Here is a 57,671-nt window from a genome sequence, read left to right as displayed (position 1 = left end):
TACGGATATCTCCTTTGTCGTAACGCAAAAGTGCTAACAAGCAATTGATTGCCGTTGTTTTTCCAGAGCCATTTGGACCAAGCAGTCCAAAAATCTCACCTTCTTCAATATTTAAGTTTAAATGGTCCAGGGCAACTAAGCTGCCATATCTTTTTACTAGATTTTCTATTTGAATCATTTGTCTTACCCCTTTCTTTTCTTACTTGTAGTATAGAATCTGTGCGTATATAATAGAAGTGTCACATGTCAGTAAGGCATGTGACAAATGTCATTAAATTAAGGAAGTGAATATGAAATCGGTCATTGATCAAGTTATTTTGTTATTATATTGCATCACAAGTGCTTTTATTATTGGGTTAGAGGATGGATTTATCATTGCTTTTCTGCTGGTGGTTTTATATGGAGCTATCGACTTTTGCGTAAACTATAAAACAGGCAATTTAGTTGTGGTGCTGGTATATCTTGTTTCCGGACTTATAAACCCCATTGCTTTGCTTTTTATTCCGGTGATTTTTTATGGAGCACTTAGGCGAAAAAACACCTGGGTGATTCTTCCATTAGCAGGCGTCTATATCTATCAATGGGGGACAGATAATATCCAATTAACTGTTTTTTTAGTACTTGGACTCACAATCTGTCTGCTCTTTCATCATCAAACGATGAGCTATGAAAAATTAAAAAATGAATATATTGAAACCAGAGATACAGGTGTAGAGAAAGAACTTCTTTTAAAGGAGAAAAACAGGGCGATTCTGTCCAATAAGGAGTATGAAATTCACAATGCTACGTTGAAGGAAAGAAATCGCATTGCAAGAGAAATTCATGATAACGTGGGGCATATGTTGTCACGGGCAATTTTAATTAATGGAGCAATTCTTTCCCGAGAGGAAGAAGGGGCTAAAAGGGAGGGGCTTGCCCAGCTGAAAGATACTTTGGATCAGGCAATGACCAGTATCCGTGAGAGTGTTCATGATTTACATGACGAATCCATCGATTTAAGAAGTATGTTTGAAAGGATTACAAGAGAATTTGATTTTTGTCCCGTTACTTTAAAATTTGAAATGGAGAAGGATGTAAAAAGAGAGCTGAAATATACCTTTCTATCTATTTTGAAAGAGGGATTGAGCAACGTTGCAAAGCATAGCGATGCAACAGAGGTAAAGGTATCTCTTATTGAGCATCCGTCTATGTATCAGTTTATTATTGAAGACAATGGTCAAAAGCCGGGGAATGAAGGAGAGGGAATCGGCTTAATGAATATGGAAGACCGGGTAGAGGGCTTTAAGGGAACTATGAGGATTCAAAAAGAGAAGGGGTTTCGTATTTTTATAACCATACCAATTCATACAGGGAGAGTATAAATGAAAATATTAATTGTAGATGATGATAAGCTGGTTTCTGTGTCATTAAAGATTATTTTAGAAGGAGATCCATCCATTGAGGTGGTTGGAATTGGACAGGATGGAAAGGATGCTATTCGTTTATTTAGAGAGTATACACCGGATGTACTTTTAATGGATATCCGCATGGAGGAGATGGATGGACTGAGTGCGTCTAAAGAAATATTAGAAACCAATAAAGATGCTAAAATTTTGCTTCTTACTACATTTTCCGATGATGAGTACATTATAAAAGCCTTGAAGTATGGAGTGAAGGGATACTTGATTAAACAGGACTATGAAAATATTATTCCTGCAGTCCATGCTGTGTATTCAGGACAGACTGTTTTCGGAAATGAAATTGTTTCAAAGATTCCAGGGCTTCTCCAAAGAGAACAGAAGTGTGATTTTACAGCCTATGAAATTGGAGCAAAGGAGATGGATATTATCCGTTTGGTTGCACAGGGATTGAGCAATAAGGAAATATCAAACACTTTATATTTGAGTGAGGGAACTGTACGTAATTATTTGAGTCAAATATTAGAGAAATTAAATTTGCGTGATCGAACACAGCTGGCAGTATTCTATCTGAATAATAAGTAAGGGGGAATCAAAAATGTCAATTGAGGGATTTGAGTTTGGGTATCACCTAGAACCAGTGGAAACGATTAATGGTTATGACGTCAGACCGGGATTTTATGAACATTTGGGAGCGATGGCCATTCCATCTGGTGGAGTCTGCTTTACAATTGCATCAAAAGGCGGAACCTCCTGTGAGCTTTTACTTTTTCACAAGGGAGAGAACAAACCCTTTGTCATTATACCAATTCCAAAAAGCTACCGTGTAGGAACGGTGTATTCAATTATTGTTTTTGGTATTAGTGTTAAAAACCTGGAATATGCCTATCGGTTTGATGGCCCATGGGAACCACAAAAAGGTCTTTTATTCAATAAGGATAATGTTCTTTTGGATCCCTATGCAAAAGCAGTGGCAGGTCAAAGAGAATGGGGAGTGCATCTCAATACAAAAGGGTATAAAGCAAGAGTGGTTAAAAATGATTTTGACTGGGGTCCCTGGCATGAACTAGACACACCGATAGAAGACTTGGTGATTTATGAGCTTCACGTACGTGGCTTTACGATTCAAGATGAAAGTGTAGAAGCAAAGGGAACCTTTGCAGGACTGAAGGAAAAAATTCCATACTTAAAAGAACTGGGAGTCAATGCAGTGGAGTTGATGCCTGTGTTTGAATTTGATGAATTAAGCGGGAGAAGATTTCACAATGGAAAAGAGCTTGTAAATTACTGGGGATACGGTTCCACTGCTTTTTTTGCACCCAATACAAGCTATGCCAATGCAATCGAGTATAATTTTGAAGGAAGAGAATTTAAGGAGCTGATTCGGGAGCTTCATAATCATGATATAGAAGTTATCTTAGACGTGGTATTTAATCATACGGCAGAAGGAAATGAAGAAGGACCCTTTATTTCTTTTAAGGGCTTGGATAACAACATATACTATATGCTGAATCCGGATGGCAACTATTATAATTTTAGCGGCACAGGAAATACCATGAACTGCAATCACCCAGTGGTGCGGAGAATGATCGTGGATTGCCTGCGCTATTGGGTAACAACTTATCGTATTGATGGGTTTCGCTTTGACCTTGCTTCCATTTTAGGAAGAGATGAATCGGGAGAGCCCTTGAAAAATCCACCTTTGATAGAGTCCTTGGCTTTTGATTCCATCTTGAGCAACACAAAGTTGATTGCGGAGGCATGGGATGCAGGTGGGCTTTATCAGGTGGGAAGCTTTCCTACATTTAATCGTTGGTCTGAATGGAATGGGCAGTACAGAGACACTCTTCGGGAGTATTTAAAGGGAGGGCTGGAAAGTGCAGCCCAGGCGGCAAAGAGAATTGCCGGGTCGGAAGATATTTATTTGACGGAAGAGAGGGGACTGAAAACCTCAATTAATTTTCTAACGTGTCACGATGGATTTACTCTTTATGATTTGTATTCCTATAATGAGAAACACAATGAAGCAAACGGATGGGATAACACAGATGGAGCAAATGATAACCGGAGCTGGAATTGTGGAGTGGAAGGGGAAACAACGAATGAAGAGGTACGTGCACTTCGAAAAAGAATGATTAAGAATGGGGCAGGTGTTCTTTTCTGCAGCAGAGGCACTCCTATGTTTTTGGCGGGAGATGAGTTTTGTAACACACAATATGGAAACAATAATCCTTACTGTCAGGATAATGAAATTTCATGGATTTCATGGAAGGATTTGGAAAAAAATAAGGATATTTTCCAGTATTTCCAATTTATGATTGCCTTTCGAAAAGAGCATCCAGTTCTCCGGGGAAGAACAAAAATGTCTTCACAGGGACTGCCAGAAATCAGCTTTCACAGTTTGCAACCCTATGTAAGGGATATGAACTTTTCCAATGGAGTAGTTGGTGTACAGTTTGCTGGATACGACGAAGACAAAGCAGAGGAGGACATTGTGTTGATTTATGTGAATCCCCATTGGGAAAGTCAAAATATTTCCCTTCCCTCCTTGCCGGCACAGAAAAGATATTATATAGTGGTTAATACAGGTCTGGAAGACAGTGTGTATCATGAACCAATAAGAATGGAGAGTGAGGAGTGTCTGATTGGAAGCAGATCGATTATCATATTTGTAGGAAAAAAAGAAGGAGGTAAAAACAATGGATAGTTTTCGATATTACAGCCCTACGGAAATTGTGTTTGGAAGACAGGCACAAGAGAAGACGGGTGAATTGATAAAAAAATACAATGGAAGTAAGGTTTTAATTGTCTACGGAAGTGGTTCGGTGGTAAGAAGCGGGCTTTTAGACGAGGTGAAGAAAATTCTGGAGAAAGATGGAATTTTGTACGTAGAGCATGGAGGAGCCAAACCAAATCCAAGGCTGGATTTTGCAAGAGAAGGTGTAAAGAAGGCCATTGAAGCAGGAGTAGACTTTGTCTTGGCAATTGGCGGTGGTAGTGCAATTGATACAGGTAAAGCAGTGGCAGTGGGTGCAGCGAATCCCAAAACCGATATTTGGAGTTTTTGGATGGATGAGGAGGTGCCAAAGAAGGCATTGCCAGTCGGTGTGATTTTAACCCTTGCGGCAGCAGGAAGTGAAAGCAGTCCATCAGCAGTTTTAACCAATACAGAAATAGACCGTAAGAAGGGGCTGACATCAGATTTAAATCGGCCACGGTTTGGAATTTTGAACCCGGAGCTTACATTTACCCTTCCGAAATATCCCTTGGCGTGTGGAATTACAGATATCTATATGCATACAATTGAGCGCTATTTCACGAAAGCCAGTGGAAATGAGATGACGGATGAGATTGCAGAAGGTCTTATGAGAAATGTCATAAGAAATGGAAAGAAGGCTTATCGTAATCCAAAGGATTATCAGTCCATGAGCGAGATTATGTGGAGCGGAAGTCTCTCTCATAATGATTTAACCGGATTGGGAAATGGAAAGGATTTTGCAGTCCATGGAATTGGCCATGTATTGAGTGCTTTGTATGATGAAGCCCATGGTGGGACACTGTCGGCTCTTTGGTCAAGCTGGGCGCGAGAAGTCTATCAGGAAGATATAGACAGATTTGTCCAGTATGGAAAGAGAGTATTCAATATTGAAAATGAGAATAAGGAGGAAGCAGCACTCGAAGCAATTGAAACAACGGAGCAGTTTTTCAAGTCTTTGGATATGCCCATTCGTTTAACACAATTATCCAAAGGGAAGTTGGAGGATGAGGAGTTACGGAAAATGGCAGATATATCCACATTTGGAGATACGAAAACCCTCGGTGTTTTTTGCAGGATAGATGCGCAAAAAGCATATGAAATATACAAAAGAGCAAACGAAGAGCCTGGGGTTTAATCCAAGGTCCTTTTACGGACAGGTATTTGCCTTGATTATCCCTATGACACTTCAAAATCTGATTAATGTAGGGATTACGGCAGCAGACGTAATCATGTTAGGGAAGGTAGGAGAGAAGGTATTATCCGGCGCTTCTTTAGCGAATCAAGTCCAGTTTATTATGACGCTGATTCTAATGGGGATCACTTCGGGAGCAACGGTATTGACTGCACAGTATTGGGGAAAAAAGGATGTTCAGACCATAGAAAAAATACTGGGAATGGCATTATTATTTGGGGTAGGCGCAGGAGTGCTTTTTGCAATTTTAGCATTATCCATACCCCAAGTATTGATGGGGATTTTCAGTAATGATCCTGAGGTGATAGCAGAGGGAGTGAAATACCTGCGCATCATAGGAATTTCTTACGTCCTAACCTCGATTACACAGGTCTACCTATATATTATGAGAAGCATTGAAAGGGTACTGATTGCTACCTTCGTTTACTTAGCTTCTTTGATTACCAATGTATGTATAAACTCTTTATTGATCTTTGGCCTTTGGGGATTCCCGAAGCTGGGCATACAAGGTGCAGCAATCGGAACACTGGCTGCGAAAATAGTGGAAATGACAATCGTTTTTTTCTACGCAAAGCTCAAAAACAAGGAAGTGAAAATTCGTTTCAGACACATGGTGAAGTTAGATGGCTGGTTGGTAAAGGATTTTATCATCTATGCTCTACCTGTGGTAATCAATGAATTGCTTTGGGGGATGGGGACATCTGCCAATGCGGCGATTATCGGGCATATGGGAAGTGCAGCTACGGCTGCGAACTCAGTGGCACAGGTGGCGCGACAGCTGGCGATGGTCGTGGTCTTTGGGGTGGCTAATGCAACAGCTATTTTGTTGGGAAAGACCATTGGAGAAAAGAAAATGGAGCTTGCCAAGGTTTACGCGAAGCACTTTGTTTGGATTAGTGTGATATTGGGAGTCTTTGGAGGTTTGCTTATTTTAGTGCTGGGTCCAGTTGCAACAGCGAACCTTGCATTAGGAGATTTGGCGAAGGAGTATGTGAAGGTAATGTTTATCGTCATGAGTTACTTTGCTTTTTGCCAGGCAATTAATTCGACCTTGGTAGTAGGAGTGTTTCGAGCCGGTGGAGATACGAAGATGGGGCTCATTTTAGATTTGGTGACAATGTGGGGATTTTCCATTATAGCAGGTGCCCTGGCGGCATTTGTGTTTAAGCTTAGCGTACCGGTGGTGTATGTGCTATTATTAAGTGATGAGGTATTGAAATTACCATTTACGCTGAAACGATATAAAAGCTATAAGTGGCTTAAGGATGTAACGAGAGAAGAAAGGAGTCAGCTATGATTGTATTGGGGAAAGAAGAGATCAAAAAGAGAATTAATTTAAATGAGATGATGGATGAGATTGAGCATGCATACACTGTTTTTGGAGAAGGAAATTATTTTATGCCTCCAAGACAAAGTGTAGAGGATAGCAATAAAACCATGATGTACATGCCTTGTTATACGAAGGAAGTGATTGGGACAAAGATATTATCCATTTTTCCGGAGAATGCAAAAATAAATCTTCCTCTCATTGATGGGGTTGTTCTGCTAAATGATGTAGAAACCGGACAGCCAATTGCAGTGTTAGATGGCCAGACCATAACCGCCTATCGGACAGGAGCAGTAGGAGGTGTTGGTATTCGCCATTTTGCGAAGAAAGATGCGAAATCAGTTGGAATTATCGGTGCAGGCACACAAGGCTATTATCAAGCACTCTTTGCCGCCTGTGCCAGAGAATTAGAAAGGGTGAATCTGTTTAACCGCCGGGGAAAGGATATGGAAGAATATAAGAAGAACTTGAAGGAAGAAATTCTGGAAAAGACAGGAAGAGAAGTTGAAATTTGTGAATACAAAGAGGTAGAAGAGCTGGTAAAAAAGAGTGATATCTTATGTACTACAACTACCGCGACTGCTCCAGTGCTTCCAAATGATGCAGAGCAGTTAAGAGGAAAATGTATCATTAGTATTGGTTCTTATACCCCAGAGATGCGGGAAATACCGGACGTGGTCTGCTCTTTGGTTGATAAGGTGTATATTGAGCTGCCCTATGCAATGGAGGAGACAGGAGATCTGGCCCAGCCTTTGGCTGAAGGAATCTTAAAGGAAGAAAATGTTGTTTTAATGAGCGACTATTTAAAAGGAGAAAGAAGGGCGATAGAGAAAGGGGAAACTACCTACTTTAAATCGGTAGGGATGGCTCTTTTCGATATCTGCGTCTCTCATAAAATATTAAATACAAAGGAGAATTAAAATTATGAAAGCAGTACAAACAGACAAAGCACCAAAAGCGTTAGGACCTTACTCACAAGGATACATCCACAACGGATTATTCTATAGTGCAGGACAGATACCAATTAATCCGGCTACCGATGCAATAGAAGCAGAAAGCATTTCAGAACAAACGGAACAAGTTTGCAAGAATCTTGCGGCGGTATTGGAAGCGGCTGGAACAGGCTTCGACAAGGTATTAAAAACGACTTGCTTTCTTTCAGATATGGGAGATTTCGCAGCGTTTAATGAAGTATATGGAAAGTATTTTACATCGAAACCGGCAAGAAGCTGTGTGGCTGTAAAAACCTTGCCAAAGAATGTACTGGTTGAAGTGGAAGTATTGGCAGTTGTAGAAGAATAAGTATGAATAGAGTGAAAATCCTGTTTCAAGCATTGTGAGTTTGCTTGGAACAGGATTTTTGCTTTATAAGTGCACGTCTGTGTTACAGGCATTATAAAGAAGCCGTCTGACTTCCATAATTTCATCGATTACAACATAATAGACAGTATAATTACGGACGTATATCCGATAATATAAAGAGTCACGTGCTTTAGAAGATACAAAAGGTTCAAAGGATAAAGGATTTACCAAACGACGAAGAATAGAACGCTCAACGTCATCTATTAAACGTTGAGCGGCATAGGGATTATTTAGTTCTTCAGAAATATAGAGTACTGCATTGAGTAAATCCTCTTCAAACAGAGAAAGATATTGCAGTTTATAATTCATCTAATTTCCTCCGAACTTTTTGGAAAATTTCGTTATGTCCCAGCCTTTGACTAGTGGATTCGGCTACCATATCAGCTTCATCCAATTGGGTTTCGACATATTCTGTGAGTTTTCCGTATTGCTCTATGCTTAATACAACCATGGAACCGTGTCCATTTTTCGTTAAATAAACTGGTCCCCCTTCTTTTACAAGATTTTCGATTTCAGGGAATTTATTTCTCAAGTCTGATACTGGTCGAATATGAATCATCATGTCACCTCCACATTTAATATCGTAATTTTATCATAATTTTATCATAAAAGCAAGAAAATCCTTTTCTTTACAAAAGAACAAATGTTCGATATAATAAAAGAAACAAATGTTGAGGGAGGGAATGAGTGTGAGAATCCAAGAAGAAAAATCCTTATATGATAAATTAAATATCCTGTCCGATGCAGCAAAATATGATGTTGCCTGTACCTCCAGTGGAGTAGACCGGAAAAATGATGGAACTGGAATCGGGAATTGCCAGGCGGCAGGGATTTGTCATTCTTTTTCCGCAGATGGCAGATGTATTTCCCTTTTGAAAATTCTTTTTACGAATGAATGTGTCTATGACTGCAAGTATTGTTACAACAGACGGAGTAATGATATAGAGCGTACAGCATTTACACCGGATGAGGTGTGTAGTTTGACGATGGAATTTTATCGGAGAAATTACATTGAGGGGCTTTTCCTAAGCTCAGGGGTGATGAGAAGTCCGGACTATACGATGGAATTAATTTATGCCACCCTGCATAAGTTACGAACGGTACATAACTTCCAAGGCTATATTCATGTAAAAGCAATCCCAGGGGCAAGCCAGGAGTGGGTAACGAAGCTGGGATTTTTAGCGGATCGTATGAGTGTAAACCTAGAACTGCCTACGGCAGAGGGGCTGCGAGCCCTTGCTCCCCATAAGAGCCGGGAAAGCATTTTAAAGCCAATGCGTTTGGTGCAAAACCAAAGGAGCCAGAATGGATATGAGTTGGTTACTTATAAAAATACCCCGAAATTCGTTCCGGCAGGGCAAAGCACTCAGATGATTATCGGTGCTACGCCAGAAAGTGATTACCAGATTGTAAAGGTTGCAGAGAGTTTGTACCAGAAGTTTGAATTGAAAAGAGTATTTTATTCTGCATTCATCCATGTAAATGAGGATAAAGCCTTACCGGCAAAAACAGGAGAAGGACCGCCTCTTTTAAGAGAACATAGACTTTATCAGGCAGATTGGCTTCTTCGCTATTACCGTTTTCGGGCAGATGAAATCTTAAATGAAAAAAGTCCAAACTTCAATGTCCTATTTGACCCGAAGTGTAATTGGGCACTAAAAAATCTGGAGTATTTCCCGGTAGAGATTAACGCAGCGAAATATGAGGTACTCCTTCGGGTTCCTGGAATCGGGTATACCAGCGCCACCAGAATTGTGAAAGCAAGAAGACTAGGAACCCTTGATTTTAATGACTTGAAAAAGATGGGCGTGGTTTTGAAACGGGCTTTGTACTTTATCACATGCAGTGGACGGATGATGTACAAGACAAAGCTGGAGGAAGACTATATTGCCAGAAATATGCTGGATCATAAGGAGCGTTTACCGGCAGGAGTAGATGGGATGACTTATCAGCAAATGTCCTTGTTTGATGATGTGAGATTTGGAGGTGGAAGTTTTGAAAACCGTATATCAATGCAGTAATACCGTAACGGGAATATTTTCTGCTATCTATGATGGATGGAAGGAAAGACGAGACGAAGAGTGGGGAATTAAAATCAAAGAAGACGGAGAGCTGGAACTTTTTTCTACTTATGTGGAGGTTGAGGAGAACAACCGAAAAGTGCTGGCAGTTGAATCGATGATTAAGAGACATTTAGGCTATGCTGCCTATTGGGATATTTATCATGCTGCTCTTTCTTTTGATTACAGTAAAGGCAATGCAATAGCAGAGACCATTTTAGAGGCCAGGAAATTAAAGGATAGTAAAAAGATTATGGAGCATTTGTCAAACCCAAGTGTATTAAAGGTATTTGCCCTCAGCCGGAATGTAGGAGGTGAAGCTCACAATCTTACTGGATTTGTAAGGTTTAAAGAGCTGCAGAGCCAGATTTTGTATGGAGAAATCACTCCTAAAAATCAGGTGCTTACTTGTCTTGCACCTCATTTTGCAGACCGATTGCCAGTGGAAAACTGGATGATTTATGACAAAAGCCATCATATGCTTGTGGTGCATGAGGCGAAGAAACAATGGGTTTTGGTTTCGGATGAAGAATTAAAGATTGAGAAAACCTTACAATTTTCAGAAAAGGAAGAAGAATTTTCTCGTATGTGGCAGGGCTTTTGTAAATCTATATCGATTGCTTCACGGGAAAACAGAAGATGCCAAATGAATCATTTGCCTCTCAGATATAGAGGAAATATGACGGAATTTGTGTTATCATAGAGAAATGGAAAAAAATCATGTAAGGATATCGGTAAGAAACTTTGTGGAATTCCTGTTGCAAGAAGGAGATATTGACAATCGCAGCGGTGGGATGGACTTAGATGCAATGCAGCAGGGAGCAAGACTTCATAGAAAAATTCAGCAAAGAATGGGAAGCAATTACACTTCAGAGGTATCCCTAAAGAAAACTTATGACTTAGAGGGTATTTTTCTTCAGCTAGAAGGAAGAGCCGATGGAATAATAAAAGACGAGGAGGGTGTCTGCATCGATGAAATTAAAGGGGTTTTAGCAGACATTCATCAAATGGAAAAGCCTGTGAAAGTTCATCTTGCACAGGCTATGTGCTATGCCTGTATTTATGCAGAAGATAACCAATTAAAAGAAATTGCTGTTCAGATGACTTATGCAAATCTGGAAACGGAAGAAGTGAAAAGATTTCGCGAGCTTTTTACTTCTGAATATCTAAGAGAATGGTTAGATGAGCTTTTGGCAGAATACCGGAAATGGGCGAGTTTTTCCATAGAATGGGGAAAGATACGTACCGATAGTATCAAGCAGGTGGAATTTCCCTATGAATACAGGGAAGGGCAAAAAGAGCTGGTGCTTTCAGTGTATCGCTCTATATTGCGGAAGAAGCAGCTCTTTATCCAAGCCCCTACAGGAGTAGGAAAAACCCTTGCAACTCTTTTTCCTTCTGTGAAGGCAGTAGGAGAAGGGCTGGGAGAAAAAATCTTTTATCTTACGGCGAAAACAATCACCAGAGTAGTTGCTCATCAAGGATATGAAAAGCTAAGGGAAAAGGGTCTCTTATTTAAAACCATTATTCTGACTGCAAAGGATAAGATTTGTTTTATGGATGAGACCAACTGTAATCCGGAATACTGTCCTTATGCAAAGGGGCATTATGATCGCATTAACGATGCAGTATTTGATGGGATTACCCAAAGGGACGTGTTTGACCGGGAAACCATAGAAGAGCATGCAAAGAAGTGGAGAGTGTGTCCTTTTGAGCTGGGGCTGGATATTTCTCTTTGGATGGATGGTATTATCTGTGATTATAATTACGCATTTGACCCGAATGCCCATTTAAAACGATTCTTTGCAGATAGTGTCAAGGGCGACTATCTTTTCCTCATTGATGAGGCTCACAACCTGGTGGAGCGGGGAAGGGATATGTACAGTGCCACGATTTACAAGCAGGACTTTTTACAGGCAAAGAAGGTTCTGGGAAATGAGAATGAAAGATTAAAAAAAGCATTAGCTGCTGTGAATAAAAAAATGCTGGAAATGAAAAAGGAATGTGATGACTTTAGGGTGCTGGAAAGTGTTCCAGATCTCTATTTTAGTTTGTCTAAACTTATGTTTGAGATGGAACGCTACTTTGATGAGAATAAAAGTAAAAAGGTAGAAGAGGATGTATTGGGGTTATTCTTTAAGGTAAGGAGTTTTTTATCTGTATATGAAAACTTAGATGAGAACTATCAAATCTATGAAGAAAATGGATCGTCGGGAGAATTCAAGGTATGTCTCTTTTGCGTAAATCCCGGTGCAAACCTAAGTAAATATCTGGATAAGGGAGTCTCTAGTATATTTTTTTCGGCCACCTTGTTACCGGTAAAATATTATAAGGGCCTCTTAAGCACAAGAGAGGACGATTATGCGGTGTATGCAAGCTCGCCTTTTCGAGGGGAAAACCGAAAGATTCTAATTGGTGGAGATGTGTCTACAAAATATACGATGCGGGGACCGGATACGTATAAAAAATATGCCCAATACATACTTGATACGGTACAAACCCAAAAGGGGAATTACTTAGTCTTTTTTCCTTCCTACCAGTTTTTAGAAGATGTTTATATGGAATTTTTGGAAGTGAGTAAGGGTGAAAAAATCGAATATGCTACCCAAGGTCCTTATATGTCGGAAGAAGCGAGAGAAATATTTCTGGAAAATTTTACAGAAGAGCGAGAGGAAAGCTTTGTGGGATTTACGGTGATGGGAGGAATTTTTTCAGAAGGCATTGACCTGACCAAGGATAAATTAATTGGCGCTATTATAATAGGAACAGGTCTTCCCCAAATCGGAAGAGAGCGGGAGCTGTTAAAGGAATATTTTGACAAAAAAGGAGAAAATGGTTTTAACTACGCTTATCTGTATCCTGGAATGAATAAGGTTTTGCAATCGGCAGGGCGCGTCATACGTACGGAAAAGGACAGGGGAATAATCTTACTTTTAGATGAACGCTTTAAACGAAATGAATACAGAGCAATCTTTCCAAGGGAATGGGAAAAGATAGAGCTGTGCACAATTTCAAACATTAAAAGAGAAATATGCGAATTTTGGTTTGAAATTGAAAATAATTACACTTTGTAGTATGATAGGCAGAGGATTTATTCTAACTGGAGAAAAGAAAATGCAAATATACGATCGAAATGGATATCAAATATATCGAATTAGTACAATTCGCTGCAAGTGTTATCTGATTTGTCATGAAGGTAAAAGTGTCCTGATTGATACAGCGACACCAATCGAACGAAGAAAAATCACGTCTGCAATAAAAACTTATGCCAAAGGCAGGCTGGATGGGATTTTTCTGACGCATAATCATGGAGACCATGCAGGGAATGCGCAAGCACTTTCAAAAAAGTACGGCTGCAGAGTCTATGTGTCTCATCTGGGAAGCCTGAATTTATTGATTGGAAGACCGGGAATTCCCAAGGGATTAAGTCCTACAGGAAGATTTTTTGAAAGAATGGCAACCTCTCTGTCAAAGATTTATGATGTTTCTTTGTATGAGCCTTGCCAAAATGTTCATATTATATCAGTGGATGTGGTGAAAGAAATCATTGGAGAAGAGGTTGTAGTAATCGATACTCCAGGGCATTCCCGAGACAGCTTAAGCTTTGTGGTTTGTGATGATGTGGCCTTGGTAGGAGATATTATGGGAAAGGGCATTGTTTCTATGTTTCCAATCTTTGGAGAAGATGAAGAAATTATTATTCGTTCATGGCTTCAGCTGTTAGATACCAAGTGCCAATACTTTGCACCATCACATACACGGATTATTACGAGAGAGATGCTGGAAAAGCAGCTGGAAAAAGAAAGATAAGGTCAGGTAACATATATGTATAAAAAAACGAAAAGTAAATGGCTGAAACATTTAGATTTTATGTTGATTGATCTCATTTGTTTACAGATATCTTTTGTCATATCCTATTTGTTTTACTTTGGCTGGTCCAATCCTTATTGGAATGAAATATATCAGGATTTTGCGGTTGGGGTTATGCTTACTTGTATAATCGTAACCTTTTTATTTGAGCCTCATAAGAACATATTAAAGCGCAGCGTATATACAGAAATCAGTGCCATTATCAAGCAGGTAATGCTGATGGTAATGCTTTTTACCTTGTATCTTTTCGTGCTAAAAAGAGGAATCTGGTACTCTCGTATTGTAGTATCCTTAACCTTTGTACTTTTTTCCATATCCATATTTATAGTACGTATGATTCGAAAGGTTTATCTGCTCAAACGAATTGCAAGGAAAGAAGGAAATAGCTTCCTTTTTATTGTTACTTCAACAGACCTGGCTACAGAGACGGTTTACAATGTACGGGACAACAATTATGGGAAATACCGGATAGACGGAGTTGCTATTATTGATGGCGATTATGTAGGCGGACACATTGACCACGTTCCGATTGTAGCAGATGGAAGCAATTTGTTGGATTATATTTTGTCCAGATCCATTGATGAAGTCCTGGTCTGCTTGCCGGATGAAATACTGTATCGTGGGCAGATGCAGGAAATTGTGAATCAAATTACAGAAATGGGTGTGATTGTCCACTTGAAGATAGCAGAGCTTCAAAATCTGATTGGAAAGAAGCAAAGCATTGGAAAAGTAGGGAATTATACCGTGCTGACAACAAGCGTTAATATCATTCGTACGCACCATTTGATTGCAAAGCGTGTAATTGATATAATAGGAGGGGTTGTGGGATGCCTTATCACAGGAATTTTATTTATATTTCTGGCACCTCTTATTTATCGAAAGTCACCGGGACCGATTTTCTTTTCCCAATTGAGAATAGGAAAAAATGGAAGAAAGTTCAAAATGTATAAGTTTCGCAGCATGTACTTAGATGCGGAGGAGCGAAAGAAAGAGCTCCTGAAAAGTAATAAGTACAAAAATGACTTGATGTTTAAAATGGACTACGATCCAAGGATTATAGACAGTGAGAAGGGCAAGGATAAGGGTCTTGGTTATTTTATCCGCAATCATTCATTAGATGAGTTTCCTCAGTTTTACAATGTATTAAAGGGAGACATGTCACTGGTGGGAACGAGACCGCCAACAGTGGATGAATGGGAGAAATACGAATACAGCCACAGAGGACGGCTTGCAATCAAGCCGGGAGTTACAGGACTTTGGCAGGCAACTTACCGGAATCAGGACATACAGGATTTCGACAAAGTCGTTGAATTAGATAAAAAATATATTAATGAGTGGTCCTTTGGTTTAGATGTAAAAATTTTACTGATGACAATAAAGGTGCTGTTTAAAAATGAAAGTTAAAACACCAAGATAGATTAGGAGGAGAATTGTGAGCGATTCAAGAAAGAACTACCATAGAGGAAGAAAAAAACAACAAGTAAAAGAAACAAGGAAATCAGAAAAGGGTGGAACCGGATTAAAAAGAGCTGGATTTATTATTGTTTTGATTCAGCTAATGGTATCGGTTCTCCTTGTTGCGACGATTGGAATGACTGGATTTGCACCGATGAAATATTTGGTCATTGTAGGTGGAGGACTGTTGTTCCTGTTCCTTATAACCTTTAGTCTCCAGTTTGGAAAGAAAAAGGCAAAAATAGTTGGAATCGTATTCAGTTTATTATTCAGTGTGATTGTTGGATATGGAATCTATTTTGTAATCTCTGCAAACAATCTGGCTGGCAAGGTAAGTGGTGGAAAATACAAAACCGACAATATGGTTGTAGTCGTTAAGGATTCAGATCCTGCAAAAACATTAAAGGATGCAAAAGATTATACCTTTGGTTATCAGATTGCAACAGACGCAAAGAATAACGGAACAATGATTTCTGCAATGGAAGAGGAATTGGAATCAACCATTGCAACGAGAGAATACAATTCCTTGAATGAGGTTGCGGAAGCGGTGCTATCAGGGGAAGTAAAAGCAGCTTTCTATAATGAAGGATATGGAAGTATGCTGGAAGATACTATTGAAGGCTATTCCGGGCAGGTGCGGGTAATATACCAGCATGGAATCCATACAGAGGTAAAAGAAGAGGAAGTGGAAAAGGACGTATCGAAAGCCTTTACGGTGTACATTAGTGGGATTGATGTAAGCGGACCAATTACTACGAATAGCCGAAGTGATGTGAATATCCTTATGACCATTAACCCGGATACAAAGAAGGTTCTCCTAACCACAACTCCAAGAGATTTTTACGTTACCATTCCAGAGGTGAGCGGTGATGCAAGAGATAAGCTGACCCATGCAGGTATTTATGGTGTGGATGCATCGATGCGTACCTTATCACAGCTTTACGATATCCCAATTCAGTATTATGCAAGGGTAAACTTTGATTCTCTGATTCAGATTGTAGATGCAGTAGGAGGCGTAGAGGTTTATTCAGAAGAAACCTTTGTAACAGAAATCGGCGGTTATCAGATTAATGAAGGAATGAATCAGCTGGATGGACAAAAGGCTCTTGGATACGTAAGAGAGCGTTATGCTCTTGCTGGAGGAGATGTACAGAGAGGAATTAACCAGCAAAAGGTAATTACAGCCATCTTTAAAAAGATGCTTTCACCTACCCTTTTGACAAATTTTGGTCAGATATTAGGCAGCGTTGAAGGAAGTGTACAGACAAACATGACGAAGGATGAGATGTCGAAGCTTGTAAATGATCAGCTTGCCACAGGCGGGGATTATGATATCCAATCGGCTTCTGCAATCGGAACGGGAGATGAACAGCCTTGCTTCTCGTCCGGAGCTCAGCCGCTTTACGTAATGTGGCCGGATGAAAATGTAATAAACGATATTAAAGCACATATGAAAGAAGTGATTGGAGAGTAATGGAACGATTATTAAGTAAAGTAAGAGGGATTGATTTATCGGTTTTATATAAATTCATATTGTTGGGATTTGATATTATTTTTATTAATTTCAGTTCTGCTCTGGGCCTCTTGCTGCGCTTCAATCTTCAGCTAAGCGAGATTCCAGAGGAATACTATATATCCGTCACGAGAATGGCAGGATTTAATACGGCGGGGACAATTTTAATCTTTGCCCTGTGCCGCCTCTATTCTTCATTATGGCGGTTTGCGGGAATGAAAGAATTTTTCTATGTCATAAAGGCCTGTGTTGCATCCGTGCTGCTCAATATTCTAATGTACTATTTAGGATATCAGCCTATTTATAGAAGCTACTTTATTCTCTATGGAACCTTTCTTTTTATTTTTACAATTGCAACACGTTTTGCTTACCGGGTTGCCCGGACGGTTTACCGGAAGAATCAACACGGCAGTCAAATGCGTAACACCATGATTATTGGTGCAGGAGAGGCGAGTAATGTCGTCATTAATGAGTTGGAGCAAAGCGGTGCTCTTGATGCGAAAATCTGTTGTATTATTGATGATAATCCGAAAAAGCAGGGGAATTATATTCGCGGCATCAAAGTAATTGGTGGACGAGATATGATTTTAGATGCTGCAAAAAAATACAATATAACAGAAATTGTAATAGCGATTCCCAGTGCGCAAAAGAAGGAAGTCTCTCAAATCATTGAGATTTGTCAGAAAACGGATTGCGAGTTGAAAATTTTACCGGGAGTTTACCAGTTGGTAAATGGAGAGGTTACCGTATCGAAAATCCGGAATGTGGAAATCGAAGACTTGCTGGGAAGGGATCCAATCCAGATTACTTCTGAGAAAATCGGACGGTACGTATCCGATAAGGTGGTGCTGATTACCGGTGGAGGTGGAAGTATCGGAAGTGAGCTGTGCAGACAGATTGCAGCCAATGGTCCCAGACAGCTAATTATCTTTGATGTCTATGAAAACAACGCTTATGATATTCAGCAGGAGCTGAAACAAAAGTATGAAAACCTTGATTTAGTGGTGCTGATTGGTTCCGTAAGAAACAGCAGAAAGCTGAACAAGGTGTTTGCTCAATACAGACCAGACATCGTGTACCATGCAGCGGCTCACAAGCATGTGCCTCTTATGGAGGACAGCCCAAACGAAGCGGTTAAAAACAATGTCTTTGGAACCTACAAGACTGCATTGGCGGCAGATCGGTACGGAGTGGAAAAATTTGTGCTTATTTCTACCGATAAGGCAGTGAACCCTACTAATATTATGGGTGCCACAAAGCGTATGTGTGAGATGATTATCCAGATATTTGGAAGGCGCTCTCAGACAGAATATGTGGCAGTACGGTTTGGAAACGTATTGGGAAGTAACGGAAGTGTGATTCCTCTTTTTAAGAAGCAGATTGAAGAAGGAGGGCCGGTTACCGTTACACATCCGGATATCATCCGTTATTTTATGACGATTCCAGAAGCAGTGTCTCTTGTTCTGGAGGCTGGAGCCAGTGCGAAGGGTGGAGAAATCTTTGTCCTGGACATGGGTAAGCCGGTGAAAATCGTAGACTTGGCAAGAAATCTTATTAGCTTATCTGGTTACACACCGGAGGTAGATATTGAGATTAAATATACGGGACTGCGTCCCGGAGAGAAGCTTTATGAAGAGATTTTAATGGATGAAGAGGGATTAGAGGAAACAGAAAATTCTCTGATTCATATTGGAAAACCTTTGGACTTTGACGAAGAAGAGTTTTTACGGGAACTGGAGAAGCTGTATGCTCTTACTTATGCAGAAAATCCGGGAATCAAACAGATTATTAGCCGATTGGTGCCCACCTATACAATAAAGGGTGCAGATATTGAAAGAGACAAGAAGATATCGGATAAGCTGAATCGGGAGTACAGTGATACGAACGAGAAGCTTCCCCAAGCCTTTTTAAATAATTCACATACTTTGGAGAATAACGATGTTGCAGAAAAACAAGAAGATTGATTACATCTATAGCGTAGAGTTGGCATTTAAAATTGCATTTTTGCTTCTTACTTTTGCCACCTTTAATACCTTTATTTATTTATCACCAGTTCAGCCAGTCCTGGTTAAGATTTGTCTGGGGCTGGGAGGGATTGCTCTGATTTTGCGGGCAATTCACTTTAAGGAATATATAAAAATGCCGTATTGGTTTGTGCTGGCAGGTTTTATTGGCAGCTTTTTACTGTCGATTTTTACGAACCGCCAATATGGTCGTATGACAGATGATTTAAAATGGGTGATCTGGACGGTATTTCTATTCTTTTTACTTTATACAGTTCGTCAAAAAACGAAAGAGGATAGTTATAAGAAAGAATTTACTTTGATTGCCCATGTATTTATTGGATGCAGTGTCATTGAAGCTATTTGGAGTTTGTATCTGATGTTCACCTATTACAGCAGCTTTCTGACATCCGAATCAGGAGAAATGCTGATCGCAGGTTTCAAATGGGGAAGGCTTTGGGGTGCCTATACAGATCCAAACTACGGAGCAGTCGTAAGTGTTGTGGCAATCTTTCTATGTATCTACTTTTTTATGCAGAGAAAGCTTCCAGGTAAACTTCTCTATGGAATAGCAATGCTATTGAATTATGTCTATATTGTTTTTTCGGATTCAAGGACGGCAGAGTTGACTATGATTGCCGGAATTCTAAGCTATATATTTGTATACCAGATGGTAAAAAGGAAGGGAGTGAAAAAGATTTTACTCTCTCTTTTGTGTGGAGTGCTATTGTCTGGTGTTTTTCTGGCTGGAACCACTTTGCTGAAATTAGAATATAACGTAAAGATTCAAAAGGAAGTTACACGGATTGAAAAAGAAAATGCCAAGAAAAATCAGAAGAACAAGACAAATGCAGAAAAGAAAAAAGAGCAAATGCTAGGCAGAAAGAAGGATATTGAAAACAATATCAGTAATGGAAGGCTGGATTTGTGGAAAAGTGGTCTTGAAGTATGGAAAACAAGTCCTGTTTTAGGAACAGGATACAATTCCTTTATACCTTATACGAAGGAAAACGTAGAAGACACCTATGTTGTGAATAATAATCAGGGAGAATACGTAAGTCTTCACAATGGTTATGTTAATATTTTAGTATATCAAGGGATTTTAGGATTCCTTTTAATGCTTGTATTTATCGGCTTGGCAATTCGATATTATGTGAAAGGGTTTGCCTCTATTCAAAAAGAGGATGGAGGTTATCTGGCTGTTTTAACTACAGGTGTTGTGATTGTGGCCTGCTCCATGATGTTTTTATTAGAAGGCGTTTATACGAATTCGCCAGGAGCCTTTATTCTTTGGAGCTTTCTCGGGTATTTAATGCATTACTTTTACAGTAAAAAAGAGGAGAAATAAGTTGAAGCGTATACTCGTTGGATTTATTATGGATGGCAGAAGTGGTGGGATTGATAATTATTTATTGAATCTTTTAGAGAATGTCTGGGAGCCGGAGCTGAGAATTGATTTTTTATCTGACCGCATAGACGAAGAGTTACAGGAACGTCTCAAACCATACAAAAGCAGAATATTTGCAATACCTTCATTAAGGCGGCCTTTTGCCCAATATCGCTTTGTGAAAAAGTTGATTCAAAAGGAAAATTATGACACCCTTTATTTTAACATTTCAACTGCCATTGATTTTATTAGCCCTATGGCTGGAAAAAGCGCCGGAGTAAAGAGGCGGCTGATTCATTCTCACTCCAGTGGGAATGACAGCGAGAGCAGTGTAAAGAGAAGAATTCTGGATGGAGTAAACTGGGTGTGTCGAAAGTTTCTTTACCGTTTTGGAACGGAGTTTTATGGTTGCTCAAAAAAGGCGGGATTATGGATATTTCCAGAGAAGGTTGTGGAGTCTCCGCAATATGAGACAATCTTAAATGCTGTGGATTTCAGCAAGTTTCATTATTCAGAGGAAGAGAGAAAAAGGCTTCGAGAGGAGTTGAATATAAAAGACTCTTTGGTTTTAGGAAATGTAGGGAATCTACGGTACCAAAAAAACCAGGAATTCTTGATTCGGGTAATGAAAGAAGTGGTGAAAACCAGAAGGGACGTGGTTCTTCTAATTGTGGGAGAAGGTCCAAGGAAAGAGTGGTTTGAAAGTCTGGTGAAGGAAGAAAATCTTACAGAGAATATTCGTTTTCTTGGTTTTCGTAAGGATGTAAATGCTTTGATGAATGGAATGGATGTCTTTCTTCTTCCCTCAAGGTTTGAAGGACTGCCTACAGTAGGTGTGGAAGCACAATGTGTGGGATTGCCATGTTTGATGAGTGATACCATCACCAGGGAAGTGAAGATTACAAAGGACTGTGAGTTTTTAACCATTCAGGATGAAAAGATTTGGGTGGATAAAATCTTGAGGATAAAAAGTAAAAATAGAGAAGAGATACAGTGGCTTTCGATAAAGGATCAGTACCGAATGGAAGCGCTAAAGGAAAAGCAGAGGAAATTGTTAAGATGAAGGCTTTAGTGAGTATTATTGTTCCGGTATACAATGTCCAGGCATATTTGGAGCGGTGTGTTATTAGCCTGGAAAATCAAACCTACAGAAACGTTGAGATTATTTTGGTGGATGATGGCTCCACAGATGGCAGTGGTGCCTTGTGTGACAGTCTAAAAGAGAGGGATTCTCGTATTCAGGTCATTCATAAAGAAAATGGTGGCTTAAGCGATGCAAGAAATACAGGCTTAAAAGCTGCCAATGGAGATTATGTCATCTACATCGATAGTGACGATTATGTGGGACTTAATATGGTTAAAGCTTGTTTAGAGAGAATTACTCAAGATGAGAGCGATTTATTGATATTTGATTTGATTCGTGTAGAAGATAATCAGGAATCGATTGATACCATCCATGAGCTAAAGAGTGGTTGTTATAGGTTGAAGGAGGAAAAGAAGATTCTTCTTAGTTCGCCGTCGGCGTGTAACAAGATGTTTCGAAGAGATTTTTTATTAAAAAGTGGCGTGACCTTTCCGGTGGGAAAACACTATGAGGACTTAGGGACGATACCAAAGCTTTTTCTCTTAGCAAATAAAATCAGCTATATAAAGAAGGCTTTTTATTACTATGTTCTTCGATCAGGCTCGATTATGACGGGGCAGGTACTGGAGAGAAATTATAGGGATCGAACGGAGATGATTGACAGAATCATAAAGTTTTATCAAGAGAAGGGAGAGTATCAAACTTTTTATAATGAGCTTTCCTGGATGACTTTCTTAAATGGGTATTTTCTTCCATCGAAAGAAACGATTTTGTCGGATTATCGAAATAAAGGAATTCGAAAATTCAAACAGTATATGTATAAGAGGTTTCCGGATTTCAAGAAAAACCCTTACAGGAAAAATCTGTCCAAAAAGGATGGTTTTCATCTTTGGACTATTGATTCGGAAAATTATTGGATTATGATTCTTTTTTCGAAGCTTCGGAAATTAAAAGAAACCATATTGGGTTGAAAGAAGAGGAAATGATTGGGATGGAGTATTTAGTGAGTATTATTGTTCCGGTTTATAATGTACAGGCCTATCTGGAACGCTGTGTAGTAAGTTTAAGAAATCAAACCTACGAGAATATGGAAATCATTTTAGTGAATGATGGATCCACAGATCAAAGCGGAGAGATGTGTGATTCTTATGGAAAAGTGGATTCCCGCATTCGCACCATTCATAAGGAAAATGGCGGCTTAAGTGATGCAAGAAATACAGGCTTAAAAGAGGCGGCAGGTGACTACGTAATTTTCATTGATAGTGATGATTATGTAGAGCCAGACATGGTAAAGGAGTGTCTGGAAAAAATCACACAGGACGAAAGTGAGATGCTGATTTTTGACTTTGTACGTGTGGAGGAGGGCCGAAAAGAAATCAATACCATTGATGGGTTAAAAAGTGGCTGCTATACATTGAAACAGGAAAAGAAACTTTTGTTAAGCTCTCCATCAGCATGGAATAAGATGTATCTTAGAGCGTTTCTTTTAAAAAGTGGTGTAACCTTTCCTCTCGGTAAGCATTATGAGGATTTGGGAACGACGCCTAAGCTTTTGCTTTTGGCAAATAGGATTACTTACTTTAAAAAAGCATTTTATAACTATATGATTCGTCCTGGTTCAATTATGACTGGACAAGTCTTAGAAAGAAACTTTCGGGACCGAACGGAAATGGTGGATGAAATCTTAAGGTTTTACAAGGAGAAGGGAGAATATCAGGAGTTTTATAATGAGCTTTCCTGGATGACTTTTTTTAATGGTTATTTTTTTCCTTCAAGAGAAATGATTTTATCGGATTATCGCAAGAAAGGAATTCGAAAATTCAAAGAGTATATGTACCAAAGATTTCCGGATTTTAAGAAGAACCCTTATACGGCCACCTTATCAAGAAAGGATCGTTTTCATTTATGGTCGATTGAGAGTGGAAATTATTGGGTTATGGTGCTGTTTTCGAAGCTTAGAAAATTAAAGGAGAGGATATAAGGATGCTGAATGAAGAGAAGGTTCTAACTGTTGCAATTCCGTCATATAACGTGGAAAGATTTTTAGAACAAACATTAGATTCTTTGGTGATAGCAGAGGATTTGATGAAAAAGTTGGAGGTTCTAATTGTAGATGATGGGTCAATGGATGGAACGAGGGAGATTGGTTTAACGTATGAGACGAAATATCCCGATACATTTCGGGTGATTTCCAAGGAAAACGGCGGACACGGCTCTGCTATTAACAGCGGAATCAAAGAAGGAAAAGGAAAGTATTTTAAAGTACTGGATGGAGATGACTGGGTTGACACAGAAGATTTTGCAAAGCTTATACCAGCACTTGAAGATGTGGACACAGACTTTGTTTTCACCAATTATTATGAGGTGGATGATCAGACGAAGGAGAAGAAACTGATTGACTACAAAGAATTTACTTCCGGCCAGCCGGTTCCGATTGAAGAGGTTCTTGATAAGATTCTGCTTCCCATGCATGCTCTTACTATTCGTTTGGAATTGCTCCAGAGAGAGAAAATTGTCATGGATGAGCATCGTTTTTATGTCGATGTTGAATACGTACTGTTCCCCATTCCTTATGCGAAGGACATTACTTATCTGGATTTGAATATCTATATGTACCGCCTTGCTCAAGTACATCAAAGTGTTAGTATGAGAGGCTACCAAAAGCATATACAAGATCATATTGATGTGGTTCTGCATTTGGCTGCTTTTGCCAGAGATTATAAAGAAGATAATCCCGTTAAGCAGGAGTGTATTAAAACGAGAATTGCACAAATGGCCAGAGATCAAGTTAATATTTTTATGAGCTATGATGCCAGCAATGAGGATATTCAAGACTTGTTTTATGTTTTTGACCAGGAATTGAAACAAACGAATTTTGAGATTTATAAGCGGACAGGAGAGTACAGTGGCATGCTTCGCCTGCTTCGCCGCTTAAGCTTTGCATTTTACCGACCGATTGTGTCCTATGCACAGAGAAGAAATCAACCAAAGGAAGAAGTAAATGAAGATACGCTCAGTTAAATTCAATTTTATCATGAACTTTATATTGACAGCATCTTCCATTATTTTCCCTCTTATTACGGCACCCTATATTTTTCGTGTGCTGCAGCCAGAGGCCAGTGGAAAAGTGGATTTTGTGGCATCTGTTATTACGTACTTTATGATGTTTGCTTCTCTCGGTATACCAACCTATGGGATACGAGCCTGTGCAAAGGTAAGGGATGACAGAGATAAGCTGTCGAAGACGGTACAGGAATTGATGATTATTAATACGGTTACCATGTGTATTACTTATGGAGTGTTTTTAATTCTGCTTCGCCTTGTTCCTCAATTTTATGCAGAGAAGGAACTGTTTCTGATCAATAGTATTAGTATGGTTTTAAATGTGATTGGGGTTGCTTGGTTTTACAATGCAATAGAGCAATATGCATATATTACGACGGTATCCATTATTTGCAAGGTGATTTCCATTATCTTTATGTTCTTGCTGGTGAAAAGCCCGGAGGATTATATTGTATATGGAGGAATTACAGTTTTTGCAGGAAGTGCCTCATACATTGTAAACTTCTTGAACTTAAGAAGGTATATATCCTTTCGGAAGAAGGGGGCTTATGAATTTCAAAGACATTTCAAGCCGATTTTAGTCTTTTTTGCTATGACGGCAGCAATTAGTGTTTATACCAATCTGGACATTGTTATGACCAGGTTTATCAGTGGGAATACGGAGGTTGGATATTACACGGCTGCAATTAAGGTGAAAACTCTGCTGGTGACCTTTATTACCTCTCTCGGTACGGTACTCCTTCCAAGGCTGACTTATTTGATGAAGGATGGAGAAAATAAAGCCTTTCAAAAGATTATTATAAAAGCCTTTAATTTTGTACTGATTATTGGTTTGTCGGTGACGGTTTACTTTACACTTTATGCAAAAGAGTCTATATTAATTTTAGCAGGTGTTCATTATGACAGATCTGTTCTGCCAATGCAGATTTTAATGCCAGCAGTATTGTTTATTGGATTATCAAATATTACTGGAATTCAAATACTGACGCCAAGAGGTGAGGAAAGAAAGGTTCTTTACTCTATTCTCTGGGGGGCGGGGATTAATTTTATATTAAACATGATATTAATACGTCTTTATGGCGCCGCCGGCGCCGCCCTTGCAACTTTAGTTGCAGAAGGTGTGGTATTGATGGTACAGGGAATTTATTTAAGAGAGACCTTAAAAGAAATTCTTCCAGAGATAAGTTTTTTACAAAACCTTTTGGCCAGTGCCCTTAGTATTGGATTGGTCTGGTTCTTCATGAGGTTTGTGGACTTGAATGCGTTCTTAACAATGGTGGTTTCCGCTTGCATCTTTTTTGGAACATACCTGATTGTTTTGGTTATCACAAAAGAAAAATTCACCATGGATATACTTCATGGTTTGTTGGAAAGAAGGAAAAGATAATGAAGATAGCGTTTTCACCCCCAGATATAACAGAAGAAGAGATTGAAGCAGTAGCAGAGGTTTTAAGAAGTGGTTGGATTACCACTGGTCCTAAGACAAAGAAATTTGAAGAAAAAATTGCAGAGATTTCAAATACGAGAAGAGGAGTTGCACTGAATTCTGCAACGGCTTGTATGGAAATGACTCTTCATTTGCTGGGGATTGGTCCGGGAGATGAAGTGATTACAACGGCTTATACGTATACTGCTACAGCAAGCTGTATATGCCATGTAGGAGCAAGGCCTGTAATCGTGGATACCATCAAGGGAGAGTATTGGATGGATCCGGAAAAGGTGGAGGCAGCAATTACAGAGAAAACAAAGGGGATTATTCCTGTGGATTTAGGTGGCATCATCTACCCCTATTATGATAAACTATATAAGGTTATCGAAAGTAAAAAAGAAATTTTTGTTCCAAAGTCTAAGTTTCAGGAGGGTATGGGGCGCATTGCAGTGATTGCAGACAGTGCTCATAGTGTTGGCGCGAAACGTCAGAATCGGTCAAACGGTACCTGGGCAGATTTTACTTGCTATTCTTTTCATGCGGTGAAAAATCTCACTACAGGAGAAGGCGGAGGTCTGACCTGGAATGTTTCAGAAGAATGGGATGAAGAAATCTATAAGGAATATATGCTTTTATCTTTGCACGGGCAGTCAAAGGATGCTTTGGCAAAGACACGGCTTGGTTCCTGGGAATATGATGTGGTTGCACCTTATTATAAATGCAATATGACGGATATTGCAGCAGGAATTGGTTTGGTGCAGTACCAGAGATATCCGGAGATTTTAAGAAGAAGAAAAGAGATTATTAACCAGTATAACGAAGGCCTTCAAGAGCTGGGGATTCACACCCTGCCTCACTATTGTGATGGGAATGAGTCGGCAGGACATTTGTATCTGACCAGAATTCCAGGATTTACCTTGGAGGAGAGAAATCGTTTTATTGAAGAAATGGCAGAGCGGGGAATTGCAACGAATGTTCACTATAAACCTCTTCCTCTTCTTACGGCATATAAAAACCAGGGATACCAGATAAAAGATTATCCAAATGCTTTCGAAATGTATCAGAATGAAGTTACACTTCCTCTGCATACAAAGCTTACCGATGAGGAAGTGAGCTATATTATAAAGAACTATAAAGAAGCATTAAGGAGTATACAAAAATGATCCGACCTTATGACCAGTTACCGGGGTTTATGCAGAAACCGGAAATTTTGTCCTACTATTTACAAATCAAGAAGAAAAGAATAAGCTTAATATTAAAACGTGCCTTTGATTTGATTGTGGGAAGCTTCCTGCTTATTCTATTAAGTCCGGTTATGTTGATTGTAGCAATCTTAATTAAGGTCGACAGTCCCGGACCGATATTTTACCGCCAGATACGTGTGACTCAATATGGGAAGCAATATCGAATTTTCAAATTTCGAACCATGGTAAACAGCAAAGGGAAGAACAAACAGCTGATTACCGGGAAAAATGACAACAGGATTACGAAGGTGGGAAGTAAGATACGGGACTTACGCATTGATGAGATTCCCCAGTTGTTGAATGTACTGACAGGAGATATGACCTTTGTGGGAACCCGACCGGAGGTTTTACAGTACGTTGAAAAGTATACGCCGGAAATGATGGCAACGCTTTTACTGCCAGCCGGAATCACCTCTCCAGCCAGCATTAAGTATAAGGATGAAACGGAAGTGATTCAGGAGTACGAAAAGCAGGGAATGGAAGTGGAGGATATTTATACAAACATTATATTGCCAGAGAAAATGGAGTATAATCTTACTTATTTGAAAAAGTTTAGCTTTTTAGGAGATCTTAAAGTTATGATAGATACTGTTGTGGCAGTGCTAAAAAGGAAGGAATAAACAGGATGAAGAAGCTTGGAATTATCACCATGGGTGTGAAATTAAATGGAGAAAAAGGATATACAAGATTTCGGTATCTTTCGGAATTTTTAGTGAAAAAAGGGTATCAGGTGGACTTGATTACCACAAGCTTTCAGCATTGGGAAAAGGCTCAAAGAGATATTGAGGACATTAAAAAGGACCGGTATCCTTTTGGGTTGAAATTCATATATGAACCAGGCTATAAGAAAAATGTTGACTTGAAAAGAATTTACAGTCATAAGGTGGCGGCAAAGAATTTGCGGGCTCTACTGGAGGCGGAAGGAGATTATGATCTCTTGTATGCAGAGATTCCACCGAATGATGTGGCTTTAGTGGCAGCAACCTATGCAAAAGAAAAGAATATCCCTTTTGTAGCAGATGTAAATGATTTGTGGCCGGAAGCCATGAAGATGGTTTTGGATATTCCTCTGCTGAGTGATTTGTTGTTTCACCCACTTCAAAGAGATGCTGAAAAAGTGTATTCCTTAGTGTCAGGTGTAATTGGAACCTCAGATGAATACAGAGACCGGCCTTTCGAAAACAATGACCGGAAAGGAAAGATTCCCAGTGAAACAGTTTATGTAGGAAATGAAATTGCGGAATTTGACTTAGGTGCAAAAAAGCATGAGGCTGAAGTGGAGAAGAAGGAAGAGGAGTTCTGGATTTCCTATGCCGGTACAATTGGCACCAGCTATGATATTAAAACTTTGGTTTTAGCCGGCGAAAAGCTTCTGATGGAGGGGCACGAAAACATAAAGGTTAAAATTATGGGTGGCGGTCCCACAAAGGAAGCGTTAGAAAAGCTGGTACAGGATCAGGATATTAAAAATGTTGAGTTCGTAGGGTATGTTTCCTACGAGATGATGGCAGCCTATTTGAAAAAATCAGATATCGTAATCAATTCATTTGTGAAGAAGGCGCCTCAAAGCATTGTCACTAAGATTGGTGATTATCTGGCCAGCGGAAAAGCAATGATTAATACCGGTATGAGTCCTGAATTCCGCGGGAAAGTCGAAAAGGATGGTTTTGGTGTTAATATTATGCCAGAGGACGTAAATGTTCTTGCGGAGGCCATTTTGAAGCTTCAGGCCGATGAGGCTGGACGTTTGGAAATGGGAAAAAGAGCAAGGCAGATTGCTGAGGAGCAGTTTGACCGGCCAAAGGCTTATGAAAAAATCGAAAGGTTAATCAGTGAATTATTATGAATAAACCCTTTGTCAGTATCATATTACCCACCTATGGAGTAGAAAAGTACATAGAGCAAAGCCTGCAAAGTCTTTTAAAGCAAAGCTTTCGGGATTTTGAAATTATAGTAGTAGATGATGCTTCTCCTGATAACAGTATTGAAATTGCAAAGAGATACCGGAAGATTGATGAGCGTATCAAAATCATATGCCACGAAAAAAACCAGGGTTTAAGTATGGCAAGAAACACAGGGATTGAAGTGGCAAGAGGAAAGTATCTTTGGTTTATGGATCCAGATGACATTGTTGACAAGGATTTGATTGAAAGAGTGTATCAGTCTACTCTTAAGAATGAAGCAGACTTGATTATTTTTGGACTTAAAGAGGAGTATTACGAAAAGGATACGTATCTTTACAGTAATACCCGGATGCCGAAAGAGCATTGCTTTCGAAACAAGGAAGAGCTGCGAAGATATATTATGGAGCTGGAGCAGGAAACACTTTTTGGATATGCGTGGAATAAATTTTACAAAAGAGACCATCTCTATAAAATAGATTTAAAGTATGAGAAGGTGACTTTGATTGAGGACATTGTTTTTAATATTGCTTTTGTAAAGGATATTCATTCCATGAATACCTTGGCCTTTGCACCGTATCACTACGGGAAGAGAGGTACAGGAAGTCTGACTAATAAGTTTGTCCCAGATTACTATAAGCTTCATGAAAGAAGGATTCGGGATTTTTATCGACTTCTCCGGTATTGGGGAGAGGACACTCCTAAAAATAAAGGGATTCTTGGAAGTCTTTATGGGAGATACGTACTGTCAGCAATACAGAGAAATTTTGATCCGAGAAGCGGGTTGAAAAGGAAAGACCGCAAAGGGTTTATATTGGACATCTTCAGAAATAAGTTGTATATAGATTTGGTACCCCATGCAAAGGCGAAGGAGAGTAAAGCCCTTCGTATCTGGCTTTTTATTTTTAAAAGAAAGAGAGCTGGACTTTGTTTGTTTATGGGAAGAGTGGTAGATATTATACGTAATCGAATTCCGGTTTTCTATAATAAGACGAAATCGGGGAGATAAAGAGGAGGTCAATGAATATGAAAAGAAGAGTATTACTGATTCTTATGGCTTTGGTGCTGGTCTTTGGCATAAGTGCATGTAAGAAGAAGGAAGAACCAAAGGAAGAAACCAAAAAAGAAACGAAAAAGGAAGTGGTTGAAGAACCGGAAGAGGAAGAAGTAGTGGAGCCAGATGCGGCGAATACCAATACTCTTACAGGACTTCCCACGCTTACAGATGGAGCAATTGGAAAGCGTCCTGTGGCAGTTATGATTAACAATGCCCAAGCGGCAATGCCTCAATACGGAATTTCTCAAGCAGATATTATCTTTGAGATTCCGGTGGAGGGAGATAATACAAGATTAATGGCTCTGTACGGAGATTATACACAGGTGCCAAAGATTTGTCCGGTAAGAAGCTTACGTGCTTATTTTGCATCCTATTCGGAAGGATTTGACGCCTTTATGATTCATTGGGGTATGGATGATACCATGCAGGAATACTTTGATGCTCTTGGAATTGAAAGATTTGATGGAATCAGTGGCGCAGGCGGTATGTTTGGAAGAGACGAGGCAAAACAAGCAGCAGGATACGCCTTGGAGCATACGGGGTACGTTGAAGGCAGCATGCTTCCTCAGGTGTTAACCAGCGCTGGAAGAAGACTGGACTTGGCAGAGGATAAAAAGGACAATGCATTTGTCTTTAATAAGTTGGATGAGTTGATCCCAGCAGATGGAAATAGCTGTAATAAGGCGAGCATTAATTTTGGAGCTCAGTCTGCTACCTTGAACTATGATGAAGCCAGCAAGACTTATAAGAAAGATATGAATGGTTCGCCTCAGATGGACAGTGTGACGAATGAGCAGTTGGCGTTTACCAATGTATTAATCCTAGAGACCCAGATATCTGTCCGGGATGAGGTTGGACACAAAGAGGTTGTCTGGGATGGCGGTGGAACAGGAAACGCTACGGGATATTATATCTCAGGAGGAAAGATTCAAAAAATCTTCTGGTCCAAGGATGCCAATAATGAGAAATCAAGAATTCATCTTTTTGATGAAAATCATAATACTTTGAAAATCAATCGAGGGAAGACTTATATTGCGGTGAATTATGCAAATAGGGGGACTTTTGAATAAAAATCAAGTGATTTATAATTTTTTTTTTGGTAAATGAATGGATTATGTGATATAATCCATTTTGGTGTGAAATATGATTGATAAATGAGGGATACTATGAAACATATGCTCAAACAAGTAGAGAGAGTGTACAATACAGACTTGGCAAGAAGTTTTTTCCTTAATATTTTTGTGTTTCTAATTGTTCTCTTTTTTTGCGCACCTAAATACGAAGTGTCTGACGATTTTATTATGGAAAATATTTTATCAGGTGCATTTGGTAATTCTCCCAATCCTCATATCTTATTTGTTAATATAATAGTTGGATATGGCTTATTACCTTTATACAAGTTATTTCCTGGATTTAGCTGGTATTTTTTGTTTTTACTTGTGGTTGGTCTAGTATCGCTAATAGCAATTACGTACGCTATAATTCAAAAGGTAGATAATAGAATGCGGTGGGTTTTAGTTACGCTGATAATCAGCTTTTTGATAGATGATGTATATATATTACCACAGTTTACAAAAACATCAATGGTTGCAATTATGTCAGGCTCTCTTTTGTTTATAGATGCTGTTTTTTCTATAGATAAAAAAAGAGGACAAGAAATTGTGGGAGCATTTTTATGTGTTATCGGAGGACTCATTAGATTTTCAAGCATTTATGTTGCAGGTGTTTTCGTATTGTTTTTAGTTTGCTATGAGTGTTTTTGTTTGAGCAGAGAAGATGACAGTGCGTTGAAAAAAGCAGTCTTTAAAAGAGCAATTTTTCATGGACTTATTCTGTGCGGTATTATTTTTTGTCTAGAATATTTGAATATTTATTGTTATCAGATAGATGAAGAATACAAGTATTACTATGAGTATAGCCAGGCAAGGAGCAGAGTTGTAGATTATGAAGATCTTGGATATGAAGAATATGAAGAAGAGCTAAAGGAATTGGGTATATCATATGATGACTATATGTGTATGAAAACATGGAATTTTGCTGATCCTACCTATTTTTCTTTGGAAAAAATGCAAAAAGTTGGTGATATTATAGTTAAACATCAAAAAAGCAAGACGTTGAGTTTGATGCAAATATATGAATTGATGCAAGAACGAAAAATAGCGGCATATCCACTTTTTTTGTCATGTATTGTGTTAGGAATTTTTATGATTATTTTTTGTACAAGACAGAGATGGATGTTATTTTGTGTTTACCTGATAGGCGGATTTCTTTATCTTTTACTGTATTGGAGAAATCGAGTGATATATCGTGTTGAATTCTGTATATTTGTAGGCATACTCCTAAGTTTGGTTTATATATTTAGAATAGAAGAGGATAAAAGTAAAATAAGTAAGAAAATAGTTTGGATATTCATTGGTGTTTTACTTTTTAGAAAGCTCCCTTTATTGATTCCTGACAACACCTATATAAATGTACCAAGTGAGGAAAGAAGGTATTTTGTAGAGCGAGTCTTTTTCAAATCGTGGGAGTATGATGGTAGAAAGTATAGAAGGGTGATAAACAAAAATATACCTGAGGATTCATTGTATAATGAAATGTTAGACAATAAAAATAATTTCTATTTTTTGGATTTTAGTACAACGATTCAAACTCTATATTATGACAATTCGCCATTCCACTCTTTACCAAAAGGGTATTATAAGAACTTTTCGTATTTTGCGGGGATTACTATCAATCATCCAGATGTAAATGATTTGTTGATAAGCAATGATATTTACAATCCGATGAAGAGTTTGATAGATGAGAATGTTTTTTTGGTTGATGAAAATGTTGAATTAAAAGTTGAATTTATTAAAGAACATTATAATATTGACGTTGAAGCAGAACTTGTAAAATATGTTGAGGGGTATCCCATATGGAAGTTAAAAGAAATATAATAAAGAAGGAAGAAAAAAAGATGATCAAATTTAATGTTCCACCATACTTGGGTTCTGAAATGGAGTATATACAAGAAGCAATTTTAAATCATAAAATAAGTGGAGATGGGTTATTTACACAAAAATGTTCAAGAAAACTGGAGCAGTTAACGAAATCAAAAAAAGTGTTATTGACAACATCCTGCACACATGCAATTGAAATGGCAGCTATATTAGCAGGAGTTGGAGTTGGAGATGAAGTGATTATGCCGTCGTATACTTTTGTTTCTACAGCAAATGCATTTGTTTTACGTGGTGCAAAAGTAAAGTTTGTTGACATTAGACCTGATACTATGAATATAGATGAAAATTTAATTGAAGCCGCAATCACAGAGCGTACAAAGGCCATTGTACCGGTTCATTATGCAGGTGTGGGTTGTGAGATGAGCACAATATGTGCGCTGGCAAAAGATAAAAATATACATGTTATTGAAGACGCTGCTCAAGGAGTGAAATCAACATACAAAGGAAAAAGTTTAGGAAGTATGGGAGCGTTTGGATGTTTTAGCTTTCATGAAACAAAGAATTATAGTATGGGTGAAGGTGGTGCCTTACTTATTAATGATTCGTCTTTTAGAGAAAAAGCAGAGATTATTCGAGAGAAAGGTACAGATCGAAGCAAGTTCTTTAGAGGTGAGGTAGATAAATACTCGTGGGTTGATGTGGGATCATCGTATTTACCAAGTGAGTTAAATGCAGCGTACTTGTTGACGCAATTGGAAAATGCAGATTTAATAAATAGTCAGCGAAAGCAACTGTGGGAAATATACTATAAAGAATTAAAAAATCTATCTGATAGAAACTATATTGAGTTACCATATATTCCAAAAGAGTGTGAACATAATGCACATATGTTTTACATAAAAGTGAAAGATTTAGAAACGAGATCAAAGTTGATTAAGCATCTAAAAGATCGAGGTGTAAACAGTGTGTTCCATTATGTTCCGTTACATTCATCAGATGCAGGGATGAAATATTGTGATTTTGTGGGAGAGGATAATTACACAACTTCAGAAAGCGAAAGATTGTTGCGATTGCCGTTGTATTATGGACTCGACAATGATTCGGTATACAAAGTAGTAGAAGAAATAGAAGCATTTTTTAAATGATGCGAATCTATAGAAAGTGGTGAAGAAATGTTGATATCGGTTATTATTCCTTGTTATAATTCGGAAAAAACAATTGCAGAAGTAGTTAGTTTAGTTATTGAAGAAATAGGAAAAATGAAAGGGTATGAATCGGAGATTATTTTAGTTAATGACTTCTCCAGTGATAATACCTTTGATGTGATAAGGGATTTGTGCGATAAATATTCTTCTGTAAAAGGAATTGATTTGACACGAAACTTTGGGCAACATAATGTGTTGATGACAGCACTTCATTATACAAAAGGAGATATTATTGTTGGTATGGATGACGATTTGCAGACACATCCATCACAGATACCAATCTTAGTTCGTAAGCTAAATGAGGGATATGACTTAGTTTACGGGAAATATCCGAAGAAGAAGCAAAGTTTTTTCAGGAATTTAGGGAGTAAGTTTAATGATTTTACTGTTCGGAAGTTATTGAAAAAACCGAAAGGATTGGTGGCAAGTAGTTTTTGGGCAGCTAGGAAATTAGTCAGAGATGAAGTGATAAAATGTAAGAATTACAATGTACATTTACAGGGGTTGTTTTTAAGAACTACGAAAAGAATCTGTAATGTGGATATTGAACACAGAGAAAGAAAAGTAGGAAAATCAGGATATACACTAAGGAAGTTACTTAGACTATGGGCGAGTTGTATTAATTTTTCCATAGTACCATTAAGATTGTCCATGCTAGTAGGATTTATTTTTGCAAGCTTAGGTATAATTAGTTCATTGATTATTGTAATTAGAAAACTTGTTTTTAATAATATTTATTTGGGTTGGTCATCGATAATGGCAGCTTTATTTCTATTTTTTGGAGTTGTTTTAATGGTTCTTGGCCTAATAGGTGAATATATAGGACGTATTTTTTTATGTATAAATAATCAACCTCAATTTGTAATACGAGAGATGATAAATGTTGAGGAGGAATAGGATTATGAAGAAGATAATGATATTAGGAGCTGGAATTTATCAAGTTCAACTTATAAAGAAAGTGAATGAGTTGGGAATGCAATCAATTGTATGCAGTATTCCGGGAAATTATCCGGGCTTCAAGGATGCACATAAAAGTTATTATGTTGACACAAGAGATTCAGATCAAATAATAGAAATTGCCTCTAAAGAAAAAATAGATGGTATTTGCACATCTGGAACAGATGTGGCAGTTAGCACAATAGGAAAAGTATGCGACGCTTTATCATTATGTGGTATTACATATAGGGCAGCACAAAAAGCTACCGATAAAAAAATGATGAAAAAAGCATTTTTAGAAAATGGAGTTGAAACAGCGGAATTTCGGGTTGTATCCTCGGCTGCTGAAGCAGAAGATGCGTTTTTTGCATTAAACTCTAATGTTATTATGAAGGTGACGGATAAATCTGGGAGTAGAGGAATTGTTCAGATAAAAGAATACGATAAGGTTAAAGAAACATATGAAAGGTTAATACAAGAAACAGAAAAAGATTATTTGGTTGTAGAAGAATTTATAAAAGGACATGAAATAGGCATTGATGCAATTGTGCAAAATAAAAAAGTTATTATGATGGCACCTCATGATAAAATCACATATAATTATATGGGTACAGGAATACCAATAGGTCATGTTTTCCCGTATTTAAGCAATGATGTTCTGAATAGTCAAATACATGAGCAGGTTAAAAAAGTAATTAGTGCGTTGGAGTTAGATAATTGTGCTGTGAATATGGATGTTTTTATTACTGATGATGGACAGATTAAAATTATTGAAGCGGGTGCACGTGCAGGAGCTACGGGAATTCCGGAATTACTTTCATTATTCTATGATATTGATTTTTATAAATGTATTATTCAGATTGCTTTGGGTGAGAAACTTGAGTTGGAAATGAAACCTAAAGGGTTTTGTGCATCTAGACTACTGTTTTCAGAGTTTGGTGGAGTACTTAATAATGTAGAAATAATGAAGGGAATGGACAAGATTAAAATAGATTTGGATATTTCTAAAGGTGATAGAGTAGAGGCGTTTTCCAATGGTACCTGTCGATTTGGTCAGGCTTTGATATGTGAAAGCAGTCAAGAGAATGTGAATGATTTTGTGGAAAATTTCAATCAATATATAAGATGCGATATAGGAGATGGGAATGGATAAGTACAAACTTTTAATGGGAGGAGATGCATTTTTTAACGAAGATGTAGATTTAAGTGCTTTCAAGGCAGATTATTTTATGTTCAATATGGAATTTGCATACTCTGATGAAAGTTGTGTATTGGGAAAAGTTCCTCTTGTGAGTCTATATGATTGGAAAAAACTCATACCTGCCCAAAAGATTATTGTTTCACTGGCAAATAATCATTTAATGGATGCAGGAGATGAGGGATTTAATAGTACAATAAAATATTTAACTGAAAACAATATAGCCTTTTTTGGAGCAGGTACAATTGAGAATAGCTTTAATAACCCTCATATTGAAATGATTGATGGTCAAAAATATGCTTTTCTTGGGTATTGTACATTAGGGAAATATCAAAGTGACATTAATAGTGTTTCTTTTTTTGAAAAAGAGAGGGTTTTAAGCGACTTGAAAAAATGTTCTCTGATAGCCGTTGACAAAATTATTGTTAATATGCATTGGGGAGTTGAAGAGTCGCCAAAAGAAACCCAAGAGCAGAGAAATATTGGAAGATGGTTGATAGATCATGGAGTGGATATAGTGATTGGGCATCATCCACATTGTACACAACCATATGAAATATATAAGAAACGGTATATATTTTATAGTTTGGGGAATTTATATTTTTCGGATTTCTCTGTAAGAGCATTTAGAAAAACACAGGATGATATTGGAATTGCATATAGAAAGAAGCAATTATCTTGGAATAAGAAATCAATTGTTGTTGGTATGAATAATCATAAATTATCTAATGTGGATGTATACAAATGTGATTATACAAAAAAGAAACTGAGAACCAAAAAGATAAAAAGAAATATTGAATCACATTATAGGATTTCTAAATTCATTATGTACTATCGAAAAATGAAATCATTAATCGTGAGCAATACATTTGTAGAAGGAAAAGTAGTAGATGTACATTTTTTTGTGAATGAAATGAGAATGTTTTTAAAATCACGTAGAAAGGGGAAAGACATTGAAAAATAAGACACTTGGATTTATCTTATTACAAATTGCTATATTTTTATTCGCATTTAGCAATGTTTTTTTTAAGATCGCTTCTAATTTTATGGCTGAATATGGGTTGTTCTCCTTTGAATGCTTGTGCAGTATGGCAGGTGGAATTTTAGTGTTGGTGATTTATGCATTATTGTGGCAACAGATACTAAAGATTTATGAACTGAATGTGGCAAATGCGATTAAGACTCTTTATTTGATCTGGGGAGTTTTTTTTGCAATTGTTTTTTTTAAGGAAAAATATCAATGGAATAACTTTTTAGGGTTGTTATGTATAATTTTAGGTATAATAATTATTATTAGGAATAAGGATGTGAAAAAATGAATATATATTTTTTGATAATGTTTGGTGGTTCTTTTTTGGCTGCGATTTCTCAGGTGCTTTTAAAAAAAAGTGCAAATTCAAGTCACAAGAATATTGTAAATGAGTATTTGAATCCTAGAGTGATTGTAGGATATATACTGCTTATGACATCTTTATTGGTGAATGTTTATGCATATAGAGGTGTTCCATATAAATTTGCACCAGTGTTTGCTGCTGCAACTTATGTTTTTTCGCTCTTTTTTTCTTTGATTTTCCTTAAGGAAAAAATACAAGGTAAGATAGTTGGTAATATTATCATTATTTTAGGAATGATAATATATTTTATATAAAAATGTGAGTGGTGGGATAATGAAAACAAATAGTATGAAAACACAAAACATATCATATAAAAAAGTGGCACTTTTTTTAGGTGTAGTAGTCTTTAATCTAATTATAAGTATTATTTTTCTGAGGCTTAGAGAACCATATTATGCTACTGTTGACGATACACGTATGCGAGATATTGTGTCGGGAGCAATGACGGGGACGCCGGATCCACATGTGATTTTTTTGCAATATCCATTAGGTGTAATATTAAGTACTTTATATAAAGGACTACCTACTGTTCCTTGGTATTTAATCAGTATAATTGGAAATGTTATTATCTGTGTAAGTATAGTACTTTATAAGGCAATAAAAAAGTGTGGCAATATAAAAGAGTATACATATGTGATCTTTTTTTATTTGTTGGTATATTTATTATTTTTTAAACGCATGATTATTTTTCCTCAATTTACAACTACCTCAGGTGTTTTATCGTCTACAGCAATTATTCTATATGCAACAACAGACTGGACAAAAAAAGTAAAAGATAACCTTTTTTCTCTCTTAGCAATATACTATTGTATACTGTTCGGATTTATGTATAGGACATTAGTTTTTTATATGATGATTCCTCTTTTTGTTATTATCATTTTTATAAAAAACAAACCTAATATAAAAAACAAACGCACATGGTTTGTTAATTTGACGATTTTGGTTGTTGTAAGCGCTTCATTGATTTCGATAAGGTTGGTGGATAAGTCTAATTATCAGGAAGAGGAGTATAAGACATATCGAGAATTTAACATATTACGATCACAAATTAATGATTATTATAAGATGCCGGACTATTATGAGAATAAGGAGTTCTTTGATGAAATAAATTTAGATTATATACAATGGCAGACAATTAAGAACTATTCTTTAGCATTGGGAGATGATATCTCAATAGAGAAGATGAAAAAGGTGGTTGATTATCAAAAAGAAGATTTTGATAGAAATCTAAAGGGAGAACTCAAAAGAGCAGTTTTTGGCGTGATTAGCAGTTATCAAAAGTTTTCTACATTTAAATGGCAACCATTCTTTTTAGTTATAATTGCAATATTGTTTATAATACTTTTTGCATATAAGAGAAGGTGGACACAATTTTTGCATTTAGGAGCAGCAACATCGATGGTTATATTTGGGAGTTTATACTTTATTTTTATTATGAGATTTCCGCAAAGAATAGCAGAAACTTTATGGTGTCCTTTAGTTTTGTTTTCATTATTGTACATTTTAGATATAAAGGTAAATACAAAACGCAAATATGGAAGTAGTTATATAGTGCAAAGTTGTATCTACTTGGGAGTTATTGGATTGGCTTCTTTTTGTATTTATAGAAATGAAATGGCAGATCGTGAGCAATATGAATATATTGTTGAAGCCTCAAATGATTACACATACATGATAAAGTATTCAAGGGAAAATAAAGAAAATTTCTATTACTATTATGTGTACTCTTTTGCTGATGCAAGTGACAAATTATATGTTGAAAATGAAGATGAGTTATTGAGTTTCACTTCTCTTGGTGGGTGGCTTACAAGAAGTCCGTTGTTGCAAGAGAAGTATAAGAAATATGGTTTTAGCTCAACCAATAATGCACTATTTGAGCACGAAAATGTTTATATTGCTATCACTGCCTTTCAAGATATACAATTTCTAGAAGAATATTTATGGAATTATTATCCAGATAAAGAGTGGGTAGTTGATAAGACTATAAATGATGGAAGAATTTTGTTGCTTAGAGCAGAGAATAAAGGAAAATAGAAGGAGGCTGAAATGGACTTTCGATTTAAAGATTATTTATCCATGCCACTACAACTACTAAGAATTAATAGGTCAATGAAAGCAGCACCTTATCGTAACAAGGAGGATTTTGAAAAGGAATTGCTAGTACGGTTAAGAGAGATGTGTATCTATGCGTACGAACATGTTCCTTTTTATAAAGAGTGGTTTCATGATGCGGATTTTTCGCCCTATCAAATGCAGAGTTTTGAATATTTTGAAAGATTACCAGTATTGGATAAAGATGTTGTCAGAAATAATTATGATAGGTTAATTTCGGACGAGGCTGAAAAACTTGGAGCAGTTGAGTGTGAAACTTCGGGATCAACAGGAACACCTATGCAATTCTTGCTAGATAATAATGTAAATACGGCCAGTTTGGCTCTTTTTAATAGAACATGGAACATGTGTAAAGATTGGAATATTACAAAGCCACAGGCTACAATTTCTGGATATGCAGAGGGAGAATGGAAGTATAATAGATTTTCAAAAATCTTATATTTGTCTTCTTTTCATTTGAATGAAGAAACAGTATTAAATTTTTATAATTTAATACTTAAGTATAAAGTTAAATTTATACGTGGGTACCCATCTTCGTTGTATAGATTTGCACAGTTATTGAATGAAAGAAATCTGCACCTTCAATTTGATGTGATGTTCAGTGGTGCGGAAACACTATTACCATTTCAAAGGGAATTTATAGAAGAATTTTTCAAAGGAAAAGTGATAGATCATTATACACATTGGGAAAGAACTGCATCCATATGTGAGTGTATGGAAGGACGATTACATGCACAAAATGATTATGGATTTCATGAAATTTTAGATGCCAATAATAGGAGCGTTAAAGAAGGCGTGGGGCGCTTAGTTTGTACAGGGCTTTATAATAGAGCCATGCCTTTGATTAGATATGATACGCGTGACTTGGCAGAGTGGGAAACGGAAATTTCTTGTCCGTGTGGTTCAAATTTCCCGATTGTTAAAAAAATATGGGGAAGAATTGAAGATATTGTGGTCACGCCTGAAGGTGTTTTGGTAGGGCGGTTGGATGCAGCATTTAAATATAATAAAAATATAAAATTAGCTTATATATATCAGCCCAATATAGAAAATATCATTGTGAATATTTATCCATTCGATGATTTTAGTTTGAAAACAGAGAAGCCGTTATTAGAACAAGAACTAAGAAAGCGTGTAGGAAGTACAATTAAAATTCAATATAAAATAGTGAATAAAGAAGATATACCGTTCACTCCAGCAGGTAAAGTTAGATTTGTTGTTTCCGATGTGGATAAGAAGTATCAAAATACGGAGTTTGAATTGTAAAATTTAAAGAGAGGAGAACGTAGGATACTGCGTCAAACGATGGGATATTATTCAAGAGAAGAATTAGAAAAGATGAATTTTAAATATCTAGGTCACAATGTAATGATATCGAAGCTAGCCCAAATATATAGTCCTGAAAAAACAGAGTTGGGAGATGAGAGTAGAGTTGATGATTATTGTGTCTTAACTGGTAAAATCAAGTTGGGAAAATATGTACATATTGCTATGTATACACATATAGGAGGAACCGATGAAGGGGTTGAATTTGACGATCATAGTGAATGCGCATATCGATGTGCGATTATTACACATTCGTCAGATTATTCCCTTTCAACATTGCACTCGCCGTGTGTGCCAGGAGAAATGAAGAATGGAAGAAGTGGAGCTGTATACATAGGGAAGTATTCTTTAATTGGTTATGATAGCCTTGTTATGCCAAATGTGAAGATTGGTGAGGGGACATCAGTAGGGGCATTCTCATATGTTAATAGTGATTTGAGTAGTTGGAGCATTTATGATGGAAAACCAGCAAAAAAAGTAGGTAAAACAAATAAAAAGGCACTGATGAAAAATTTAGAAAGATTTCGGCAGTATAAAAATTCTTCAAATCAGGCACTTTGCTAAATATGTTGGTTCTTTAATGAATCAAGAGATTTTATTTTATAGAAAAGAATATACTTGAAAGGAATGACATTATGTTTTGTAGTAATTGTGGTAAAGGAATTGAAGATAACAGTAAACACTGCCCATTCTGTGGGTATCAGTTTGGTGAAAAGAGAGATGAAACAGTAAGAGTAAATCAGGGGGCTGTTCCGCCAGTCAATGTGCAGCCACGTCCGGTGAATCCAGTACCGCCAGTGCAGCCAAGACCAGCAAACCAGGTTCCGCCGGTACAACCAAGAAGAAATCCATCAGCTCCACCTCAAAAAGGTGGCAAAAATAAAAATATTTTATTAATTGTTCTCCTTAGTTTGTTGGTAGTAGCAGTATTGGTTACATCTGGTTTGTTAGTGTATGACAATATTAGTAGTAAAGTTGCAGATAAGAAGGAAGAAAAGAAAGAAGACAAGAAGGTCACAGAAGATAGTAAAATAAAAGAAGGTACGGTTGTTGATTCAGGATGGGTAAAATCCTATACTTTAGATTTGAAAGTTGGGTCAATGTACACGGTTTATCATTCAAAAGGAATCATACAAGCATACGGATATTCGAAAGGGATTTTATGTTTTCCAATGGTTTCGAATGATGGTGATGCTATTAAAATCAAGCTGAATGAGGAAAAACGAACAGCAACTTTGAGTAGGGAAGATGGAGAGGATTTACGACTTCAGATTATAGAATCAAATATTCAATAAAGGCATAAGATTAGTTCTGGAGGAATAGATGATGAGATGTAAGAAGTGTAACTATCAAAATGAGAGTGGAGTAAAATATTGTGTTGGCTGTGGGCGTGAGCTCACACCAACAAGAAATATAGGCATACTGGTAACTACCTGTGTGCTTTTTTGCGTTCTGGTAATTAATTGTTTTCTTCTGTTTGGACAACAAAAAGAGAGAAAGTATCAAACGAGATTGGATAGTGCCAATCGTTATTTAGAAGCCTTAGATTACGATAAAGCGAAGGCAGAATATCTAAAAGCAATTAAAATCAATCCGAAAGAGAAGGATGCATATATTCAGCTAGGTACTTTATATGAAGAAGAAGGTGATTATGAAGCAGCTGTTGATGTATATGAGGATGGGATAGATAAAATTCCAGATAAAGAAAGCGATAACTTACAAGTTGCAGCCGGGAATTCCTATAATCAGCTGGAAGAATATGATAAGGCAGAAGAAAAGTTAAACCAAGTGGTTGAAAAAGATGAAAATAATGAAGAGGCTAAAAAAGCTTTAGAAGAAGTAAAAACCAATAAAGAAAAAAAGCATGAAGAAAAAAAAGAAGAATCTACTGAGAAAACCGCAGATAAAGATAAGACCAAGGAAGAAAAAGTAAAAGCAGAAAAAACAGAAAAGAAAGTAGAACCCGTCTTTAATATTGCATGTGATGTAAAAGCAACAAAGGAAACAGAGCGAATCTTTTCATCGGGGGAGGAGATAGGCCTGGGTCCATTTGAGTGTTCTTATCTAGAAGATGGTGGAGTACAGCAAATAGAAAAAAGTGGTGCTATTGCGACTTATACATATGATTTTGATCATGATGATATAGATGAGATTTTGGCGATTAATATAGAGCCTTATGAAAATGAGGGTGAAGTGGAAGCTGCTCATTTTTATCAAGAGAGAAATATCCTAACAATGACAATGTATGAAAAGCATAAGGGTGCGTTGCGCCCTTTGCATAAATATGCGATGTTTGAAGACGTAATGGGCTATGGAGATTCAGAGGTTGGTAAGATTTTTCTTCAAGAGAAGGATGGAAACCTATATATATGTGGAGATGCAAAGGTTGACCTTTTTACGTTTGCATCAGGTTCTCATTTACAAATGTTTGCTGTTCAATATACAACGAATGGATTTGAAGAGTATATAAAGGCAGATTATATTGGGAGCGGGTTTGTTGACTTTGAGGAAGAAAATCTAGAAACCATTGAGAAGTTAGAAGCCTGGGGCTTAGAAAAAAGCGCTCAAAATATCAGTGAGAACTATTTATTGTCCTATGATTTTTCGGAAATAGAAGGTGATGCGTTACTTTATTTCAATGGTGTTTCTACCCGAGTTGATGAAGAAGGCAATATCAAGGATGCTTCAACATTTACAACGGATGGGACAGATAAAGTTATTATTAATATGGCAGTGTATGAAGAGGCGAATGAAATTCTCAGAAAAGATAGTGAGGATCAGGAAGAAGAACAACCCAGAGATAATAGGGAATATTTATTAAGTATTCTGCGGGAAAAGGGTGAATATATCCCGGAGTATGTAGAATTAGAGCCAGGTTCGCCCTCGACAGAGGGAGAAATTTACCGAGGTTTTGACGATATGGAGACTCATATAGTGACAAGTTTTTTGTATCGAGTTGAACCGGATGGGCGAATATACGATATGGTTTTCGAAAGATATGGAGTGCGCAGTGACTACGCGGAAGGACAAGAATAGATGGAAATGACACATAATTTAACAATTATTGATTCACAGGGAACTATTACGGAATACAATCTGGGAGAACATGGAAAGGAAAATCTAGTTGTTGGCAGAAACAGTAATGTTTGTGATATTGTTATTCCAGATGAGATGGTTTCAAAGTGTCAGGGAGATTTTTACATTAGCGGTGACAAGGTTTATTACCGGGACAATGATAGCAGCAATGGAACTTATTTGGAGAACTATTCAGAGAGAATTCTTTTGAATAAAGCATATGGATACGTGGAGCTGGTTAATAACACGATTTTAAAAATCGGGAACCTTAAAAATCCGGATTACATGGTTTTACTTATTTACAATGAATTACAAGGTGAAAACACATGGTACTATAGCGAATTAGACCAAGGCTCTGTGACAATTGGAAGAGGTAAGGGCAACAGTGTTCAGTTCTCAAATCCAGGAGTATCAAGAAATCATTGCATTATTGAAAAAAGAGGAGAACATTTCTATTTGTCTGATTTAGGGAGTGCAAATGGAACACTCCTGAATGGTTTTGTAATTAATGGTGTTACACCGTTGTATGACAAAGATGTGATTCAAATATTAGACCAACAGATTATCTATACTAGAAATGCTATTTTCTATCTGAATCGCCAAGAAGGTTTGGGAATTAAGGCATTACAACTTACGAAGGTGGTAAAGAACGGAAGAGGAAGTCAGCCGAAAGCGATTATCAATGATGTTAGTCTGGAAATTAAGCCGAATGAGTTTGTTGCAATCGTAGGTGGTTCCGGGGCAGGTAAGTCCTCAATTATGAATTTAATCAGTGGTTTCGACAAAGAATTTGAAGGTAAGGTTTATGTTAATGGTACTAATTTGATTAGTCGTTTTCAAGAGCTAAAGAGTTTGATTGGATTTGTGCCACAAGAAGAGATTTTATATGAAAACTTAACGCTATATAAGATGCTTTATTATGCGGCGAAGTTAAAGATGCCAGATGATACATCGACAGAGGAGATAGAGGAAAGGATTGATCTAGTCTTAGAGACGATTAATATGACGATCCATAAAGATACCTGTATTCGAAAGTTATCGGGCGGACAAAAGAAACGAGCCAGCATAGCGGTGGAATTGCTGGCGGATCCGAAACTTTTCTTTTTAGATGAGCCAACATCAGGTCTTGACCCGGGAACGGAAAAGAAGCTAATGGAGACGCTTTCTGCATTGTCTAAAAGTCAAAATAAAACCATTATTATGGTTACCCATACGACTCAAAACATTGACTTATGTGATCGAGTAATTTTCATGGGAAGTGGTGGACGATTATGTTTTAGCGGGACACCAATGGAAGCGAGAACGTTTTTCAAAACATCTGATTTTGTAGATATCTATAATATTCTTGAAGAAAATACAGATGGCTGGGCAGAGTATTTTGCACAGAGCCAGAACCAGGCAGATTTAACGGAAATTCGTGGCGGAGAAGAAAGCTCCGGAAAGTCTCAGGGAAAGACGAGAAAGAATTCTGGATTACGACAATATGGTATTTTGTTTACCCGCTCAATGGATTTACTTTTTCAGGATAAGGCCAGGCTTATGCTTTTAGTTTTACAACCAATTATTATTGCTATTCTTTTAAAGGTTGTTTCAGAAAAAGATGTGTTTTCTATATATGAACCTACGAAATCGATTCTATTTGCTCTTTGTTGCTCTGGAATATGGATTGGAATTTTCAATTCAATACAGGAAGTCTGTAAAGAAAGAGCAATGGTTCGAAGAGAGTATATGGGAAATTTACGCTTGCCTGCATATGTTGGTGCGAAATTTTCTCTGTTGGTAATTTTATGTTTGATACAAGCATTACTTTTAACATGTATTTTCCTGCTTTTAGTTGGAAAAAACAAAGAAGGAATATTTTTCGACAATCTTTTTGTAGAGATGTCTCTGACTATGTGGATTACAGTACTTACGGCATCCGCCATAGGACTCTTGGTATCTTCCATGGTAAGAAATGCAGATAAAGCAATGGTAATAGCACCTTTTATCTTAATCGTTCAATTGATTTTCTCAGGCATTCTGTTTAAGTTAAAAGGAGTTGGAGATATTATTTCAAAAATTACTATTAGCCGATGGGCTGTGGAAGATTTGGGAAGTATTGCAAATCTGAATAAAATGGATTTAAAAATGCAAAAGGACTTTCCAATGTTGACACATAAAGCAGAAAAGTTTTTTGAACATACTGCAAAGCATTTGGTGGTAAACTGGAGTGTGCTGATAGGTATGGCTTTAGTTTGTGTTGTATTGAGTATGATTGTCTTAAGGCGTGTTTCAAAGGATAGGCGATAATATGACGAATGAATATAATGACATAGAATCATCTTATGGTAAAAAAGAGAAGTGGCAAGTAATCGGGCGAGGTGGATCGGGTGTAGTCTATAAGGTTTACCATAGAAGATTACAAAAATATGTTGTGATTAAATCAGTGGAAAGAAGAGGATATTCCGACGAGAGACTCCGTAGAGAAGTAGATATTTTGAAAAACTTGAATCATGAATACTTGCCTCAAGTCATGGATTTCTTTTCAGAAGAAAATTACGTATACATCGTTATGAGTTATATAGAGGGAAAGTCTTTTGATGAGCTGATTTCAGAAGGACGAAGATATGGTAAACAACAAATTTTAGCATGGACGCTTCAGTTGTGTGAGGCAATTCGTTATTTACATAGCCAAAGGCCACCAATTATTCATGGAGATATTAAGCCGGCGAATATTATGTTGACACCTCAGGGAAAAATCTGTCTGATTGACTTTAATATTGCCTTTTATATGAACGATAGTAAAGTCTGGGGCTATACGAGAGGATATACCTCGCCAGAGCAATACAGTATGGTGGTTTCGGGAGCCTTACCAGACGAAGAGATTGATGAGCGTTCAGATTTATACAGCTTAGGAGCGTGCATGTATTATATTGCCACTGGGCAGAAAATTGCTACATTCAATGGCGGTATTAATTACGCTTTGCTGGCAAATTGGACAGATGAATCCTTTGCAACCCTTATTGACAAGGTAACCAAATGCGATTCCAATGAGCGTTTTCAAAATGCCTATGAAATGGAGCAGGCACTTTTGCAGCTCGGAAAAGATAATTATCTTTACCGACGTTTAATAAAAAGGCAGACACTTGAAACGATTGGTATAATAAGCCTTTTTTTTGCTTCTCTTTTCTTAGTTGTTCTTGGGATATGGGAATATCAGGAATTTAGAGGAAATAATTATAATACGTATATAGAAGCTCAAATGGAAGCCATTGAAGAGGAAGATTTTGAAGCAGAAGAGGAGTATTACAATAAGGCAAAGAATATTGATCAACATGAAGTTGAAGTTTATTATCAACATGCCTTTGGTCTATCAAAGAAGAAGGAATATCAGAAATGTATTGCTTATATAGACAATGAGATATTTGAGGATGAAAAGATCGAAATTGATGAGCAAAGGATGGATGACATATACTACTTGAAGGCAGATGCCCTTTATAATCTGGAAAAATATTCTGAGGCGGTCAGCGCCTACGAGAAAGTTATTGATTTCAATAAAAGTGAGCCAATATATTTTAGAGATTATGCAATCGCCTTGGCAAAAGATGGTGATACAAGTTATGCGAAAGTGATTCTTGATGAAGCCCAGGAACTGGGATTAGAGGCAGATAGCATTTCCTATGTAAAAGGTGAAATTCAACTGGAAATGTCTAATAAGAAAGCCGCTTTGGTGGAATTCAGAGAGTGTGAAAAGCTGACAGAAGATATGGATATGAAGATGCGTTCAATCCTTAAGCAGAGTCAAATATTAAACTCTCAAAAAGCAAAGGTTGAGGCGAGAGAAGTTTTACTAAGAGGAATTGAAGAAATCCCAGAAGAAAAGCAATTTTATTTACTCAATAGTCTGGTTGCAATAGATATTTCAATGGGAGATGAAAGTGAAGAATACTTAGATGATGGGATTGAGTGTATCAATAAAATAGTAGAGAAGAATTGGGAATCTTATAACACATATGATAGTTTGGCAGTAATTTATCTAAAAAAAGAAGAACTCACCCAAAGTGAGGATGTACTTAATAAGATGCTGGATGAGTATGGTGAGGATTATAATATCTACAAACGATTTGCATTTGTAGAAATGCAAAAGCAAGAAACAATTTCAGAGAACAGTAGAAGCTATTACGAGTTTAGAGAATATTTTAATCAATCGATGGAATTGTATTCAGATGAAGGGTTACCAACAGATGCAGAGATGGATTTATTGAGGCAGACGTATGCTCAATTGGAAAATAAGGGGTGGTTTGATGATTAGTTTTTTGAAAATAATAATGCCGATTGCACTTGGATGCACGGGATGCATTACAAGTATCATACTATTTTTGAAAAGAAAGAGTCGATTTAAACGCCAACAAAAAGTTCTTTTAGAAAATATTAGAGAAGAGTAAGGAGAGAGAAAATGGGAGATTTAGATGAAACAGTATTTGTAAATTATGAAAATAATCAAGAGGTGCAAAAACAGGAAGTACCAGATGAATTGTATGTGGATTTAGGAAAGCAGTACTATGACCGTTTTAAAACGAATCCATTACCAGAGCTAAAACCTATTGTTGAACAATTGAAAACTGAATTGGGAGATAATAAGTGTCAGGCATGTGGGAATAAATATGAGATAGGGGATAAATTTTGCAAGGGTTGTGGAAATCCTCTGGAAGGGGGAAGTTTCCATCAGACCAAAGAAGCTATGTGGATTAATCAAAAAAGCACACAGGTAATTTCAGGAGCAAAAAATATGTTCCAGGAAATTATTCCCATATTGAAGAATCCTGTCACAAAGACAACGAAAATTGCAGAGACGAAATCAGTGGCAATTGGAATGGAATTTGTGATTGCTAAGATGGTTCTGGCTATACTGGTAACTCTAATTGTAGTGCTTAAGGTGGATGATTTTGCAGGATGGTTTGTAGAGCTGCCTTATCTGAAAATCTTTTTTGCAGTAATTGTTTTCAGCCTTGGTGTAGATGCTTTCTGGGCATGGTTTTGTAATATGGTTTCCAGAGCCTTTAATGTACACACAACGTATTCAGAAATGATCACCTGGGTAGGAACAAAAGCATTATATGACAGCATAGGGATGATTTTTGTGGCATTAGGAGTATTGATTAGTGTTAAAGCTGCACTCTTTATTATGGCATGTATGATGATAGTAGTGCCTTTTGTTGAGTTTGCATGTTTTCGCTCAATTGTAAAATGCACAGAAGATAAGAAGCTTTATATTTTTATGGTAGCCAAGATAATATTTTTCATTATTATTTTAATCATTTTTGCACTTATTTCAGCAGGTGCAAAAGAATATATGATGAGTCAGTTTAATGTTTGGGATTTGTTGAATTCATATTACTAGAGAAAAGGAAGGTAAATAGAGATGGATGTGAATACATTATATAAAGAATTGGGGAAGGCATTTTATCAAAGTGAGAAGAGTAGGAGTATACCAGATTTAATGCCAGCAGTGAATAAGATTGCCGCCTTTAATACAAAGTTTTGTACTTCCTGTGGAGAAAAAATTGATGCAGATGCTAAATTCTGTATGAAGTGTGGCAATAAAGTAGAAGTATAATTATTTTAAAGTGGAAGAGAGAAGGAGAAATGAAAACAAATCAAGAACAAAGAAAATGGATTGCTTTAGTACTAATAGGTGTGGCGGCGTTAATGTTTTTCATGAATTGGGTAACCGTGCATCGAAGCTATCGTGAAGAGCTGGAAGAAGCCTATGAATCTGCTGCTTATGAAATTGAAGAAGCGATGGAGTATATGGATATGGCAGAAGCTTTTGGGATTAAAATAAGTATGCCTAAACTAGAGACATTCATGAAAAAAGTAGAGAAGGTAATTCAAAAAGGCGGGTTGTCAGTTCGTGATGGGTCTTATGTTTTGAAAACAACGGACAGTATGCTGGGAATCGGGGAGAAAGCCCTTGCCCTTATGGATGAAGAACTTGGATCCGAAGAGCAAAAAATAATTGATGATATTAAGACTTATAATACGTTCTATCAGGGCTTGTGTATCATAACGGTACTCATATATATTGTATCGATTATATTACTGTTTTTGAAGAAAAAGTGGTTTGGAATTCCACTTATTGTGATTCAAGGAGTGTGGTTGATTACGATTATGACGTTGATAAGCAAACTGAATAAGATGTTTAGAGATGCAGAGTTTTTAGCTGATCAACATACAAAACTATTATCTATGACATTTTGGCCATTTTTAGCCCTGGCATTTGTCGTTGCAGCAGCTTTTGTAGGAAGAAGTCAAAAGAGTGTAACATTTTCGAGTACGTCAATCCCCAGAAGGTTTTGTGCAAAATGTGGAAACTCATTAAATGACTCGGCGAAATTCTGCAACGCATGTGGAAGTTCAGTAGCAATTATGAATTGCAAACAATGTGGTTCGGAACTAAAGCCTGGGTATAAATTTTGTAAGGAATGTGGTTTTCCGGTAGAATAGGAAAATAACGGAGGGAGCAGGGTATGATTTGTAAAAATTGTGGACATGATAATATTGTAGAAGCGAAGTTTTGTGAGGAATGTGGTACTGCTTTAGAGGCGCAAAAACAATATGAGCAACCTGTAAAAAAGCAGTCTAATACTCACATTGTTCTGATATCGGTCATTATAGTAGTGTGTTTGATAGCAGGAGTGGCGGGATTCTTTTTTGTTCGGATAAACAATGCAAAAAAAGAAGAGGCGGCAAAAGTAGAACGACAATTAAAGGAACAATTGGAAGAGGAAAAAAAGAAAGCAGAAGCTGCGAAGGATGCCTTAACCAATAAAGAGATAGAGGAAGCGAAAAAAGAAGCTGAAAAAGCGAAAGAAGAAGCGGATGCAGCGAAAAAAGAAGCAAAGGCAGCGAAGGAAGCCAGTGAGAAAAAAGCGGAAAATAAATCCTCAACAAATAGCAATGCATCATCAGGTTATATGATTTCTTATAGCCATCAACGAATTTTAACTTCTTCGGATATAAAGGGTATGAGTTTGAGAGAAATCAATTATGCCAAGAACGAAATTTATGCGAGAAAAGGGAGAATTTTCCAATCACCTGAGCTGAGTAACTATTTCAACTCAAAGTCATGGTACAGAGGGACGATACAGCCAGAAAATTTTAGCAATGATCTTTTGTCAGACACTGAGAAGAAAAATGCTGAGTTTTTAAGCGACGTGGAATTTTCTATGTCATCCTCAGGTTATCAGCTTGATGCAAATTAGGTATAGTTATGGAGAAGAAAATTAAGTTTGTTATTTTAATCTGCACTTTTTTCATTTTCATCACTGCATGCAGTGAGAATACAAAGGAAGAGGATAGTGTTTCGAAACTCATTATTCCAGAGAAAAAACAACAGATAGAAGAGCAAGTGGAAGAGCCCAAGGTAGAGGAAGAGGATACGGAACAAGATACAGAGCCAGTGAAAAAGGGGATTCTTATTGCGATTGATCCTGGGCATCAAGGGGCACATGTAGATATGAGTGCATTGGAACCGAATGCTCCTGGCTCCTCAGAGATGAAAGCAAAAGCAACTGGAGGAACGATGGGGAGGTTTACAGGGATACCGGAATATCAGCTAAATCTGGATATTTCACTCATGCTGCGAGATGCACTGATCCAGCAAGGCTATGATGTTTTGCTTACCCGTGAGGATAATGATACAGCCATCAGCAATATGGAACGTGCAACTCTTGCAAATGAAAGAGGTGCAGATATCAGTGTTCGTATCCATGCAAATGGAAGTGAAAATGCGGAAGCTATGGGAGCTCTTGTGTTGACCCCATCCGCAGGGAATCCATACATTCCTTCTCTTTATGAACCTAGCCGACGTCTGGGAGAATTGGTACTAAATAGTTACTGTGAAGCAACCGGATTTAGCAATAAAGGGATACAGGAAAATGATACAATGACGGGAATTAATTGGAGCAACATCCCAGTCATTATATTAGAAATGGGCTTTATGACAAATCAACAGGATGATCAGAGTATGGCGGATGAGAGTATGCGTCAGAAAATGGTCTCTGGCATTGTAAAAGGAATTAATCAATATTATGGATATGAGTAAAAAGAAAAAACTTGCTGCACTGTTTCTTCTTTCCTTAATGCTATTTTCAATGGGATGCAGTAAGGAAGAAGAGATAGTCGAGGAAGAAGTGCAGATCGAAAAAGAAGCAGAAAAGCTTGTTATAGAAGAGGAAAAGCAGCAAGAGGTGCAGCCACAACCGGCAGTTGAAGAGCCAACTCCTTTGACAAATCTCCAGGGAGAAATAGAGGGGATGCTCCAACCTGGTATTCAAAGTCAGGAAACTTGGGCTGTATACTTGAAAGATTTGATGACAGATGAAATGGTTGAAATCAGCAATACAAAAATGCAGTCAGCAAGTTTAATCAAGTTATTTATAGCAGGAACAGTTTATGAAAATTGGGAAATTCTTAAAGCCGGAGAAAGCTTTGACGGAGAAACGGAAGAGCTCCTCCGAAATATGCTGACAATTAGTGACAATGATGCAACCAATACACTTATACAACGAATCGGAGAAGGCAATAATGTCGTGGGTTTTGAACGCATAAACGCTTATTTATTAAAATATGGATATGAAAACACTCATATTGGGAGAGTGATGTTGGATTTAAATGCTTCGGATGATAATTATACTTCAGTAAAAGACTGTGGGCTATTTTTGGAGAAAATCTATAAGAATGAGATTCCAGGTTCGGAGTTTATATTGGATTGCTTGAAAAATCAGGAGAGAAGAAATAAGATTCCAAGTGGATTACCTGAAGGCAGTGTATCAGCAAATAAAACGGGAGAACTGGATCGGGTAGAGAATGATGTGGCTATTATATGGAAAGGTGAGAAGGCATATGTCATATGTGTAATGTCGTCCAATCTGCAGGATAGTACGACAGCACAAAAACGAATAGCGGATATTTCATCGATGGTGTATGGTGCATGGGAATAAGCATAACTATTTCACCATACCCAAGTCGGTATTATGAAAAAATTACAATCTAATAGTACAATAATTTGTATTATAAACAACGAAATAATCAGCCGCATAGGATTGACAGAAAATATACAAAAGGCTATAATCATCTTTAGATTGATGTGGGATAAGAGATGGAGGAGGTCTTTTTTTATGCAAAAAATTATGGGAAGAATCCGGATAGGATTAATCGTGAGTATTCTCTGCTTGGCATTTTCAACAGCAGCCTATGCACAAGAGCCAGAAGAGGCAACGATTGAACAAGAAACAGAGGTAGCAGTTACAGATACAGAAGATGGGCAAGAAGCGCAAGAAGAGCAAAAAGAGATAGAGCCTCAGACTGTTGAGGAACCTGTGGAAACGGCATTGCAAACAGAAGACACTTCTAAAGCAAAGTGGATTGCAGAGGGAGATAACTGGTACTATATGCAAGCAGATGGGAAACTTGCAAAAAATCAGACCTTAGACATCGATAACCAGACCTATACATTTAATGGAAATGGGCTGATGATTCGTGGATGGTTTCAATATGAGAATATGTGGTTCTACTATCGCTATGATGGTGGGATGGTTAAGAGCAACTGGGCCTATGTAAATGGTATTTGGTATTACTTCAATGAGAATGGAGTAATGGCATCCAATCAAACCTTGGACATTGGCGGTGCTACCTATAGCTTCCGTGGTTCAGGAGCCATGATTACAGGCTGGTTCCAATACGAAACAACATGGTATTACTACACTGGAAGTGGTGCTATGATGAAGAAGAATTGGCTGAATCAAGGCGGAGTTTGGTACTACTTAAAAGACAATGGTGTTATGGCTGCAAATCAGACTTTGGATATTGGAGGGGCAACTTATACCTTTAATGGCAGTGGAAGGATGGTTACTGGCTGGTTCCAGTATGGAGAGAGCTGGTTTTATTACAATTCCAGCGGTGCAATGGTGAAAAACAGCTGGGCTTACGTTCACGGCGCATGGTATTACCTGTATGAGAATGGGGTAATGGCAAAGAGCGAATATATACAATTGAGTGACGGACAGTATTTCCTGCAGTCAAGTGGTGCAATGTTTACCGGTTGGTTGAATCACGAAGGAAAGACCTATTACTATAATGGCAGCGGCAGAAAAGTATTTGGCTGGTCTTTGATTAATGGAAATTGGCACTATTTTGATCAGACAACTGGAAGGATGTTTGTGAATGAGAAAACTCCGGATGGTTATGATGTAAATGCAGATGGAATCTGGTTAAAGGATGCACAAAGAGCCGTTCAAGAGGTGGTGGATCAACTCATTAGCCAGGCAGGATGGAACCTTCATTCATGTTACCAATGGATTCTGGACAATTGCTCTTACCGTACAATGTTTGGGACCCCATATGGAAATGACGAGTATACTTGGGAACAGTGGCATGCAATCAACATGTGGGAAACAAGAAGCGGGAATTGCTATTCTTATGCAGCTTTGTTTGGACAAGTGGCAAAAAGACTGGGATATTCCGATACACAAATCCGTTCAGGAATGCTGAATGTATGGGGAAGTGGATGGCATGTTCATGGCTGGGTTGTAATTAATGGACAAATCTATGATCCTCAGCTCAATGATTCCTACGGTGTGGACTGCTTTGGAACATCCCCGGGAAGTTATATGTAAGAGAGTCAATGAAAGGGAAGGTGGAGAATTGTGGTTTTTAGTTCAATGTTTTTCTTGTCAGCTTTTCTCCCTATTACCTTTGTGGTCAGTTTATTATTACCTAAAATTAAGCAAAAAAACATTTGGCTGATTCTTGTCAGCCTTCTGTTTTACGCCTACGGAGAACCTATCTATGTTTTACTTATGATAGGTTCTGTGCTTGTAAACAATGTTTTAGGAAATTTAATTGTAATAAAACCGCGATGGGATAGGATTTGGATTGCTCTATGTGTGATTTTTAATATTGGAATTCTCGTATTCTTTAAATATACGCCTATGATTGTACAGACCATTAATAGGGGATTCCATTTGAATATAGAGATTCCAGCCATTACAATGCCAATCGGTATTTCGTTTTTTACTTTTCAGGCAATGTCTTATGTAATCGATACCTATAGGAATCAACAAAGAGAGAAAACAAGCTTTCTAAATGCATTGCTCTATGTTTCCTTTTTTCCACAACTGATTGCTGGACCAATTGTAAAATATCATGATATCCATAAGGAAATCAATAACCGTTATGCAACTGCCCAAGACATTGGGGAAGGGATTAGACGGTTTATTATAGGTTTGGCTAAGAAAGTACTAATTGCAAATACAGCAGCTCAAATGGTGGATACAATTTATGGTCTTCCAGAAACCCAGATTAATATTGTCCTGGCATGGATTGCCTCCTTTGCTTATGTATTACAAATCTATTTTGATTTTAGTGGGTATAGTGATATGGCAATCGGTTTGGGAAGAATGTTTGGATTTCATTTTAAAGAGAACTTCAATTATCCATATGGAGCTGTCAGTGTCCAGGAGTTTTGGCGCAAATGGCATATTTCCCTGTCTACATGGTTTAAAGAATACGTGTATATACCCCTTGGAGGAAATCGAAAAGGAAAGGTGAGAACCTATCTGAATCGGTACATCGTATTTTTCTTGACGGGTCTGTGGCATGGAGCAGACTGGAGCTTTGTGGTTTGGGGATTGCTGCATGGAACACTTTTGACCATCGAAAATACAAGATATTTTTCCATTCAAAAGATAAAGAAAAATTGGCTGAAGCGTATTTACATGTTCGTGGTAGTAAATGTTACCTTTGTGATTTTTCGGGGAGAGACTTTGGCTCAAGGCTTTTTTATGATTCAAAAGATGTTTGTCACAGGTTTTTCTTTTTCAGCAATCGATAAAGTATCCGTAATGGGAGTGTTAACACCATTAAATATATGTATACTAATCATTGGAGCAGTACTGGCAATTCCAAATTTGAAAAACAGGTTGGAAAAATCAAAGTGGTTTGTACCGATTTCTTATGCTGGAAGCATTGGACTCCTTTTATTGGTTATGATAAGCCTTGCTTCAAATGCATATAATCCATTTATTTATTTTAGATTTTAGGAGGAGTGAGCATGAAAAATAGCAGGGTGATTATTCTATATATTGTTTTGTTTTTTGTTTTGTCAGCATTTCCTCTGTATGGTTTGATTTTTTATGAACAACCGGAGAACACGGAGAATAAGGAGTTGGCAAAAAAGCCAGAGTTAAATCTGGAATTTCTAAGTGAAAGTGGGGATTATTTCTCCGATCATTTTGCAGGAAGACAAGAGCTCATCACGATGGACTCTATGCTGCGATATCAATTGTTCGGAGTCTCAGGACAAGACATTGTCATTGCAGGAGAGGACAATTGGTTGTATTATAAGGATACGTTGAAGGATTATCAAAGGGTGAATCTGTTCTCCCCAAGAATGACCCACAATATTGTGAAAGTAGTGTCTTTGATGGAGGAATATGCAGATTCCCATAATGCCAAGTTTGGTTTTATGATTGCTCCAAATAAAAATACACTTTATCCAGAGCATATGCCATCCTATTATGGGCAGATTGATGGGGATACAAATATGGACCAAGTATTGGAAGAATGCGAAAGTCAGGGAGTCAATGCTCTGGATTTACGAGAAGCATTTTTTCAAGAAGAGGAGACGCTGTACCATCAAAGAGATTCCCATTGGAATAATAAAGGGGCAGCGTTAGCTCAGGATGGATTGTTAACCTTCCTTGATAAGAGTCATACAGTATATCAAGAAGAGGATTTTGAGAGTCGAAAAGATTTTACCGGAGACTTAGACCGAATTCTTTATCCGAAGAACCAAAGCAAGGAAGTGGAATTCTATACAAAGTCGGACTGGAACTATTCCTATGACCAGGAAGTAGACGATATGATGAAGATGGTGATTCAGACGCAAAATAGTGAGGGGGAAGACAGCTTACTAATGTTCCGTGATTCTTTTGGAAATGCCTTAATTCCCTTTTTGGCAGAGGAATATGGGCAAGGATATTTCTCAAGAATTATTCCTTACCGAGTTGACAGTGTAGTGAGTATGGGAGCCAATACCTGTGTGTTGGAAATTGCCGAGAGAAATATAGACCGCCTCGTATACAATGCTCCGATTATGCAGGCGCCTTTCCGGGTTCTTGATTTTGAAATGACAGAGACCGAGGTTCAGGATTTGGCAACAGACCTGAAAGAGGAGGAATTTGAGTCCTATCGAAAGGTGAGCGGTTTGATTAATCCAGCTTATTTGGAAAAGGACTCTGAGATATATGTCCGCTTTACAGCAGAGGATAATAGTTATACGTTAGAGGCAGCTCCGGCATATGAAGGAGAAGAGGCCAAGGAAAATGGCTTTACTCTTTAC

General features: G+C 37.5%; 51 protein-coding genes (2 of these 51 running past the window's edge). 48 read left to right on the top strand and 3 right to left on the bottom strand.

The annotated features are described in order from the left end of the window. Positions 1 to 178, bottom strand: partial view of an ABC transporter ATP-binding protein gene (locus NHH15_RS02520; protein ID WP_262065065.1) — the 5' portion only. The gene continues 752 nt to the left of window position 1, outside the view; 178 of the gene's 930 nt are visible here — the first part of the coding sequence; the start codon lies at positions 176 to 178; its stop codon lies off the left edge, out of view. Between the two features lie 112 nt (positions 179 to 290). Between NHH15_RS02520 and NHH15_RS02515 the strand changes: the two genes are divergently transcribed. From NHH15_RS02515 to NHH15_RS02485, 7 genes are read left to right on the top strand one after another with little or no spacing between them, the layout of a single operon-like run. Continuing rightward, positions 291 to 1,361, top strand: coding sequence for a sensor histidine kinase (locus NHH15_RS02515; protein WP_262065064.1), 1,071 nt, complete (start codon positions 291 to 293; stop codon positions 1,359 to 1,361). Then, the gene (locus NHH15_RS02510; protein WP_262065063.1) at positions 1,362 to 1,982 is read left to right on the top strand and encodes a response regulator; all 621 of its coding nucleotides are present in this window, start codon (positions 1,362 to 1,364) and stop codon (positions 1,980 to 1,982) included. Positions 1,983 to 1,995: 13 nt separating this feature from the next. Beyond that, entirely contained in the window at positions 1,996 to 4,104 is a 2,109-nt protein-coding gene (locus NHH15_RS02505) for a glycogen debranching protein (RefSeq protein WP_262065062.1), read from the top strand. Further along, complete coding sequence (locus NHH15_RS02500) at positions 4,097 to 5,290, top strand: iron-containing alcohol dehydrogenase (RefSeq protein WP_262065061.1); 1,194 nt, start codon at positions 4,097 to 4,099, stop codon at positions 5,288 to 5,290. Before NHH15_RS02505 ends, NHH15_RS02500 begins: the two co-directional genes overlap by 8 nt. Next, positions 5,235 to 6,644 (top strand): MATE family efflux transporter, encoded by a 1,410-nt coding sequence (locus NHH15_RS02495; RefSeq protein ID WP_330639125.1) that lies wholly within the window; start codon positions 5,235 to 5,237, stop codon positions 6,642 to 6,644. Before NHH15_RS02500 ends, NHH15_RS02495 begins: the two co-directional genes overlap by 56 nt. Beyond that, entirely contained in the window at positions 6,641 to 7,594 is a 954-nt protein-coding gene (locus tag NHH15_RS02490; protein WP_262065060.1) for an ornithine cyclodeaminase family protein, read from the top strand. Before NHH15_RS02495 ends, NHH15_RS02490 begins: the two co-directional genes overlap by 4 nt. Before the next feature lie 4 nt (positions 7,595 to 7,598). Beyond that, positions 7,599 to 7,976 carry a Rid family detoxifying hydrolase gene (locus NHH15_RS02485; protein ID WP_262065059.1) on the top strand — a complete coding sequence of 126 codons (378 nt, stop codon included), beginning with the start codon at positions 7,599 to 7,601 and terminating at the stop codon, positions 7,974 to 7,976. Between the two features lie 63 nt (positions 7,977 to 8,039). Here the strand turns inward: NHH15_RS02485 and NHH15_RS02480 are convergent, their stop codons facing one another. Both NHH15_RS02480 and NHH15_RS02475 read right to left on the bottom strand, forming a co-directional pair. Next, positions 8,040 to 8,345: a type II toxin-antitoxin system RelE/ParE family toxin gene (locus NHH15_RS02480; RefSeq protein ID WP_262065058.1), complete on the bottom strand. Its 306-nt coding sequence runs from the start codon at positions 8,343 to 8,345 to the stop codon at positions 8,040 to 8,042. Beyond that, on the bottom strand, positions 8,335 to 8,595 hold the full coding sequence (locus NHH15_RS02475) for a type II toxin-antitoxin system Phd/YefM family antitoxin (protein ID WP_262065057.1): 261 nt from the start codon (positions 8,593 to 8,595) through the stop codon (positions 8,335 to 8,337). The genes NHH15_RS02480 and NHH15_RS02475 overlap by 11 nt, the downstream gene beginning before the upstream one ends. A gap of 124 nt (positions 8,596 to 8,719) precedes the next feature. Here NHH15_RS02475 and NHH15_RS02470 point away from each other — a divergent pair, with 124 nt between their 5' ends. From NHH15_RS02470 to NHH15_RS02270, 41 genes are all read left to right on the top strand, one after another. Then, positions 8,720 to 10,057: a putative DNA modification/repair radical SAM protein gene (locus NHH15_RS02470; RefSeq protein ID WP_262065056.1), complete on the top strand. Its 1,338-nt coding sequence runs from the start codon at positions 8,720 to 8,722 to the stop codon at positions 10,055 to 10,057. Further along, positions 10,032 to 10,799: a TIGR03915 family putative DNA repair protein gene (locus NHH15_RS02465; RefSeq protein WP_262065055.1), complete on the top strand. Its 768-nt coding sequence runs from the start codon at positions 10,032 to 10,034 to the stop codon at positions 10,797 to 10,799. The genes NHH15_RS02470 and NHH15_RS02465 overlap by 26 nt, the downstream gene beginning before the upstream one ends. A 4-nt stretch (positions 10,800 to 10,803) precedes the next feature. Then, a complete protein-coding gene (locus NHH15_RS02460; RefSeq protein ID WP_262065054.1) occupies positions 10,804 to 13,170 on the top strand; it encodes an ATP-dependent DNA helicase in 2,367 nt (788 codons plus the stop codon). Positions 13,171 to 13,210: 40 nt separating this feature from the next. Then, a complete protein-coding gene (locus tag NHH15_RS02455; protein WP_262065053.1) occupies positions 13,211 to 13,906 on the top strand; it encodes an MBL fold metallo-hydrolase in 696 nt (231 codons plus the stop codon). Between the two features lie 15 nt (positions 13,907 to 13,921). Beyond that, the gene (locus NHH15_RS02450) at positions 13,922 to 15,370 is read left to right on the top strand and encodes a sugar transferase (RefSeq protein ID WP_262065052.1); all 1,449 of its coding nucleotides are present in this window, start codon (positions 13,922 to 13,924) and stop codon (positions 15,368 to 15,370) included. Between the two features lie 28 nt (positions 15,371 to 15,398). Then, positions 15,399 to 16,895, top strand: a complete 1,497-nt coding sequence (locus tag NHH15_RS02445) for an LCP family protein (RefSeq protein ID WP_262065051.1) — start codon at positions 15,399 to 15,401, stop codon at positions 16,893 to 16,895. After that, entirely contained in the window at positions 16,895 to 18,898 is a 2,004-nt protein-coding gene (locus NHH15_RS02440; protein ID WP_262065050.1) for a polysaccharide biosynthesis protein, read from the top strand. The genes NHH15_RS02445 and NHH15_RS02440 overlap by 1 nt, the downstream gene beginning before the upstream one ends. Then, on the top strand, positions 18,873 to 20,285 hold the full coding sequence (locus tag NHH15_RS02435) for an O-antigen ligase family protein (protein WP_262065049.1): 1,413 nt from the start codon (positions 18,873 to 18,875) through the stop codon (positions 20,283 to 20,285). Before NHH15_RS02440 ends, NHH15_RS02435 begins: the two co-directional genes overlap by 26 nt. Position 20,286: 1 nt before the next feature. After that, positions 20,287 to 21,387, top strand: coding sequence for a glycosyltransferase (locus tag NHH15_RS02430; protein WP_262065048.1), 1,101 nt, complete (start codon positions 20,287 to 20,289; stop codon positions 21,385 to 21,387). Then, positions 21,384 to 22,379 (top strand): glycosyltransferase family 2 protein, encoded by a 996-nt coding sequence (locus NHH15_RS02425; RefSeq protein ID WP_262065047.1) that lies wholly within the window; start codon positions 21,384 to 21,386, stop codon positions 22,377 to 22,379. The genes NHH15_RS02430 and NHH15_RS02425 overlap by 4 nt, the downstream gene beginning before the upstream one ends. Before the next feature lie 20 nt (positions 22,380 to 22,399). Further along, positions 22,400 to 23,389, top strand: a complete 990-nt coding sequence (locus tag NHH15_RS02420) for a glycosyltransferase (RefSeq protein ID WP_262065046.1) — start codon at positions 22,400 to 22,402, stop codon at positions 23,387 to 23,389. 2 nt (positions 23,390 to 23,391) lie between these two features. Then, positions 23,392 to 24,429 (top strand): glycosyltransferase family 2 protein, encoded by a 1,038-nt coding sequence (locus tag NHH15_RS02415; RefSeq protein ID WP_262065045.1) that lies wholly within the window; start codon positions 23,392 to 23,394, stop codon positions 24,427 to 24,429. Further along, complete coding sequence (locus tag NHH15_RS02410) at positions 24,410 to 25,858, top strand: oligosaccharide flippase family protein (protein ID WP_262065044.1); 1,449 nt, start codon at positions 24,410 to 24,412, stop codon at positions 25,856 to 25,858. Before NHH15_RS02415 ends, NHH15_RS02410 begins: the two co-directional genes overlap by 20 nt. Next, complete coding sequence (locus NHH15_RS02405) at positions 25,858 to 27,063, top strand: DegT/DnrJ/EryC1/StrS family aminotransferase (protein WP_262065043.1); 1,206 nt, start codon at positions 25,858 to 25,860, stop codon at positions 27,061 to 27,063. The genes NHH15_RS02410 and NHH15_RS02405 overlap by 1 nt, the downstream gene beginning before the upstream one ends. Next, positions 27,060 to 27,764, top strand: a complete 705-nt coding sequence (locus NHH15_RS02400; RefSeq protein ID WP_262065042.1) for a sugar transferase — start codon at positions 27,060 to 27,062, stop codon at positions 27,762 to 27,764. The genes NHH15_RS02405 and NHH15_RS02400 overlap by 4 nt, the downstream gene beginning before the upstream one ends. 5 nt (positions 27,765 to 27,769) lie before the next feature. Further along, positions 27,770 to 28,990: a glycosyltransferase family 4 protein gene (locus tag NHH15_RS02395; RefSeq protein ID WP_262065041.1), complete on the top strand. Its 1,221-nt coding sequence runs from the start codon at positions 27,770 to 27,772 to the stop codon at positions 28,988 to 28,990. Continuing rightward, positions 28,987 to 30,054, top strand: a complete 1,068-nt coding sequence (locus NHH15_RS02390) for a glycosyltransferase family 2 protein (RefSeq protein ID WP_262065040.1) — start codon at positions 28,987 to 28,989, stop codon at positions 30,052 to 30,054. The genes NHH15_RS02395 and NHH15_RS02390 overlap by 4 nt, the downstream gene beginning before the upstream one ends. 17 nt (positions 30,055 to 30,071) lie before the next feature. Further along, positions 30,072 to 31,172 (top strand): DUF3048 domain-containing protein, encoded by a 1,101-nt coding sequence (locus NHH15_RS02385; RefSeq protein WP_262065039.1) that lies wholly within the window; start codon positions 30,072 to 30,074, stop codon positions 31,170 to 31,172. 96 nt (positions 31,173 to 31,268) lie between these two features. After that, positions 31,269 to 33,038, top strand: a complete 1,770-nt coding sequence (locus tag NHH15_RS02380) for a hypothetical protein (RefSeq protein ID WP_262065038.1) — start codon at positions 31,269 to 31,271, stop codon at positions 33,036 to 33,038. Between the two features lie 20 nt (positions 33,039 to 33,058). Then, complete coding sequence (gene rffA, locus NHH15_RS02375; RefSeq protein ID WP_262065098.1) at positions 33,059 to 34,186, top strand: dTDP-4-amino-4,6-dideoxygalactose transaminase; 1,128 nt, start codon at positions 33,059 to 33,061, stop codon at positions 34,184 to 34,186. A 27-nt stretch (positions 34,187 to 34,213) separates the two neighbouring features. After that, positions 34,214 to 35,143: a glycosyltransferase family 2 protein gene (locus tag NHH15_RS02370; protein WP_262065037.1), complete on the top strand. Its 930-nt coding sequence runs from the start codon at positions 34,214 to 34,216 to the stop codon at positions 35,141 to 35,143. A 4-nt stretch (positions 35,144 to 35,147) separates the two neighbouring features. After that, positions 35,148 to 36,335, top strand: coding sequence for an ATP-grasp domain-containing protein (locus NHH15_RS02365; protein WP_262065036.1), 1,188 nt, complete (start codon positions 35,148 to 35,150; stop codon positions 36,333 to 36,335). Then, positions 36,328 to 37,344: a CapA family protein gene (locus NHH15_RS02360; protein WP_262065035.1), complete on the top strand. Its 1,017-nt coding sequence runs from the start codon at positions 36,328 to 36,330 to the stop codon at positions 37,342 to 37,344. Before NHH15_RS02365 ends, NHH15_RS02360 begins: the two co-directional genes overlap by 8 nt. Then, on the top strand, positions 37,334 to 37,699 hold the full coding sequence (locus NHH15_RS02355) for an EamA family transporter (protein WP_262065034.1): 366 nt from the start codon (positions 37,334 to 37,336) through the stop codon (positions 37,697 to 37,699). The genes NHH15_RS02360 and NHH15_RS02355 overlap by 11 nt, the downstream gene beginning before the upstream one ends. Beyond that, positions 37,696 to 38,028: a multidrug ABC transporter gene (locus tag NHH15_RS02350; protein WP_262065033.1), complete on the top strand. Its 333-nt coding sequence runs from the start codon at positions 37,696 to 37,698 to the stop codon at positions 38,026 to 38,028. The genes NHH15_RS02355 and NHH15_RS02350 overlap by 4 nt, the downstream gene beginning before the upstream one ends. Positions 38,029 to 38,047: 19 nt before the next feature. After that, complete coding sequence (locus NHH15_RS02345; protein ID WP_262065032.1) at positions 38,048 to 39,808, top strand: hypothetical protein; 1,761 nt, start codon at positions 38,048 to 38,050, stop codon at positions 39,806 to 39,808. A 12-nt stretch (positions 39,809 to 39,820) separates the two neighbouring features. After that, the gene (locus tag NHH15_RS02340) at positions 39,821 to 41,152 is read left to right on the top strand and encodes a phenylacetate--CoA ligase family protein (protein ID WP_262065031.1); all 1,332 of its coding nucleotides are present in this window, start codon (positions 39,821 to 39,823) and stop codon (positions 41,150 to 41,152) included. 39 nt (positions 41,153 to 41,191) lie between these two features. After that, positions 41,192 to 41,776 (top strand): acyltransferase, encoded by a 585-nt coding sequence (locus NHH15_RS02335; protein WP_262065030.1) that lies wholly within the window; start codon positions 41,192 to 41,194, stop codon positions 41,774 to 41,776. A 71-nt stretch (positions 41,777 to 41,847) separates the two neighbouring features. Further along, positions 41,848 to 42,507: a zinc ribbon domain-containing protein gene (locus NHH15_RS02330; protein WP_262065029.1), complete on the top strand. Its 660-nt coding sequence runs from the start codon at positions 41,848 to 41,850 to the stop codon at positions 42,505 to 42,507. A gap of 28 nt (positions 42,508 to 42,535) precedes the next feature. Continuing rightward, on the top strand, positions 42,536 to 44,248 hold the full coding sequence (locus NHH15_RS02325) for a tetratricopeptide repeat protein (protein ID WP_262065028.1): 1,713 nt from the start codon (positions 42,536 to 42,538) through the stop codon (positions 44,246 to 44,248). Next, positions 44,249 to 46,576 carry an FHA domain-containing protein gene (locus NHH15_RS02320; protein ID WP_262065027.1) on the top strand — a complete coding sequence of 776 codons (2,328 nt, stop codon included), beginning with the start codon at positions 44,249 to 44,251 and terminating at the stop codon, positions 46,574 to 46,576. It begins immediately after the preceding gene. A gap of 1 nt (position 46,577) precedes the next feature. After that, the gene (locus tag NHH15_RS02315) at positions 46,578 to 48,578 is read left to right on the top strand and encodes a serine/threonine-protein kinase (protein WP_262065026.1); all 2,001 of its coding nucleotides are present in this window, start codon (positions 46,578 to 46,580) and stop codon (positions 48,576 to 48,578) included. Between the two features lie 144 nt (positions 48,579 to 48,722). Further along, a complete protein-coding gene (locus tag NHH15_RS02310; RefSeq protein ID WP_262065025.1) occupies positions 48,723 to 49,667 on the top strand; it encodes a zinc ribbon domain-containing protein in 945 nt (314 codons plus the stop codon). A gap of 21 nt (positions 49,668 to 49,688) precedes the next feature. Further along, complete coding sequence (locus NHH15_RS02305) at positions 49,689 to 49,883, top strand: zinc ribbon domain-containing protein (protein WP_262065024.1); 195 nt, start codon at positions 49,689 to 49,691, stop codon at positions 49,881 to 49,883. Between the two features lie 29 nt (positions 49,884 to 49,912). Next, complete coding sequence (locus NHH15_RS02300) at positions 49,913 to 50,773, top strand: zinc ribbon domain-containing protein (protein WP_262065023.1); 861 nt, start codon at positions 49,913 to 49,915, stop codon at positions 50,771 to 50,773. A 23-nt stretch (positions 50,774 to 50,796) separates the two neighbouring features. Beyond that, positions 50,797 to 51,531 (top strand): YARHG domain-containing protein, encoded by a 735-nt coding sequence (locus tag NHH15_RS02295; RefSeq protein ID WP_262065022.1) that lies wholly within the window; start codon positions 50,797 to 50,799, stop codon positions 51,529 to 51,531. Positions 51,532 to 51,539: 8 nt separating this feature from the next. Further along, positions 51,540 to 52,373, top strand: a complete 834-nt coding sequence (locus tag NHH15_RS02290) for an N-acetylmuramoyl-L-alanine amidase family protein (protein WP_262065021.1) — start codon at positions 51,540 to 51,542, stop codon at positions 52,371 to 52,373. Beyond that, positions 52,360 to 53,271, top strand: coding sequence for a serine hydrolase (locus tag NHH15_RS02285; protein ID WP_262065020.1), 912 nt, complete (start codon positions 52,360 to 52,362; stop codon positions 53,269 to 53,271). Before NHH15_RS02290 ends, NHH15_RS02285 begins: the two co-directional genes overlap by 14 nt. Before the next feature lie 177 nt (positions 53,272 to 53,448). Next, positions 53,449 to 54,945, top strand: coding sequence for a transglutaminase domain-containing protein (locus NHH15_RS02280; RefSeq protein WP_262065019.1), 1,497 nt, complete (start codon positions 53,449 to 53,451; stop codon positions 54,943 to 54,945). A 30-nt stretch (positions 54,946 to 54,975) separates the two neighbouring features. Beyond that, positions 54,976 to 56,370: an MBOAT family O-acyltransferase gene (locus NHH15_RS02275; protein ID WP_262065018.1), complete on the top strand. Its 1,395-nt coding sequence runs from the start codon at positions 54,976 to 54,978 to the stop codon at positions 56,368 to 56,370. A gap of 11 nt (positions 56,371 to 56,381) precedes the next feature. Continuing rightward, positions 56,382 to 57,671: the 5' portion of an alginate O-acetyltransferase AlgX-related protein gene (locus NHH15_RS02270; protein WP_262065017.1), read on the top strand. It continues 108 nt past the right edge of the window; the window shows 1,290 of its 1,398 coding nt (coding positions 1-1,290); it begins with the start codon at positions 56,382 to 56,384; the stop codon falls past the right edge of the window.

Origin of the sequence: Aequitasia blattaphilus (assembly GCF_024721305.1) — a bacterium.
In the GTDB taxonomy this organism is placed as follows: Bacteria; Bacillota; Clostridia; order Lachnospirales; family Lachnospiraceae; genus Aequitasia; species Aequitasia blattaphila.
Note: the sequence above shows the minus strand (reverse complement) of the source record. Positions and strands in the feature narration are given on the sequence as shown.

What these genes read in the sequence shown, in the direction of transcription:
- NHH15_RS02480 (WP_262065058.1), bottom strand. Translation starts at nt 8,345, where the DNA reads ATGAATTATAAACTGCAATATCTTTCTCTGTTTGAAGAGGATTTACTC.
- NHH15_RS02305 (WP_262065024.1), top strand. Translation starts at nt 49,689, where the DNA reads ATGGATGTGAATACATTATATAAAGAATTGGGGAAGGCATTTTATCAA.
- NHH15_RS02310 (WP_262065025.1), top strand. Translation starts at nt 48,723, where the DNA reads ATGGGAGATTTAGATGAAACAGTATTTGTAAATTATGAAAATAATCAA.
- NHH15_RS02315 (WP_262065026.1), top strand. Translation starts at nt 46,578, where the DNA reads ATGACGAATGAATATAATGACATAGAATCATCTTATGGTAAAAAAGAG.
- NHH15_RS02440 (WP_262065050.1), top strand. Translation starts at nt 16,895, where the DNA reads ATGGAACGATTATTAAGTAAAGTAAGAGGGATTGATTTATCGGTTTTA.
- NHH15_RS02495 (WP_330639125.1), top strand. Translation starts at nt 5,235, where the DNA reads ATGCGCAAAAAGCATATGAAATATACAAAAGAGCAAACGAAGAGCCTG.
- NHH15_RS02455 (WP_262065053.1), top strand. Translation starts at nt 13,211, where the DNA reads ATGCAAATATACGATCGAAATGGATATCAAATATATCGAATTAGTACA.
- NHH15_RS02360 (WP_262065035.1), top strand. Translation starts at nt 36,328, where the DNA reads ATGGATAAGTACAAACTTTTAATGGGAGGAGATGCATTTTTTAACGAA.
- NHH15_RS02370 (WP_262065037.1), top strand. Translation starts at nt 34,214, where the DNA reads ATGTTGATATCGGTTATTATTCCTTGTTATAATTCGGAAAAAACAATT.
- NHH15_RS02320 (WP_262065027.1), top strand. Translation starts at nt 44,249, where the DNA reads ATGGAAATGACACATAATTTAACAATTATTGATTCACAGGGAACTATT.
- NHH15_RS02390 (WP_262065040.1), top strand. Translation starts at nt 28,987, where the DNA reads ATGAATAAACCCTTTGTCAGTATCATATTACCCACCTATGGAGTAGAA.
- NHH15_RS02335 (WP_262065030.1), top strand. Translation starts at nt 41,192, where the DNA reads ATGGGATATTATTCAAGAGAAGAATTAGAAAAGATGAATTTTAAATAT.
- NHH15_RS02490 (WP_262065060.1), top strand. Translation starts at nt 6,641, where the DNA reads ATGATTGTATTGGGGAAAGAAGAGATCAAAAAGAGAATTAATTTAAAT.
- NHH15_RS02345 (WP_262065032.1), top strand. Translation starts at nt 38,048, where the DNA reads ATGAAAACAAATAGTATGAAAACACAAAACATATCATATAAAAAAGTG.
- NHH15_RS02285 (WP_262065020.1), top strand. Translation starts at nt 52,360, where the DNA reads ATGGATATGAGTAAAAAGAAAAAACTTGCTGCACTGTTTCTTCTTTCC.
- NHH15_RS02295 (WP_262065022.1), top strand. Translation starts at nt 50,797, where the DNA reads ATGATTTGTAAAAATTGTGGACATGATAATATTGTAGAAGCGAAGTTT.
- NHH15_RS02485 (WP_262065059.1), top strand. Translation starts at nt 7,599, where the DNA reads ATGAAAGCAGTACAAACAGACAAAGCACCAAAAGCGTTAGGACCTTAC.
- NHH15_RS02420 (WP_262065046.1), top strand. Translation starts at nt 22,400, where the DNA reads ATGGAGTATTTAGTGAGTATTATTGTTCCGGTTTATAATGTACAGGCC.
- NHH15_RS02415 (WP_262065045.1), top strand. Translation starts at nt 23,392, where the DNA reads ATGCTGAATGAAGAGAAGGTTCTAACTGTTGCAATTCCGTCATATAAC.
- NHH15_RS02450 (WP_262065052.1), top strand. Translation starts at nt 13,922, where the DNA reads ATGTATAAAAAAACGAAAAGTAAATGGCTGAAACATTTAGATTTTATG.
- NHH15_RS02300 (WP_262065023.1), top strand. Translation starts at nt 49,913, where the DNA reads ATGAAAACAAATCAAGAACAAAGAAAATGGATTGCTTTAGTACTAATA.
- NHH15_RS02510 (WP_262065063.1), top strand. Translation starts at nt 1,362, where the DNA reads ATGAAAATATTAATTGTAGATGATGATAAGCTGGTTTCTGTGTCATTA.
- NHH15_RS02280 (WP_262065019.1), top strand. Translation starts at nt 53,449, where the DNA reads ATGCAAAAAATTATGGGAAGAATCCGGATAGGATTAATCGTGAGTATT.
- NHH15_RS02425 (WP_262065047.1), top strand. Translation starts at nt 21,384, where the DNA reads ATGAAGGCTTTAGTGAGTATTATTGTTCCGGTATACAATGTCCAGGCA.
- NHH15_RS02340 (WP_262065031.1), top strand. Translation starts at nt 39,821, where the DNA reads ATGGACTTTCGATTTAAAGATTATTTATCCATGCCACTACAACTACTA.
- NHH15_RS02410 (WP_262065044.1), top strand. Translation starts at nt 24,410, where the DNA reads ATGAAGATACGCTCAGTTAAATTCAATTTTATCATGAACTTTATATTG.
- NHH15_RS02470 (WP_262065056.1), top strand. Translation starts at nt 8,720, where the DNA reads ATGAGTGTGAGAATCCAAGAAGAAAAATCCTTATATGATAAATTAAAT.
- NHH15_RS02365 (WP_262065036.1), top strand. Translation starts at nt 35,148, where the DNA reads ATGAAGAAGATAATGATATTAGGAGCTGGAATTTATCAAGTTCAACTT.
- NHH15_RS02475 (WP_262065057.1), bottom strand. Translation starts at nt 8,595, where the DNA reads ATGATTCATATTCGACCAGTATCAGACTTGAGAAATAAATTCCCTGAA.
- NHH15_RS02505 (WP_262065062.1), top strand. Translation starts at nt 1,996, where the DNA reads ATGTCAATTGAGGGATTTGAGTTTGGGTATCACCTAGAACCAGTGGAA.
- rffA (WP_262065098.1), top strand. Translation starts at nt 33,059, where the DNA reads ATGATCAAATTTAATGTTCCACCATACTTGGGTTCTGAAATGGAGTAT.
- NHH15_RS02515 (WP_262065064.1), top strand. Translation starts at nt 291, where the DNA reads ATGAAATCGGTCATTGATCAAGTTATTTTGTTATTATATTGCATCACA.
- NHH15_RS02290 (WP_262065021.1), top strand. Translation starts at nt 51,540, where the DNA reads ATGGAGAAGAAAATTAAGTTTGTTATTTTAATCTGCACTTTTTTCATT.
- NHH15_RS02435 (WP_262065049.1), top strand. Translation starts at nt 18,873, where the DNA reads ATGTTGCAGAAAAACAAGAAGATTGATTACATCTATAGCGTAGAGTTG.
- NHH15_RS02350 (WP_262065033.1), top strand. Translation starts at nt 37,696, where the DNA reads ATGAATATATATTTTTTGATAATGTTTGGTGGTTCTTTTTTGGCTGCG.
- NHH15_RS02380 (WP_262065038.1), top strand. Translation starts at nt 31,269, where the DNA reads ATGAAACATATGCTCAAACAAGTAGAGAGAGTGTACAATACAGACTTG.
- NHH15_RS02460 (WP_262065054.1), top strand. Translation starts at nt 10,804, where the DNA reads ATGGAAAAAAATCATGTAAGGATATCGGTAAGAAACTTTGTGGAATTC.
- NHH15_RS02500 (WP_262065061.1), top strand. Translation starts at nt 4,097, where the DNA reads ATGGATAGTTTTCGATATTACAGCCCTACGGAAATTGTGTTTGGAAGA.
- NHH15_RS02400 (WP_262065042.1), top strand. Translation starts at nt 27,060, where the DNA reads ATGATCCGACCTTATGACCAGTTACCGGGGTTTATGCAGAAACCGGAA.
- NHH15_RS02405 (WP_262065043.1), top strand. Translation starts at nt 25,858, where the DNA reads ATGAAGATAGCGTTTTCACCCCCAGATATAACAGAAGAAGAGATTGAA.
- NHH15_RS02385 (WP_262065039.1), top strand. Translation starts at nt 30,072, where the DNA reads ATGAAAAGAAGAGTATTACTGATTCTTATGGCTTTGGTGCTGGTCTTT.
- NHH15_RS02325 (WP_262065028.1), top strand. Translation starts at nt 42,536, where the DNA reads ATGATGAGATGTAAGAAGTGTAACTATCAAAATGAGAGTGGAGTAAAA.
- NHH15_RS02395 (WP_262065041.1), top strand. Translation starts at nt 27,770, where the DNA reads ATGAAGAAGCTTGGAATTATCACCATGGGTGTGAAATTAAATGGAGAA.
- NHH15_RS02330 (WP_262065029.1), top strand. Translation starts at nt 41,848, where the DNA reads ATGTTTTGTAGTAATTGTGGTAAAGGAATTGAAGATAACAGTAAACAC.